This window comes from Halomicrobium mukohataei DSM 12286, from assembly GCF_000023965.1.
Classification (GTDB): Archaea; Halobacteriota; Halobacteria; order Halobacteriales; family Haloarculaceae; genus Halomicrobium; species Halomicrobium mukohataei.
Window position 1 is genome coordinate 1,720,115 of the sequence record NC_013202.1, and the last position, 52,659, is coordinate 1,772,773.

General features: G+C 65.3%; 63 protein-coding genes and 1 tRNA gene (2 of these 64 only partly in view). 39 read left to right on the forward strand and 25 right to left on the reverse strand.

All coding sequences use genetic code 11. From position 1 onward, the window contains the following. Positions 1 to 70 carry the 5' portion of a 30S ribosomal protein S8e gene (locus HMUK_RS08605; RefSeq protein ID WP_015762753.1) on the reverse strand. It extends 302 nt beyond the left edge of the window, so the window shows 70 of its 372 coding nt (coding positions 1-70); it begins with the start codon at positions 68 to 70; its stop codon lies off the left edge, out of view. Positions 71 to 164: 94 nt separating this feature from the next. Between HMUK_RS08605 and HMUK_RS08610 the strand changes: the two genes are divergently transcribed. Then, on the forward strand, positions 165 to 605 hold the full coding sequence (locus HMUK_RS08610; protein ID WP_015762754.1) for a DUF2240 family protein: 441 nt from the start codon (positions 165 to 167) through the stop codon (positions 603 to 605). Continuing rightward, the gene (locus HMUK_RS08615) at positions 605 to 964 is read left to right on the forward strand and encodes a hypothetical protein (RefSeq protein ID WP_015762755.1); all 360 of its coding nucleotides are present in this window, start codon (positions 605 to 607) and stop codon (positions 962 to 964) included. Before HMUK_RS08610 ends, HMUK_RS08615 begins: the two co-directional genes overlap by 1 nt. 8 nt (positions 965 to 972) lie before the next feature. Here the strand turns inward: HMUK_RS08615 and HMUK_RS08620 are convergent, their stop codons facing one another. Continuing rightward, complete coding sequence (locus HMUK_RS08620; protein ID WP_018259057.1) at positions 973 to 1,455, reverse strand: hypothetical protein; 483 nt, start codon at positions 1,453 to 1,455, stop codon at positions 973 to 975. A 160-nt stretch (positions 1,456 to 1,615) separates the two neighbouring features. Between HMUK_RS08620 and pyrF the strand changes: the two genes are divergently transcribed. Further along, positions 1,616 to 2,437: an orotidine-5'-phosphate decarboxylase gene (pyrF, locus tag HMUK_RS08625; RefSeq protein WP_015762757.1), complete on the forward strand. Its 822-nt coding sequence runs from the start codon at positions 1,616 to 1,618 to the stop codon at positions 2,435 to 2,437. Between the two features lie 270 nt (positions 2,438 to 2,707). On the opposite strand, the gene HMUK_RS17595 is transcribed toward pyrF, so the two are convergent. The 3 genes from HMUK_RS17595 to HMUK_RS08630 all read right to left on the reverse strand — a co-directional run bounded on the left by HMUK_RS17595 (position 2,708) and on the right by HMUK_RS08630 (position 6,513). Beyond that, positions 2,708 to 2,866 carry a hypothetical protein gene (locus HMUK_RS17595; RefSeq protein WP_164731980.1) on the reverse strand — a complete coding sequence of 53 codons (159 nt, stop codon included), beginning with the start codon at positions 2,864 to 2,866 and terminating at the stop codon, positions 2,708 to 2,710. 1,487 nt (positions 2,867 to 4,353) lie between these two features. Further along, complete coding sequence (locus HMUK_RS16760; protein WP_015762759.1) at positions 4,354 to 5,562, reverse strand: outer membrane protein assembly factor BamB family protein; 1,209 nt, start codon at positions 5,560 to 5,562, stop codon at positions 4,354 to 4,356. A gap of 747 nt (positions 5,563 to 6,309) precedes the next feature. Beyond that, positions 6,310 to 6,513: a hypothetical protein gene (locus HMUK_RS08630; protein ID WP_015762760.1), complete on the reverse strand. Its 204-nt coding sequence runs from the start codon at positions 6,511 to 6,513 to the stop codon at positions 6,310 to 6,312. Positions 6,514 to 6,573: 60 nt separating this feature from the next. Here HMUK_RS08630 and HMUK_RS08635 point away from each other — a divergent pair, with 60 nt between their 5' ends. Then, complete coding sequence (locus HMUK_RS08635) at positions 6,574 to 7,134, forward strand: J domain-containing protein (protein ID WP_015762761.1); 561 nt, start codon at positions 6,574 to 6,576, stop codon at positions 7,132 to 7,134. A gap of 34 nt (positions 7,135 to 7,168) precedes the next feature. Here HMUK_RS08635 and HMUK_RS08640 read toward each other — a convergent pair whose 3' ends face one another. Next, a complete protein-coding gene (locus HMUK_RS08640; protein WP_049940791.1) occupies positions 7,169 to 7,765 on the reverse strand; it encodes a TetR/AcrR family transcriptional regulator in 597 nt (198 codons plus the stop codon). A gap of 159 nt (positions 7,766 to 7,924) precedes the next feature. On the opposite strand from HMUK_RS08640, the gene HMUK_RS08645 reads away from it, so the two are divergent. The 3 genes from HMUK_RS08645 to HMUK_RS08660 all read left to right on the forward strand — a co-directional run bounded on the left by HMUK_RS08645 (position 7,925) and on the right by HMUK_RS08660 (position 11,004). Then, the gene (locus tag HMUK_RS08645) at positions 7,925 to 8,524 is read left to right on the forward strand and encodes a TetR/AcrR family transcriptional regulator (protein WP_015762763.1); all 600 of its coding nucleotides are present in this window, start codon (positions 7,925 to 7,927) and stop codon (positions 8,522 to 8,524) included. Further along, entirely contained in the window at positions 8,524 to 10,023 is a 1,500-nt protein-coding gene (locus HMUK_RS08650; RefSeq protein WP_015762764.1) for an MATE family efflux transporter, read from the forward strand. The genes HMUK_RS08645 and HMUK_RS08650 overlap by 1 nt, the downstream gene beginning before the upstream one ends. A 303-nt stretch (positions 10,024 to 10,326) precedes the next feature. After that, positions 10,327 to 11,004, forward strand: a complete 678-nt coding sequence (locus tag HMUK_RS08660; RefSeq protein WP_015762765.1) for an HAD-IIB family hydrolase — start codon at positions 10,327 to 10,329, stop codon at positions 11,002 to 11,004. A gap of 19 nt (positions 11,005 to 11,023) precedes the next feature. On the opposite strand, the gene arsB is transcribed toward HMUK_RS08660, so the two are convergent. Genes arsB through HMUK_RS08675 form a run of 3 tightly spaced genes read right to left on the reverse strand, consistent with a single transcriptional unit; the run spans position 11,024 to position 12,988 of the window. Then, positions 11,024 to 12,178, reverse strand: coding sequence for an ACR3 family arsenite efflux transporter (gene arsB, locus HMUK_RS08665; RefSeq protein ID WP_015762766.1), 1,155 nt, complete (start codon positions 12,176 to 12,178; stop codon positions 11,024 to 11,026). Then, positions 12,171 to 12,593, reverse strand: coding sequence for an arsenate-mycothiol transferase ArsC (locus tag HMUK_RS08670; RefSeq protein WP_015762767.1), 423 nt, complete (start codon positions 12,591 to 12,593; stop codon positions 12,171 to 12,173). The genes arsB and HMUK_RS08670 overlap by 8 nt, the downstream gene beginning before the upstream one ends. Next, positions 12,593 to 12,988, reverse strand: coding sequence for an ArsR/SmtB family transcription factor (locus HMUK_RS08675; protein WP_049940793.1), 396 nt, complete (start codon positions 12,986 to 12,988; stop codon positions 12,593 to 12,595). The genes HMUK_RS08670 and HMUK_RS08675 overlap by 1 nt, the downstream gene beginning before the upstream one ends. 351 nt (positions 12,989 to 13,339) lie before the next feature. Between HMUK_RS08675 and HMUK_RS08680 the strand changes: the two genes are divergently transcribed. Further along, positions 13,340 to 15,013 carry a GTPBP1 family GTP-binding protein gene (locus HMUK_RS08680; RefSeq protein ID WP_015762769.1) on the forward strand — a complete coding sequence of 558 codons (1,674 nt, stop codon included), beginning with the start codon at positions 13,340 to 13,342 and terminating at the stop codon, positions 15,011 to 15,013. Positions 15,014 to 15,316: 303 nt separating this feature from the next. Here HMUK_RS08680 and HMUK_RS08685 read toward each other — a convergent pair whose 3' ends face one another. From HMUK_RS08685 to HMUK_RS08705, 5 genes are all read right to left on the reverse strand, one after another. Then, positions 15,317 to 16,522 carry an orc1/cdc6 family replication initiation protein gene (locus HMUK_RS08685; RefSeq protein ID WP_015762770.1) on the reverse strand — a complete coding sequence of 402 codons (1,206 nt, stop codon included), beginning with the start codon at positions 16,520 to 16,522 and terminating at the stop codon, positions 15,317 to 15,319. A 572-nt stretch (positions 16,523 to 17,094) separates the two neighbouring features. After that, a complete protein-coding gene (locus tag HMUK_RS08690; RefSeq protein WP_015762771.1) occupies positions 17,095 to 17,583 on the reverse strand; it encodes a hypothetical protein in 489 nt (162 codons plus the stop codon). Positions 17,584 to 17,587: 4 nt separating this feature from the next. Continuing rightward, positions 17,588 to 18,520, reverse strand: a complete 933-nt coding sequence (gene mch, locus HMUK_RS08695) for a methenyltetrahydromethanopterin cyclohydrolase (RefSeq protein WP_015762772.1) — start codon at positions 18,518 to 18,520, stop codon at positions 17,588 to 17,590. A 101-nt stretch (positions 18,521 to 18,621) separates the two neighbouring features. After that, positions 18,622 to 18,828: a hypothetical protein gene (locus tag HMUK_RS08700; protein WP_015762773.1), complete on the reverse strand. Its 207-nt coding sequence runs from the start codon at positions 18,826 to 18,828 to the stop codon at positions 18,622 to 18,624. 28 nt (positions 18,829 to 18,856) lie between these two features. After that, a complete protein-coding gene (locus HMUK_RS08705) occupies positions 18,857 to 19,171 on the reverse strand; it encodes an MTH1187 family thiamine-binding protein (protein WP_015762774.1) in 315 nt (104 codons plus the stop codon). 415 nt (positions 19,172 to 19,586) lie between these two features. On the opposite strand from HMUK_RS08705, the gene HMUK_RS08710 reads away from it, so the two are divergent. Beyond that, positions 19,587 to 20,147, forward strand: a complete 561-nt coding sequence (locus HMUK_RS08710; protein ID WP_223270946.1) for a response regulator transcription factor — start codon at positions 19,587 to 19,589, stop codon at positions 20,145 to 20,147. A gap of 9 nt (positions 20,148 to 20,156) precedes the next feature. On the opposite strand, the gene HMUK_RS08715 is transcribed toward HMUK_RS08710, so the two are convergent. From HMUK_RS08715 to HMUK_RS08730, 4 genes are all read right to left on the reverse strand, one after another. Continuing rightward, complete coding sequence (locus HMUK_RS08715) at positions 20,157 to 21,305, reverse strand: ABC transporter ATP-binding protein (RefSeq protein ID WP_015762777.1); 1,149 nt, start codon at positions 21,303 to 21,305, stop codon at positions 20,157 to 20,159. Between the two features lie 102 nt (positions 21,306 to 21,407). After that, a complete protein-coding gene (locus tag HMUK_RS08720; RefSeq protein WP_015762778.1) occupies positions 21,408 to 22,352 on the reverse strand; it encodes a carbohydrate ABC transporter permease in 945 nt (314 codons plus the stop codon). Next, the gene (locus tag HMUK_RS08725; protein ID WP_015762779.1) at positions 22,349 to 23,335 is read right to left on the reverse strand and encodes a carbohydrate ABC transporter permease; all 987 of its coding nucleotides are present in this window, start codon (positions 23,333 to 23,335) and stop codon (positions 22,349 to 22,351) included. The genes HMUK_RS08720 and HMUK_RS08725 overlap by 4 nt, the downstream gene beginning before the upstream one ends. A 53-nt stretch (positions 23,336 to 23,388) precedes the next feature. Then, on the reverse strand, positions 23,389 to 24,738 hold the full coding sequence (locus HMUK_RS08730) for an ABC transporter substrate-binding protein (protein WP_015762780.1): 1,350 nt from the start codon (positions 24,736 to 24,738) through the stop codon (positions 23,389 to 23,391). Between the two features lie 180 nt (positions 24,739 to 24,918). Between HMUK_RS08730 and HMUK_RS08735 the strand changes: the two genes are divergently transcribed. Further along, positions 24,919 to 25,578 (forward strand): DUF4013 domain-containing protein, encoded by a 660-nt coding sequence (locus HMUK_RS08735; RefSeq protein WP_015762781.1) that lies wholly within the window; start codon positions 24,919 to 24,921, stop codon positions 25,576 to 25,578. A gap of 440 nt (positions 25,579 to 26,018) precedes the next feature. On the opposite strand, the gene HMUK_RS08740 is transcribed toward HMUK_RS08735, so the two are convergent. Continuing rightward, positions 26,019 to 26,089 (reverse strand) — tRNA-Gly (locus HMUK_RS08740). 115 nt (positions 26,090 to 26,204) lie between these two features. Continuing rightward, complete coding sequence (locus HMUK_RS08745) at positions 26,205 to 26,513, reverse strand: hypothetical protein (protein ID WP_015762782.1); 309 nt, start codon at positions 26,511 to 26,513, stop codon at positions 26,205 to 26,207. Between the two features lie 239 nt (positions 26,514 to 26,752). Here HMUK_RS08745 and HMUK_RS08750 point away from each other — a divergent pair, with 239 nt between their 5' ends. From HMUK_RS08750 to HMUK_RS08880, 27 genes are all read left to right on the forward strand, one after another. Further along, on the forward strand, positions 26,753 to 27,601 hold the full coding sequence (locus tag HMUK_RS08750) for a putative RNA uridine N3 methyltransferase (RefSeq protein WP_015762783.1): 849 nt from the start codon (positions 26,753 to 26,755) through the stop codon (positions 27,599 to 27,601). Between the two features lie 3 nt (positions 27,602 to 27,604). Further along, positions 27,605 to 28,621 (forward strand): 50S ribosomal protein L3, encoded by a 1,017-nt coding sequence (locus HMUK_RS08755; RefSeq protein ID WP_015762784.1) that lies wholly within the window; start codon positions 27,605 to 27,607, stop codon positions 28,619 to 28,621. Positions 28,622 to 28,624: 3 nt separating this feature from the next. Beyond that, the gene (gene rpl4p, locus HMUK_RS08760; protein ID WP_015762785.1) at positions 28,625 to 29,368 is read left to right on the forward strand and encodes a 50S ribosomal protein L4; all 744 of its coding nucleotides are present in this window, start codon (positions 28,625 to 28,627) and stop codon (positions 29,366 to 29,368) included. Further along, positions 29,365 to 29,622, forward strand: coding sequence for a 50S ribosomal protein L23 (locus HMUK_RS08765; RefSeq protein WP_015762786.1), 258 nt, complete (start codon positions 29,365 to 29,367; stop codon positions 29,620 to 29,622). The genes rpl4p and HMUK_RS08765 overlap by 4 nt, the downstream gene beginning before the upstream one ends. 2 nt (positions 29,623 to 29,624) lie before the next feature. Next, positions 29,625 to 30,347, forward strand: coding sequence for a 50S ribosomal protein L2 (locus HMUK_RS08770; protein ID WP_015762787.1), 723 nt, complete (start codon positions 29,625 to 29,627; stop codon positions 30,345 to 30,347). Further along, positions 30,344 to 30,766, forward strand: a complete 423-nt coding sequence (locus tag HMUK_RS08775) for a 30S ribosomal protein S19 (RefSeq protein WP_015762788.1) — start codon at positions 30,344 to 30,346, stop codon at positions 30,764 to 30,766. The genes HMUK_RS08770 and HMUK_RS08775 overlap by 4 nt, the downstream gene beginning before the upstream one ends. 3 nt (positions 30,767 to 30,769) lie before the next feature. Continuing rightward, positions 30,770 to 31,231 (forward strand): 50S ribosomal protein L22, encoded by a 462-nt coding sequence (locus HMUK_RS08780; protein ID WP_015762789.1) that lies wholly within the window; start codon positions 30,770 to 30,772, stop codon positions 31,229 to 31,231. After that, a complete protein-coding gene (locus HMUK_RS08785; RefSeq protein ID WP_015762790.1) occupies positions 31,231 to 32,184 on the forward strand; it encodes a 30S ribosomal protein S3 in 954 nt (317 codons plus the stop codon). Before HMUK_RS08780 ends, HMUK_RS08785 begins: the two co-directional genes overlap by 1 nt. Then, positions 32,181 to 32,387, forward strand: coding sequence for a 50S ribosomal protein L29 (gene rpmC / locus HMUK_RS08790; protein ID WP_015762791.1), 207 nt, complete (start codon positions 32,181 to 32,183; stop codon positions 32,385 to 32,387). The genes HMUK_RS08785 and rpmC overlap by 4 nt, the downstream gene beginning before the upstream one ends. A 118-nt stretch (positions 32,388 to 32,505) precedes the next feature. After that, positions 32,506 to 32,808 carry a ribonuclease P protein component 1 gene (locus tag HMUK_RS08795; protein WP_049940794.1) on the forward strand — a complete coding sequence of 101 codons (303 nt, stop codon included), beginning with the start codon at positions 32,506 to 32,508 and terminating at the stop codon, positions 32,806 to 32,808. Then, positions 32,799 to 33,125, forward strand: a complete 327-nt coding sequence (locus HMUK_RS08800) for a 30S ribosomal protein S17 (RefSeq protein ID WP_015762793.1) — start codon at positions 32,799 to 32,801, stop codon at positions 33,123 to 33,125. Before HMUK_RS08795 ends, HMUK_RS08800 begins: the two co-directional genes overlap by 10 nt. Beyond that, on the forward strand, positions 33,125 to 33,523 hold the full coding sequence (locus HMUK_RS08805; protein ID WP_015762794.1) for a 50S ribosomal protein L14: 399 nt from the start codon (positions 33,125 to 33,127) through the stop codon (positions 33,521 to 33,523). Before HMUK_RS08800 ends, HMUK_RS08805 begins: the two co-directional genes overlap by 1 nt. Position 33,524: 1 nt before the next feature. After that, positions 33,525 to 33,887 carry a 50S ribosomal protein L24 gene (rplX, locus tag HMUK_RS08810; protein WP_015762795.1) on the forward strand — a complete coding sequence of 121 codons (363 nt, stop codon included), beginning with the start codon at positions 33,525 to 33,527 and terminating at the stop codon, positions 33,885 to 33,887. Beyond that, positions 33,884 to 34,681: a 30S ribosomal protein S4e gene (locus tag HMUK_RS08815; RefSeq protein WP_015762796.1), complete on the forward strand. Its 798-nt coding sequence runs from the start codon at positions 33,884 to 33,886 to the stop codon at positions 34,679 to 34,681. Before rplX ends, HMUK_RS08815 begins: the two co-directional genes overlap by 4 nt. Next, on the forward strand, positions 34,678 to 35,205 hold the full coding sequence (locus HMUK_RS08820; protein ID WP_015762797.1) for a 50S ribosomal protein L5: 528 nt from the start codon (positions 34,678 to 34,680) through the stop codon (positions 35,203 to 35,205). The genes HMUK_RS08815 and HMUK_RS08820 overlap by 4 nt, the downstream gene beginning before the upstream one ends. Next, positions 35,202 to 35,375, forward strand: coding sequence for a 30S ribosomal protein S14 (locus tag HMUK_RS08825; RefSeq protein WP_015762798.1), 174 nt, complete (start codon positions 35,202 to 35,204; stop codon positions 35,373 to 35,375). Before HMUK_RS08820 ends, HMUK_RS08825 begins: the two co-directional genes overlap by 4 nt. A 2-nt stretch (positions 35,376 to 35,377) precedes the next feature. After that, a complete protein-coding gene (locus tag HMUK_RS08830; protein ID WP_015762799.1) occupies positions 35,378 to 35,770 on the forward strand; it encodes a 30S ribosomal protein S8 in 393 nt (130 codons plus the stop codon). 2 nt (positions 35,771 to 35,772) lie between these two features. Further along, positions 35,773 to 36,309, forward strand: a complete 537-nt coding sequence (locus HMUK_RS08835) for a 50S ribosomal protein L6 (protein ID WP_015762800.1) — start codon at positions 35,773 to 35,775, stop codon at positions 36,307 to 36,309. Then, the gene (locus HMUK_RS08840) at positions 36,309 to 37,031 is read left to right on the forward strand and encodes a 50S ribosomal protein L32e (protein ID WP_015762801.1); all 723 of its coding nucleotides are present in this window, start codon (positions 36,309 to 36,311) and stop codon (positions 37,029 to 37,031) included. The genes HMUK_RS08835 and HMUK_RS08840 overlap by 1 nt, the downstream gene beginning before the upstream one ends. Further along, the gene (locus tag HMUK_RS08845) at positions 37,028 to 37,477 is read left to right on the forward strand and encodes a 50S ribosomal protein L19e (protein ID WP_015762802.1); all 450 of its coding nucleotides are present in this window, start codon (positions 37,028 to 37,030) and stop codon (positions 37,475 to 37,477) included. Before HMUK_RS08840 ends, HMUK_RS08845 begins: the two co-directional genes overlap by 4 nt. Then, positions 37,477 to 38,037 carry a 50S ribosomal protein L18 gene (locus tag HMUK_RS08850; RefSeq protein WP_015762803.1) on the forward strand — a complete coding sequence of 187 codons (561 nt, stop codon included), beginning with the start codon at positions 37,477 to 37,479 and terminating at the stop codon, positions 38,035 to 38,037. Before HMUK_RS08845 ends, HMUK_RS08850 begins: the two co-directional genes overlap by 1 nt. Beyond that, the gene (locus tag HMUK_RS08855) at positions 38,034 to 38,666 is read left to right on the forward strand and encodes a 30S ribosomal protein S5 (RefSeq protein ID WP_015762804.1); all 633 of its coding nucleotides are present in this window, start codon (positions 38,034 to 38,036) and stop codon (positions 38,664 to 38,666) included. The genes HMUK_RS08850 and HMUK_RS08855 overlap by 4 nt, the downstream gene beginning before the upstream one ends. Further along, on the forward strand, positions 38,663 to 39,127 hold the full coding sequence (gene rpmD / locus HMUK_RS08860) for a 50S ribosomal protein L30 (RefSeq protein ID WP_015762805.1): 465 nt from the start codon (positions 38,663 to 38,665) through the stop codon (positions 39,125 to 39,127). The genes HMUK_RS08855 and rpmD overlap by 4 nt, the downstream gene beginning before the upstream one ends. Further along, positions 39,127 to 39,621, forward strand: coding sequence for an uL15m family ribosomal protein (locus HMUK_RS08865; RefSeq protein ID WP_015762806.1), 495 nt, complete (start codon positions 39,127 to 39,129; stop codon positions 39,619 to 39,621). Before rpmD ends, HMUK_RS08865 begins: the two co-directional genes overlap by 1 nt. 1 nt (position 39,622) lies before the next feature. Beyond that, complete coding sequence (gene secY, locus HMUK_RS08870; protein WP_015762807.1) at positions 39,623 to 41,137, forward strand: preprotein translocase subunit SecY; 1,515 nt, start codon at positions 39,623 to 39,625, stop codon at positions 41,135 to 41,137. Between the two features lie 185 nt (positions 41,138 to 41,322). After that, positions 41,323 to 41,817, forward strand: coding sequence for a hypothetical protein (locus HMUK_RS08875; RefSeq protein ID WP_015762808.1), 495 nt, complete (start codon positions 41,323 to 41,325; stop codon positions 41,815 to 41,817). A 109-nt stretch (positions 41,818 to 41,926) separates the two neighbouring features. Beyond that, on the forward strand, positions 41,927 to 42,451 hold the full coding sequence (locus HMUK_RS08880) for a hypothetical protein (RefSeq protein ID WP_015762809.1): 525 nt from the start codon (positions 41,927 to 41,929) through the stop codon (positions 42,449 to 42,451). Positions 42,452 to 42,458: 7 nt separating this feature from the next. On the opposite strand, the gene HMUK_RS08885 is transcribed toward HMUK_RS08880, so the two are convergent. Then, positions 42,459 to 43,955 carry a cobyric acid synthase gene (locus tag HMUK_RS08885; protein ID WP_015762810.1) on the reverse strand — a complete coding sequence of 499 codons (1,497 nt, stop codon included), beginning with the start codon at positions 43,953 to 43,955 and terminating at the stop codon, positions 42,459 to 42,461. Then, complete coding sequence (locus tag HMUK_RS08890; protein ID WP_015762811.1) at positions 43,952 to 45,250, reverse strand: cobyrinic acid a,c-diamide synthase; 1,299 nt, start codon at positions 45,248 to 45,250, stop codon at positions 43,952 to 43,954. The genes HMUK_RS08885 and HMUK_RS08890 overlap by 4 nt, the downstream gene beginning before the upstream one ends. 460 nt (positions 45,251 to 45,710) lie before the next feature. On the opposite strand from HMUK_RS08890, the gene HMUK_RS08895 reads away from it, so the two are divergent. After that, the gene (locus HMUK_RS08895) at positions 45,711 to 46,499 is read left to right on the forward strand and encodes a CbiX/SirB N-terminal domain-containing protein (RefSeq protein WP_015762812.1); all 789 of its coding nucleotides are present in this window, start codon (positions 45,711 to 45,713) and stop codon (positions 46,497 to 46,499) included. A 161-nt stretch (positions 46,500 to 46,660) separates the two neighbouring features. Here the strand turns inward: HMUK_RS08895 and HMUK_RS08900 are convergent, their stop codons facing one another. From HMUK_RS08900 to cobN, 3 genes are all read right to left on the reverse strand, one after another. Continuing rightward, positions 46,661 to 47,419: a cobalt-precorrin-7 (C(5))-methyltransferase gene (locus HMUK_RS08900; RefSeq protein ID WP_015762813.1), complete on the reverse strand. Its 759-nt coding sequence runs from the start codon at positions 47,417 to 47,419 to the stop codon at positions 46,661 to 46,663. After that, on the reverse strand, positions 47,416 to 48,144 hold the full coding sequence (locus tag HMUK_RS08905; RefSeq protein ID WP_223270980.1) for a precorrin-8X methylmutase: 729 nt from the start codon (positions 48,142 to 48,144) through the stop codon (positions 47,416 to 47,418). The genes HMUK_RS08900 and HMUK_RS08905 overlap by 4 nt, the downstream gene beginning before the upstream one ends. Before the next feature lie 106 nt (positions 48,145 to 48,250). Then, the gene (cobN, locus tag HMUK_RS08910) at positions 48,251 to 52,159 is read right to left on the reverse strand and encodes a cobaltochelatase subunit CobN (protein WP_015762815.1); all 3,909 of its coding nucleotides are present in this window, start codon (positions 52,157 to 52,159) and stop codon (positions 48,251 to 48,253) included. Between the two features lie 34 nt (positions 52,160 to 52,193). On the opposite strand from cobN, the gene HMUK_RS08915 reads away from it, so the two are divergent. Next, positions 52,194 to 52,659, forward strand: partial view of an ATP-binding protein gene (locus HMUK_RS08915; protein ID WP_015762816.1) — the 5' portion only. 1,694 nt of this gene lie beyond the right edge of the window; the window shows 466 of its 2,160 coding nt (coding positions 1-466); its start codon is at positions 52,194 to 52,196; the stop codon falls past the right edge of the window.

Consider the following 52,659-nt stretch of genomic DNA (forward strand, 5'->3'; position numbering starts at 1 on the left):
TTCGCTTGTTGCGCGACGGGCGAACGCGACCGCCGGTCCGCTTGCGTGTGGAGCGTCCCTGATCTTTCATACGGTAGCGATAGCCCAGCGGCTACTTGAAGCGTTCGATGACGAGCCGCCAGCGACCGACACCCTGATACGCCGCCCAGCCACACGTCTCGGCGATGAGTCTCCGCCGCGCCGTCGCCGCACCGTTCGCCAGAGACGGGAGCGACCGACTCGGAGAGAGCGAGTTCGTCGTCGCGCTGTCGCTGGATCGCGACTGGTTCTCGCCGGATCAGGCCAAGCGTCTCGTCGACGTGGCCGCCAGCGAGGGGCTCGTCGAGCGCGACGGTGACGACCTCGTCGTCGCCTTCGATCCCTCCGAGGTCTCGCTGCCGGACGGCTTCGCCCCCGACGAGTCGATCCTCCGCGAGCGGTCGACGTTCGAGCGCGTCCTCGCCGCCGTCGTCCAGCACGGCGAGGACAAACAGTCGGCGGTCGCGGCGATCAACCGACTCCAGGACGAGCTGGGCGTCACCCTGGAGGCTGCCGCCGTCGTCTACGCCCGTCGACGGGGGATCGACGTGGCCGAATTCGCCGAGCGCGCACGAGGTGATCTGTGATGGTCGAGGATCGAATCACCGACGGCAAACGCGTCGCACAGCTGCTCGCGTCGGAGCTGACGGGACTGGAAACGCCGCCGCTGGACCGGATCGACGTCGTCGATGCCACGCCGGAGGTCGAACCGACGGCGGACGGAACTGCGGCCTACGGCGTCGCGATCGACGGCGACCGGATCGGGACCGTGACGGTCTTTCCCGACGGTGCGACTCTGTCCGTCGACGGCTCGCTGCCCGAGGCGTTCGAGTCGGCAGACGGGATCGATGTCGAGCGCGGAGACGAGGGCGTCGTGGTCCGGATCGAGCACGGTGGTGCGGTCAAAGGTGCCGTCGACGCACTCGTCGCGATCACTGCCGCGTAGGCCCGGAGCTACCGCGAGACCGGCGATTCGACGAGCTTCCTGGAGGTCCAGGCGATGAACCCGGTGAGGATGAGCACGGAGCCAAGCACCGCGAGCGCCGCGGCCGCGAGCCAGACGGCCGTGGCAAAGCCCAGTATCGGCCCCAGCAGAGCCACGGTGATCGGCGAGAAGACCACCAGCAGCGATCCGATGCCGACGATGCGGCGCTGTTCACGCGTGAGATCGACACCGAGGGTGAAAATCTCCCAGCCGTCGTCCGGCTCCGGGGCCGCCAGTCCGACTGAGAACAGCGGGATCCCGACGAACACGAGCACGCCGGAGACGACGGAGGTCCAGAAGGTGTTTGCCAGCGGGAGTCCGAGCAGGGCCCCGATCAACACGAGTGCGAAGCCGCCGACGAGGCCGATCGGGCGGAGACGGGTATCATCGAGCACGGCGTCGAGGTCCGGAAGCTCCCGGGCGACGTGCTCGATGTCGAGCGAACGGTCCATAGGCGGGCCGACGGAAGCCAGCGATTTATAGACCCCGGTCCCCGTATCAAAAATCATAACACGCCACCCCGTCGGCGATCGACCGATGAAAACCGGGCCGACGATCGGGGGTCCGGCACGGAAGGAAACGCTTGTGTCGGTCGCCGACGCCAGATCGGCCATGGGATTTTTCGATCGACTCGGCCAGCGAATCGCGGTCGCAGACAGCGTCGTCTCGGTGGGTCTCGACCCGGACCCCGACCGACTGCCGGACTGTGTCGCCGACGCGGAGCTGCCCCGCTGGGCGTTCAACCGCCGCGTCATCGACGCGACCCACGAACACGCGGCCTGCTACAAGCCCAACGCCGCCTTCTACGAGGACGCGGACGGCTGGCGCGCGCTCGAAGAGACGATCGCCTACGCCCACGGCAAGGACGTGCCGGTGTTGCTGGACGCCAAACGGGGCGACATCGGGAACACCGCTCGCCAGTACGCCACGGCACTCGAGCTGGCCGACGCGATCACTGTCAACCCCTACATGGGCGGTGACTCGCTGGCTCCGTTCCTCCAGCGCGAGGACGGCGGCGTCTTCGTCCTCTGTCGAACGTCGAACTCCGGCGGGGCGGACCTACAGGACCTCGAGCTGGCGTCGGGCGGGCCGCTGTACGAGCGGGTGGCGACGCTGGCCGAGGCCTGGAACGAGCGGGGCAACGTCGGCCTCGTCGTCGGCGCGACCAACCCCGACGAACTCGCGGCGATTCGCGAAGTGGTCCCCGACCTTCCCTTCCTCGTCCCCGGTGTCGGCGCGCAGGGCGGCGACGCCGAGGCGGCCGTCGAGCACGGCCTGGCCGACGGCGTCGGCCTCGTCAACTCCTCTCGCGGAATCATCTTCGCCGGCGAAGACGCGGGCCGCGGTGCGGGCACCGACGAAGACGCGTACTTCGGCGCTGCCGAGCAGGCGGCCCGCCGGCTCAAAGAGCGACTGAACGAACACCGGGACTGATACGGAGGGCTGTCGGAACGTCCGGTCTACGGCTTTCCGCACGATTCAGGTATATAAATACTTCGGCCATCATTCCGGGTCTGAAGTCGTGGGCCGGTTTATACGATGACGTGGCGCTTTGCTTCGAGTGCCGCACGACGACAGACTCGCTCCCGACCGATCCCACGCTCGCCCGTCCCAACCGACGAGGTCCCCGCTGACATCCCCATCCCTCCAAACCCACCCACCGTACCGCGCTCGTCGGTCGCCGCCGTCGGTCGCTCCCGCCCGTCACCCGCAGCCGTCCAATCGGCCGGGCTCCTCGTCACCGACCGCCAGCCCACAGCCGCCTTCCGTCCGGACCCACCACCCTCGCCGCTCCCCCTCCACCACGGTTCCGCCGGCACCGACCGCCCCGCTGTCGTCCCGTGTGGCCCTCCAACCACTCACGGATCCGCAACGACGACGTTCCGTCACATACGGATATTGTCGCTGCTTGCCCGGTCGACCGCACGGCGTCCGGCCGAACGCTGTGAGGACGGAGCGAATCTCCCGGTGGCGTGCAGTCGAAGAACTTCGAATACGCTCCTCAACTCAATGTACTGCTCTTGATCGGATCCTCGCGGGTCACCAACAAAAAGAACAAATAAGCGAAAAGAACCTATAGTTCTCCGTTGGGAACGGCATACCAGTACTGCGTATTGGATGCGTCGGGTCCGAAGTTGAAGCCGGCCTCGTAGTGGTCGGCCGTAATTCTTTGTCTGTAGTCGGTGTCATCACCTAGGTCGCAAAGAGAGAGGTAGTCCTTTTGCCAGGTGATATCATGAGAGGATGAGTTATAACTCCAATTGAGTTCCGTGGCCTCTGTGCTTCCACTTGAGGAGAAATACAGGTCGGGTTGTGAGTACGACGCCGATAGAGACCCGCTTCCGCTTGTATCAGTACCTACTGATACACTGATGCCGCCAGATACTGACCATGTCCCATCTTCTGTTCCAGTTGGCGCTCGGTTGACAATCGTAGGGTCAGAGGCGTGGGATTTACCCCACTGGTGACTAGCCATACTGTAGTCGGTCGTCCCGGCGGAGTCGCAGGTCGTATTCCTACCGGGAATTACCTGCGTAGTAGTGCCTAGCCCCCAAAGGGTGTCGTTTGTCGAGTGTGTGTACACAGAAGAAGTCATGACAACTTTGCCTCCTTCACAGTCCCCAAATTCTGTCGTTGAAGATCCCCACTCGCTGAAATCGCCCTGATCGGTTACGTCTTCGGCACTGATGCCGCCATTGCTGGAGCCGGTGGTGATCCTACTCGGGGATTGGATGTGCCCCCCGTTCTGTACGAAGTTTTGTGCAGAGGAGTGCCGTTGGGCACTTTCTGAGTCGACAGTCTTCGACTGACTCTCGATTGTCGTAGTAGTTGTTGAGCTTCTTGAGCGAGAGCGAGTGGAGGAGACAGTGCCGCGATACCGTTTGGCGACCCCGCTTTGGTCGACAGTAATCGCGTACGAGACGAGAGTCTGATTCTCCGACTCGGTTGGTTGAAGCGTGAGAGATGTTTTAGAGCCGAACTTTTCATTGTAGTCTTGCTCCACTTCTCGGTGCAACTCCTGAATGTCCCCTTGGGTGATAGGGTTGTCCCGACTTCGTTTGATAAGGCCACTTACCTCGTCGGTTGAGGAAGCAGTAGCCAAGCCGGTTGTTGCTACAAAGCCACCTGCGGCGGCCGCGGTGGTTCTGAGGAATGTTCGATGCCGGGGTTTCCAATTAGAGTCGTCTATAACTCATTAATAACAACCATTTAGACATATAAATAAGTAATTATTGCCGGACAAGTGTAGATATCTAAAAGGCCAAAATAAGTTGTCAGATATAAACTGGTAGAAGAAGGATAATATACAAAATCTTGGCTATAAAATTCTGAATTCCCGTTCGTCCCTGCTACGCGGAGAATCCGTACACTCTCGGTGGTGCACTCACGACTGCCACACCATCGACAATGGCCGGTGGGCTTGCGACACGCCACCGAAATCTTTGCGACGACTTTACTCTACCATTCGCAGCCTTCACTGTCACAAGCTGTCCATCTGAACTGGGTATCAAAACACTGCCGCCTGCAAGGGTAGCCGAGCGGTCCATATTTCCCGCAGAAATTCCTGGAATATCTGCTTCAGCAGGTATCTTGAGCTTGTATGCTGTATTCCCTGTCTCGATCGAGTACACCTGAAGATACCCATCAGAATCAGAAACGAATAATCGGCTGTCAGACTTCGTGGGGGAGAACGCATGCACTCCTTGAATTTCCGCCTGCCAGGCCACCTGTCCAGATGACAAATTAAGAACGATGACTGACCCGCCACCATTACCAGAGACAACAAACCTGTTGGTGATAAGCGGGACATCACCCGGATGTGATCCGTTGACGCCATGGTAGGTCCATACAAGCTCATCTTGAGCCTTCGAGAACGCCTGAATCGCACTTGTGGTACGCACGACGATCAAGTTACGGTTGGATGCCAGGTTGCGAGGGATCCCCGCAGTTTTGAAGACGCGTGTCCCTGAGTTTTCAGTGAGCCGTGCGAGCGCCCCTTCTCCGTCTTGATTGATGCCAACAAACAGGTCGTCTGCAACTTCAAGAATCGCAGTTACAGGGGTACTGTGATCCGGGATGGTATACTTTTGATTTTCCTCCCCTGTGTGGAGATCGTAGGCCGCAACACTATCATCAAGTGTTACGTATACAGTCGCTTCGCCCGTTGTAGGCGGGGTTTGAATCCGCGTGCTTTCTGGAACATTGGTTTTCCAGAGTTGTTCCCCCGTCTTTGGGTCCAAACCATAGAGTGTCCGGGCTTGGGTCTGAATGAGGATGCCTTTTCGTAGCAGTGGTTGAGATGGAGGTTGTGTTACTGATCCGCTTACTGCTGTGGCCCAGCTCAGTTGCAAATCCGGTGATTCAGGAGTGTTAGCAGTTCGAGCGTTGGTCCGGTGTGTCGTCGGCCATGTTCCGGATATCGAACCGATCGGCGTCGCTTCACCAATCGTCTTACTACTGGAGTTCGCGGGCTTTGATCGAGACTCGCTTCTAAGTTGCGGTGTCGTACAACCGGCTAAACTGGCGATAGATGCCGAGATAAATGTCCTTCTTTTCATGTGATTAGTCTTTCTGACCGAAATGTATCACTGTTTCTATCCCACAGAGGAAGCGTTCGGATAAGCTGATTCCATGTGAAGGGATCACCAATGCCGGTGCCGTTCGATAAGTCGACCTTGATACAGGGTACTACCAAGTGATGGGCCGCGCTCTCCCGACTGAACCAGTAGTAATCCAAAGAGCATCCGTCTTTAGCTAAGAGATGCCTTGTTGAATCTACAGACAGTGTAGCGATCACTCTTTGAGTGCTTGTTCGAGATTGTCGACGGCGACGATCGGCACCGGGTCTCGAATCGATTCGGCCGCTCCAGTGTCCGTCTGAAACCGTCGGCCTCTGTCCGGAGGGTCTCCGCGTAGCCGGCGCGTCAGCCGCCCAAGGGTCCGTCTGAAACATGGCCGATTTGGAGGCCATAGCGGCTATCCTGCCGGAACTCACTTCACCATTTCCGTCGACCCGCAATAACCCCTGAACCCCTGGGGGGTCGATGGAACGAGGCCGGCGACGTGGCCGAATCGCTTGCGACGGCGTCGGCGAGCGGCCCGTCGACGCGAGAATCCATCTTCCAGTCACGCTCTCCGTGGGTACGTTCGCACCACTTATCGAGCCTCAGAAACCACGTCTTGACCGGATCGACTACCCTGTGAGTGACGTAGAGACTCTGCAATACGGTGGAACAGTGCGTGACCTCCGGAAAGTGCAAACCCATATCGAATTGTTCGGTAGCAACAATCTACAATGATCCGTCTCAGAACTCGTAGGTGTCGACGCCGTCGGGCAGGTCGTCCGATGTCGGCTGTCGATCTGGCCGACTCCCGGCGTCGCCCAGACAGGCGGTACAGATGCCGTCGCTCTCGGCGTAGTGGTTCTCACAGACCTGTCTCCCACACAGGTCACAGGCGTCCTCGCTGGTCGCGCTCTCACAGATCTCACAGAGTCCGGTGACGCTCATGCTACACGATAACACACCGAGCGGCGAGAGGCTTACGGTCGTGGGTCCCGAACCCCGACTGTGCAGTACGACCGTCTCACTACGGGGCTGGCAGTCGTGCTCGGTGGACTGACCGTCGTCCTGACGGTGGTGGGCCTGGTCGAGAGCCCCGCCGTCCTCGTTCTCGCGTCGACGTTCGGCGCGGCGACGTACTTCGTCTACTACCACGCCAGCGGGCGGATGGCCAACCGAGTCTACCGGCGGGTCGAACGGCAGGCCAGGGTCGACGGCGGTCGACAGCGACGGACCGGCGCTGGTCCACGCGAGGAGTGGGAACCGCCGCGCGACGGTGCGAGCGCGCGTCGGGCAGGCGGGGGCGCGCGTGCCCGACAGACCGGCGGTTCGCGGAGACAGCGGGGGCAGCGCCAGCGACGCGAGCGACGGGCCCGCGCACCGTCGGCGAGCGACGAGATCAGCGCGACGGAGGCCTACAGCCGGCTCGGCCTCGATCCGGGTGCCGATCAGTCTTCGGTCAAGGCCGCGTACCGACAGAAGGTCAAAGAGGTCCATCCCGACACCGACAGCGGCGACGAGCAGTCGTTCAAACGGGTCAAAGAGGCCTACGAGCGGCTGAACGACTGACCGTAGCGGAGAGCGTCGGTGCCAGACCGACCCCTCAGTCGTCGAGCAACACGGCGTCGACGTACTCGGCTGCCGTCTGGCGTGCGGTCGCCAGGGTGTCCTCCTCGTCGAGGACGACCGCTCGGGTGCGAGCGCCGTCGACGATCGTCATGAGCGCGCGTGCGACGTGTTCGGAGTCGACCGGCGAGAAGACCCCTTCCCTGACGCCGTGGTCGATCACCGTCCGGAGCATGTAGCGGACGTACTCGTCGTTTTGCTGGAACCGCTCGCCGAACGTCTCGTTGTAGGGTGCCTGGCTGCGCATCTCCAGCATCGCGATCAGCAGATCCTGGTGGTCCTCCGCGTCGGCGATCAACTTATCGATCAGTAAGTCGAGCCGCTGTTCGGGGTCCGTCGTCTCCACGTCGTGGACTGCCGCCGCGAACTGATCGAGGATGTAGTCCAGAAACGCCGCGAGGAGGTCCTCTTTCGTCTCGTAGTGGTAATGTACGGCGGCAGTCGTCTTGCCGTACTCCTCCGCGATGCGCTTGATCGTCAGGTCGGCGTAGCCGTGGTCTCGGAGCGCGCGATAGGTCGCGCGCATGATCGCTTCGTCCGACTCCGAGAGTGATCGGTCCGGCGGTTCGGCCATTGCTATAACGTATAGCCAGTCCCGCATAACGCTTTTGACCGCCGAACAGTCATCGGTCAATCTTCGGCCAACCGTCGTCGTCGTGTCGCCGTGGCCGTGGTCGCCGTCCGCTTCCAAAGGATTTTGACTAAACAGTCAGTAAGTCAGATATCGACCGACATGGAGGACGAACCAGCCACCGAGATTCTACACGCGACGTATCGCGCCCTCTGTGACCACGGCTACGCGAATCTCACCGTGCAGGACATCGCCGCCGAGGCCGACAGGAGCACCGCCTCTATTCACTACCACTACGACGACAAAGACCAGCTGTTCGTCGCCTTCCTCGATTATCTGTACGACCGATACACCGAGCGCCTGGCCGACGTGGACGAAGGCTCGCCGCGGGACCGACTCGACGCCCTGTTCGACGTGTCGTTCGACGACGGTCCCGACGGCCCACAGCAGGCGTTTCGGACGGCGATGCTCGAAGTGACGGCACAGGCACCGTACGACGATGCAATCCGTGACCGTCTCGCGGAGTTCGACGAACTGCTGTTCGAACAGCTCCGAGAGACCATCGCGGACGGCGTCGAAACGGGCGTGTTCGACGACCGCGTCGATCCGGCCGTCGCGGCGGAGTTTCTGACCGCGACGATCACGGGCGCACACACGCGAGAAGTCGCCGCCGGTGCTCCGTCGGACCGTCTGTACGCCGCGCTCACCGAGTACACCGAGCGACATCTGCTGGCAGCGGGTTCGACGGGGGTCGCGGACTGATGGGACTGCTCGACCGGATCCGAGCGCTGTTCAAAGGTCCCGAGGAGTTCGATCTCACCTCGGGGAGCATCGGCAAGCCCCTCTTTTTCCTGTCGATGCCGATCGTGATCACGAACCTCTTCCAGACGGCCTACAACCTCGCGGACACCTTCTGGCTCGGCCAGTACAGCACGGACGCGCTGGCCGCGATTAGCTTCGCGTTCCCGATGGTGTTCCTGCTCATCTCGCTTGGCATGGGCATCTCCGTCGCCGGGAGCGTGCTCGTCGCTCAGTACACGGGTGCCGGCGAGGAGCGAGAGGCGGAGTACGCGGCCTCTCAGACGGTGACCTTCGCGGCTATCGCGTCGGTCGTGCTCGGCGTCGTCGGCTTCTTCGCCGTCGAGGCGTTCCTCGGCGTGATGGGCGCGTCCGCGGACGTGTTGCCCCTGGCGACGAGCTACATGGAACTGATCTCGCTGGGACTGCTCTTCATGTTCGGCTTCGCCGTGTTCATCGCGCTCATGCGGGGCTACGGCGACACCATCACCCCGATGGTGGTGATGTTCGGGTCGGTGGTGCTCAACATCGTCATCGACCCGTTCCTGATCTTCGGCTTCGAGAGCAATCCGCTGTTCTCGATGCTCGACCTGGGGAGCCTCGAAGCGACGCTGCTGGCGGCGACGGGCTACACGGGATCGGGCATCACCGGGGCGGCCATCGCGACGATCTTCTCGCGGGCGGTCGCACTCGTCGTCGGCCTCACGATCATGTTCCGTGGCAGGCGGGGCGTCCAGATCCACCTCGGCGACATGGTGCCCGATCTCGACTACCTCCCGCGGCTCGTCCGGATCGGCCTGCCGGCGTCGGTCGAGGGGATGGGGCGGGCGCTGTCGATGAACCTCCTGCTGTTCATCGTCGCGTTCTTCCCCGACGCCGTCGTCGCCGCCTACGGCATCGGGACGCGCGTGTTCTCGGTGATCTTCCTGCCGGCGATCGCCGTCGCCCGCGGCGTCGAGACGATGACCGGCCAGAACATGGGCGCGGACAAACCCGACCGGGCCCAGCGAGCGACCGGGCTCGCCGCGACGGTCCTCTTCGGCGTGCTCTCGGCCGCGGGGATCCTCGTCTTCTTCGTCGCCGCACCCATCGCCGACGTGTTCACGACCGATCCCGAAGTCGTCGCCGTCGCGACGCAGTTCCTGCGCTACGTCGCGCTGACCTTCGGCTTTATCGGAATCATGCGGGCGTACACGGGGAGTTTCCGCGGGGCCGGCAAGACGCTCACCGCTGCGGCGATCTCCGTGCTGATGCTCGGGGTCATCCGGTTCCCCATCGCGTGGTTCGCGGCCGGCGAGATCGGCGAGACCGGGATCTGGCTCTCCTTCGCGATCTCGAACGTCGCCGGTGCGGTGATCGCCTACGGGTGGTATCGTCGCGGGACGTGGCGCGACAACGATCTCACCGAGGACGGAATCGACCTCGACGACGCGGGGATGGAGCCCGCGACGACGGACGACTGACCATGGTCGACGGACGCGTCTCGACTAATCACGGGGCGGAGATCGAGCGTCGCCTGGACGCCCTCGTGGACACGCACGACGATCACCTCCCGTCGCGAGTGTCTCCAGTCCTCGACGACCGGTGGGCTCGACGACGGGTCTCGGGACCGTCTCGAAGCGTTCGGCCGGACCCTCGCGGCCAGACGAGCAGCTAGGTGGACGCTCGCCCTCGACGCCGCCTGCGCCCGTCGTTCGAGGCGATCGAGGACGGACCCACGCCCACCCGTCCGTAACGGACATACCGATCGCCGACCGAGCGATCGTATGCAGGAGACACCGCCGCTGGTCGTCGACGTCGACGGAACGCTGACCGGACCGGACCAGGCAGTCGCGCCCCGTGCGATGACGGTCCTCGCGGAGTGGCCGGCTCCGGTGGTCGTGGCCACGGGCAAGGCGTTCCCGTTCCCGGTCGCGCTCTGTCAGTTCGTCGGCATCGAGCCGTGCGTGATCGCGGAGAACGGTGGCGTCGTCTTCGTCGGCGAGAGCGACGAACTGGTGTTCGGCGGTGATCCGGAGGCCGTCGACGCCTTCGTCGCGGCGTATCGCGAGCGGGGACACTCGCTCGGCTGGGGGAACGTGGACCTGGCGAACCGCTGGCGCGAGACGGAGATCGCCGTCTCGCTGGACCAGCCCCGCGAACCGTTAGACGAGCTGGCCGAGACCCACGGTCTGACCGTCATCGACACGGGCTACGCCTACCACGTCAAGTCCCCGGGCGTCGACAAGGGGACGGGGCTGCGGGCGGTCGCCGAGGAACTCGGGTACGCACCCGGTGACTTTCTCGCGGTCGGCGACTCGATCAACGACGTCGCAACGTTCGAACTGGCCGGCGAGAGCGTCGCCGTCGCCAACGCGGACGAACACGCGGCCGCGGCGGCCGACCGCCGGACCGACGCCCGGTACGCCGCGGGGTTCCTCGAAGCGGTCGAACCGTATCGGTGAACGCGATGGATCCGGCGGTTCAATCGTCGTCTGTCGCTCCGGAACGGTCGAGCTGTCCGGTCGTGGCACCGCCCCAGTCGTACCGGCGCTGGAAGTACAGCGCGACGTTGACCAGCGCGAGCAGGACCGGCACCTCGATGAGCGGGCCGACGACGGTCGCGAACGCGACGCCGGAGCCGACGCCGAACACCGCGACCGCGACCGCGATCGCCAGTTCGAAGTTGTTCGAGGCGGCGGTGAACCCGATCGCCGTCGTCGTCGAGTAGTCCGCACCGATGCCCCGTCCCATACCGAAGCTCACGAGGAACATCACGACGAAGTAGATCGTCAGCGGCACCGCGATCAGCAACACGTCGCCCGGCGACGCGACGATGGCTCCGCCCTGCGTGGCGAACATCACGACGACCGTAAAGAGCAGCGCGACCAGTGTCAGCGGATCGATCCTCGGGACGAACTCCTCCTCGTACCACGCTTCGCTCTTGACGCGGGTCCCCACGTAGCGGCTCAGGAACCCGGCCCCAAAGGGAATCCCGAGGTAGACGACGATCGCCTCGAACACCTGCATCGGCGTGATGTCGAAGGTCGTGATGCCGGCGACCAGCGACTCCATGCCCAGCACCGGCGGGAGAAAGAGGGCGAAAAACCAGACGTAGACCCCGTAGGTGACGATCTGGAAGAGGCTGTTGAACGCGACCAGTCCCGTCACGTACTCGGTCGACCCCTCCGCGAGTTCGTTCCAGACGAGGACCATCGCGATACAGCGGGCCATCCCGATGAACACCAGGCCGAGGAAGTACTCGGGACGAGCGGGCAGTCCCGGGACGAGACCGCTGAAGAAGATCACGGCGAGTCCGAACATCAGCGTCGGACCGATCAGCCAGTTCTGGACGAGGCTCAGCCCGAGTACGCGCCAGTTGCTGAAGACGGTCCGGAGCTGCGAGTAGTCGGCCTTGGCCAGCGGCGGGTACATCATCAGGATCAGGCCGATCTCCACGAGGTGGAGATCCTGAATCGGCTGAGTCACCGACGGAGCGACGAACCCGAGACCGACGCCGACCGCCATCGCGCCGAAGATCCAGACGGTGAGGTACTTGTCGAGCACGTCCATCGACCGTGGGTCTCCACAGCTCTCACACTCGCAGTCCGGCCCGTGGTCGTGTTCGCCGTTACTCATCGATCTCCGCCTCGATTTCGTCGAACAGCGCGGCGACCCGATCTTCGATCTCGTCGCGGATCGCACGCACCTCGTCGAGGTCCTGTCCGTCCGGATCGTCCAGCGCCCAGTCGCGCACGTCGACCGTGGCGTCGAGATCGAGCGTCGAACAGCCCATCGTTGCGACGTGGTCGCAGGCGTCCAGCTCGGCGGTCGAGATCTCGCGCGGTGTCCGGTCCGAGATGTCGATGCCGATCTCGTCCATCACGTCGATCACCTCCTCGTGGACGTGGTCGGCCGGATGAGTGCCGCCGGTACGGATCTCGACGACGTGACCGAGGTCCCGACGGTCGCGCTCGCGCTCGGCGAAGGCCGTCGACATCTGCGAGCGGCCGGCGTTCTGGACACAGACGAACGCGAGGCGAACGTCGGCCATCAGACCTCACCTCGCGTCTCGTCCAGCGCCGACAGGAGTGCCGTCGTCCGCGCTGTCGCCTCGTAGTAGCGCCAGGTCCCGTCCTTGCGTCGGCTGACGAGCCCCGCCTCTCGGAGGTCCGACAGCGCGTGACTGATCGCGCTCTCGCTGACGTCGACGACAGGACTGATCTCACAGACGCAGAGTTCCTCATCGGCGGCCGACAGCAGCCGTGCGATCCTGTAGCGGGTGTCGTTGCTTAGCGTTGCCAGTGCCGCCAGATCGGCCTCGGGATCCGACGGGATCGTCGCTGCGTGCGATTCGATCGATTCGACGCGGTCCTCGACGTCGCCGTCACAGCACTCGCCGAGTTCCCGCGTGAGGAGTCGCTCCAGTCGGTCAGATTGTTCGGCCATCTCTACTTGTTTGGTTGCACAACTGTTCATATAATGGTGGCGGATCCGCGCGCCGGCCGGGCCGTGTGGGTGTCGATGCGTGGGCAGGGCCTGTTCGCCGGACCGTGTGGGTGTCGGTGAGACTGTTTGCTGGACTGTATCGGTTCGCCGGGCCGTGTGGGTGTCGATGCGTGGGCTATGCCGGTTCGCTGGGTGTGTGCCGATCAGCCGGTGGGTCCCGACTGGTGGCCACTTTCGTTCCACCGTTGGAGAGCACCAGACTGTCGCCTACGGACCGCTATTGACCGCTCAGGTGGGATACGTCCTCGTACCCGGGGAAGGTTTTTATTCTGTGGTCCGTTACCCCGTCGCATGAGCCCCGACCAGGCCGTGCTCCGCCGTGCGATCGAGCGCGGTGAACAGGAGGGCGGCAGCGTCGAGTTCAAAGAGCGGCTCACCGAAGACCTCCACCTCGCCGAGGGTCGGCTGGAGAGCCTCGCCGCACAGTTGCGCCACCGCGTCCTCTCCGGTGACGGGGAGGCAACCTACGTCGTCGGCGTCACGGACGACGGCGGGCTCGCCGGGATCTCCCCGGAGGCGTTCTCCGAGTCGATGGACGTGCTCTCGCTGCTGGCCGACGAGGCCGGCGCACACATCGACGCCGTCCAGACCTGGGGGGTCGACAGCGCATCGCAGACGGCCGACACGGCATCGGACGGTGCCTCGGCGACGGCAGACATAGATCCAGACACCGCGCCAGAGGGTATCGTCGGCGTCGCGACGATCCGTGAGGGTGCCGTGCTGGAGGACGACGACCACATCGTCGTCGGCACCGCGGGCCACGTCGACCACGGGAAGTCGACGCTGGTGGGCACGCTCGTCACCGGGAGCGCCGACGACGGTGAGGGAAGCACTCGCTCGTATCTGGACGTGCAGCCCCACGAGGTCGAACGCGGCCTGTCGGCCGATCTCTCCTACGGCGTCTACGGCTTCGAGGACGACGAGCCGGTCCGCATGGACAACCCCGACCGCAAGGACGATCGGGCACGCGTCGTCGAGGAGTCCGACCGCCTCGTCAGCTTCGTCGACACCGTCGGTCACGAGCCGTGGCTTCGGACCACCATTCGGGGACTCGTCGGGCAGAAGCTCGACTACGGCCTGCTGACCGTGGCAGCCGACGACGGACCGACCAAGACGACCAGAGAGCACCTGGGCATCCTGCTCGCGACGGAGCTGCCGACGATCGTCGCCATCACGAAGGCCGACCTCGGCGACGACGAGCGCGTCGCCGAGGTCGAACGGGAGGTCGAACGAGCGCTGCGAGACGTGGACAAGACCCCGTTGCGCGTCGAGCGCCACGGCGTCGACGCCGCGATCGAAGAGATCTCCGAGACCGTCGTTCCCGTCGTGACGACGAGCGCCGTCACGATGGACGGGATGGACCAGCTCGACGCGATGTTCGAGCGCCTCCCCAAGACCGCCGGCGAGAGCGGCGCGTTCCGGATGTACGTCGATCGCAGCTACAACGTTCAGGGCGTCGGCGCGGTCGCCTCCGGGACGATCAAGTCGGGCGTGGTCGAGGCCGGCGACGAGTTGCTGCTGGGACCGATGCCCGACGGCACCTTCCGCGAGGTCGAAGTCCGGTCGATCGAGATGCACTACCACCGCGTCGACGAGGCCAAAGCCGGCCGCATCGTCGGCATCGCACTCAAAGGCGTCACCGAGCCCGCGCTCGAACGAGGAATGGTTCTGCTCCCCCGCGACGCCGACCCGGACCCGGTCAGGGAGTTCGAGGCGGAGGTTATGGTGCTCAACCACCCGACGCGGATCGGCGACGGCTACGAGCCGGTCGTCCACGTCGAGACGATCAGCGAGGCCGCCCAGTTCTTCCCGACCGACGGCCAGCTGTTGCCCGGCGACAGCGGCGAGGCTACGGTCCGCTTCAAGTTCCGCTCGTACCTCGTCGAGGAAGGTCAGCGGTTCGTCTTCCGCGAAGGCCGATCGAAAGGCGTCGGGACGATCACCAGCGTCGAGACGGACGACTGACGGCGGCGTCGGACTGCGGCGTGAGGTGAGAACGGAGAGTGAGAGGAAGTTTCGAGTGCTTTTGCGAGTGGCGGGGTGGTGGGGTGGTAGTGGGGTGGTGGGGAGGGGTGGTGGTGGAGTAGAGTGATGGAGTGAAGTGGTAGGGAGAGAGGAGGTTTCGAGTGCTTTTCGCTGTGTAGATGGGGGTGTGGGGCGGAGTCGATACCGACTCATACTGCCGGCTGTAACTGTTTCGAGTAACTGTCTCGAGATATTCGCGACCACGGGGTCGCGAAATTCTGTACAGACGTACCGCGGGCAGTATCAGGAGTCGCCGGCCACGTCTTCGATGTCCTCGCGGGTGTCGAAGACCAGTTCGGGATCGAGATCGTCGAGTTCGAACTCGTAGTACTGGCCGCCGCTGAGGCCCTCGTTGCGTTCGTAACGTTTGAGAAATCCGAGCATCCGCAGGTCCGAGAGGTGGCTGTGGACACTCCGGACGGTCGTCAGCGGTTCGTTCGCCCACGATTCGGCGACGTTCTGGTAGAGCTCGTAGATCTCCTTCGCACGGGCGGGCGTCTCGCCGTCGTCTTCGAGATGAGCCAGCGTCTCCAGAACCAGCTGTGCGTGGGTCGTCTGATCGCGGATCTTGTCGCTGAGACGCCCGCGCTGGACGCGCTCTCGGGCGCGTTCGATGTGTTCGTCGGTCACCCGAAACTCGCCCTGGTTCTCGGCGACCTCCGCTCCGACGCGTAGCAGGTCGATCGCCTGCCGGGCGTTGCCCATGTCGCGAGCGGCCAGCGCGGCGGCCATCGCGATCGCCGACGAGTCGTAACCGTCGTCTTTCAGTGCGTTCTCCGCACGCTCTTCGAGAATTGCGCGGAGTTCGTCGGCCGAGTACGGCGAGAAGGAGATCTCCGTCTCCATCAGCGTGTCTTTGACCTTCGCCGAGAGCTGCTGGCGGAAGGTGTAGTTGTTCGAGATGCCGATGACGCCCACGCGCGAGTCGGTGATGTGGCCGATCGAACGCGCTCGCGGGAGCTCGTACAACAGCGTGTCCACATCGTCGAGGTGGTCGATCTCGTCGAAGACGACGAGGTGGGTACCGCCAGTCGTGTCGAGTTCCTCGTACAGCGCTCCGAAGGCGTCGCCGGTTCCGAGCCCGCGCTTGGGGAACGTCTCCCCGTCCGGCCCGCGGAGGTCGTTGACGAGCGCTCGCACGACCATGAACACCGTCTTCCCGTTGCAGTTCTGCTCGTGGACGTGGAGCGCGTCGGCCTCCGGACGCTGCTGGATCTCCTCGGTCAGCGCGTCCATCATGTAGTTCGTCACCGCCGTCTTCCCGAGCCCGGCTTTCCCGTAGAGGAAGATGTTCTGGGGGCTCCGGCCGAACAACACGTCCTTGAGCGCGTTGCGGTACTCCTCGATCTCTTCGTCGCGTTCGAGGATCTCGTCGGGCTGGTAGTCCTCGGTCAGGACACTTTTGTCTGCGAAGATAGTGTCCGTAATCGCATCGAAGGGACCACCCATCGTTAGTTCGACCAAACCGTGGCCACCACATAAACCTTACTTCACGTGTTTCTCTTGTTTCTCGTGCTTCAGGAGGTTGCCAGCGTGGCGACGATCATCGTTTCCGATCTCGTCTTCCCCACTGTGAACCCCTCACACACCCGTCCCCCGATTTTTCGTCGCACCGCACTCACGTGAAAGCACTCGAAAGCTACTCTCACTCAGTGGTCGACTGGCCTCCGACACGACGAACCATCAACGACTACGAGCCGTCGTCGATTCCGAGTCGCCAATGACCACCACCTGTCGACGATCACCACCTGTCGACACTGTCCACACACTCCCCCGCTCGCTACTCCGCTATCCCCACCCCTCATTCGCAACCGAAAGCACTCGAAATCCCCTCTCACTCTCTACTGACTCGCCCGTTCGCCGTCTCGGTCGCTCCCCAGAGTAGATTTCGAGTGCTTCTCACGCGACCGCACCGGCCTGTCGGGTGGGGAGAGTACGTTTCGTGTGCTTCCCGACAACGACTCACACGACGCGAGCGAGACCGGCCAGACGGCCCGCCTCACTGCCAGCCCTCGCGCCGATCAGTGCGTCGCCCGGTACTGCCCGTCGGCCTCAGACACCAGCCCGAACGTCTCGGCCCACCCGAGCAACCGCTCTCCTCGTTCGTGCCACTCGGTTTTCCAGTCTTCGTGGCGGTTCCGTTCCCACCGGGGAATCTCCTCTCGGATGGCAGTAAAGACCGCTTCGGGCGTCCGTGGCTCCGTCGCCACACACCCCAGCACCTCTCGGGCACCGAAGACCCGCTCTCGGAAGGCTTCGGCCAGTTCCTCGCCGCTCGGCGCGTCACGCACCCGGTGGAATCCGCGGTCGGTCTCGGCGACGAGGGCCAGCGCCTGCATGAACGTCAGGTACTCCCGTGCTTCGTCTCGCGACGTGACCGCAGTTCCGTCCCGCACCCGCGTACAGCAGTCCTCGACGCTGCCGGGGACCAGTGGGAGCGTCCCGGCGGCCGCTCGGAGGAAGCGCACCGTGCGGACCGGCGGGACGATCTTGTACCGGAGGTCAGACATCCGCTCAGAGTCCGAAGCTCTCGGCCAGCACGTCCTCGTGGGTATCGCCGAAGACGTGGGTCTCGCCGCCGAGCACGTCGACGGTCACCTGCGCCGGTGCGAACACCTCGACGGGGACCTCGCTGAAGTCCCAGTCGGCGTCGTCGAACGCCTCGACCAGCGGCGTGCCGTACTCCTCGGCCGCGACGGAGACCACCTCGTCGAAGCGATCGAACTCCTCCTCGACGGTGAGGTGGACCTGCCCGCCGTAGGCCAGCGCGTCCGTCGTGCGGGCCATCGCAGCCTCCTCGCTGTCGGCGACGGGTGCGACGGGCGCGGAGCCGGTCGCCGAGAGGATCGAGACGGGATCGTACCCCAGCTCGGACAACCGGAACGCCGCCAGCTCGGCGGCCCGTGCGGCGGCGACGACGCTGCCCGTGACGCTGGCCGTCGCGTAGACCGGGAGGAAGACGGCCGTCTCGGGAACGCCGGTCCGCTCGGCGACGTGGCCGGCCACGTCCTGCTCCGGTAGCTCGTCGGCCTCGATCGTCAACACGGCGAAGTCCGCGGCGTCGTGATAGCCCACGCGGCTGTAGATCTCCTCTTCGGCCACCAGCGCGCGGGCGGGGCCGCTGCCCAGCCCCTCGAAGCCGCCGACGCTGAGCTCCCAGCCGCCTTTCTGGGAACACAGCAGCCCCAGGGCGGGGTGATCGGTCGACAGTTCGACGTGGGTCAGCGGCGCGCCCGCGACGCTCGACAGCTTCGTCTGGACGGTCGCCAGTCCGGCCGTCTGTATCTCGGTCGCGAGCAGCCCCGCCTCGACGGCACCGGGAACGTCGACACCGAAATCGAGCACCGCGGCGTCGCCCTCCAGCGCGTGGACGGCGATCGTCAGTTCGTCGGCGAAGTCGATCGCCTCGTCGACGAGCTCCGTCGCCATCCGATTGAGACTCTCCATACCCACCGCTTGGCGCTCCCTGCCCTAAGACTGTTCGTGTTCGACGGGCACCCGCTCTCGCCGTTCGGCGACGGGCGCTATCTGTGGTTACGCGGACGTACTCACGTCACGACGAGATAGACGCCCGCCGCGGCCAGGACGAGTCCGGCGACGCGTCCCAGCGTCTCGTTGATCTGGACCTCGTCGCCGCCGGCACCCAGATAGAGGTACTGCTGCTGGAGTTTCCCCATCGCCACCGGCTTGATCGCCCAGACGACGCCGAGTACCACGCAAAACGCCCCGAACGCGACGGTCAGCCACGATTGCATGCCCACACCTGTGTCGGCCTTCGTGAAATCAGTCGCGGTCGCTCCGGGCCGCCCGACCGAGGTGCTCCTCGACGGCGGTTACCTTGTCGGCGGCCTCCTGGTCGACAGTCCGCTTGTCGTCTATCTTCAGGAAGGTCTCGACGCGATCGGCCTCGACTGCCTCGTGGGCGGCGTGTGCCGCGTCGAACAGCTCCTTGCTGTCCTGGGCTTCGATGAGCGTGCCCATCGGCGTCGTCTCGTAGGACACGTCGAACGGCTCCAGCGCGGCGACGGCGTCGGCGACGTACGACGCCATGCTCTCTTCGACGACCGGTGCGACCGAGAGGAACGCGATACAGGTCATGCTGGTAGCTGACGGTTCGACACACCGCCCCTTAGATCACGCGGTGGCAACATTCCACATTATCGCGATCACCACGTGACCGCGATCACCATGTCACCGCGATCACCACGTGACCGCGATCACCATGTCACCGCGATCACCACGTGACCGCGATCACCATGTCACCGCGATCACCACGTGACCGCGATCACCATGTCACCGCGATCACCACGTCACCGCGGGAGGTTGTGGTACCGTTCGGAATGCGAAACACTCCCTCTAACACCGTCGCCGACTCCGCCCATCTCCGCCTCACCGTTGCCGACTCCATGTTTTTCTCGACCGTGTACGACCTCAGTCAGTGACGAGTGGGCGCTGTATCGACTCCTCGTACCGTTCCAATAAGTATAGGTTATTGGGCACGAAAGTCGCCCTCGTGAGGGGTGTTTCAGACGACGTTGCGGTGCTCGTCCTCGAAGACGAGACCGAACTACTGGACGCGTACGTCAACGGGCTCGAAGACGAGTACGACGTGTACGCAGCCGAGACCGCGGCGACTGCGACGGACCACGTGGACGGTCTCGGCGACGATCTCGACGTGGCCCTCCTCGATCGCCGGCTCCCCGAACGGTCCGGCGACGACGTTCTGAAGTACATCCAGTCGGCACCCATCGACTGTCGAACGGCTATGGTGACCGCCGTCGACCCGTCGCTCGACATCATCGACATGGGGTTCGACGACTACGTGGTCAAACCGGTCACGCCGTCCGACCTTCGGACGGTGATCGACCGACTGTTGAAACTAGAAGCGTACGACGACGTCTACCAGACGCTGAGCGAGAAACGCGTCAAGCGGAGCGTCCTCGCGGCCGAACTGTCTCGCACGGAACTCGAACGCAGCGAGGAGTTCGCCGCGCTACAGTCCGAGATTGCCGATCTCGAAGCCCAACTCGAATCGATCGAGTCGGAGATCGACGACGAGGCCCTCCCGCACTGATCGCGCCGATCAGGTCGGCGGGCTGGAGATCTCGCCGCTCATGTCGAGTCGGCGGTTGTGGACCGCTTCGCCCGACCGTCCGTCGAAGAGGTGGATCGTCTCTTCGGGAATCGAGACGGTAACACGATCACCGACGGCGGCCTGCTGGAGGCCGTCGATCGTCGCGATGAACGTCTCGCCCTCCGGTGCGCTCTCGAACCGGAGATACACCGTGTTCTCGTCGCCCATCGGCTCCACTACCTCGACGATCGCCGAGTAGGTGTGGCTGCCCGATTCGTCGGTGCCGACTTCGACGTCCTCGGGGCGGACGCCGAGCGTGACGTTTCGGGTCTCGCCCACGTCGTCGAGCGTCGACTGAGAGAGGGGATACTCGAACCGCGAACCGACGAGCGTGTCGCCGTCCCGCTCCATGTCGAAGAAGTTCATCGACGGATCGCCGATGAAGCCGGCGACGAACTGGTTGGCGGGCTCGTGGTAACACTCAAGCGGCGTCGCCACCTGCTGGAGCTTCCCGTCGTTGAGGATGGCGATGCGGTCGCCCATCGTCATGGCCTCGGTCTGGTCGTGGGTGACGTACATCGTCGTCACGTCCAGTTCGGCCTGCAAGCGCTGGAGCTCCGTCCGCATCTGGGAGCGCAGCTTGGCGTCGAGGTTGCTGAGCGGCTCGTCCATCAGGAACACCTCCGGATCTCGGACGATCGCTCGGCCGAGCGCGACGCGCTGTTGCTGGCCACCAGAGAGCTCCGAGGGTTTGCGATCCAGCAGCTCCGCGATACCCATCGTCTCTGCGGCGTCGTGGACTCGCTCTTCGATCTCGTCGTCCGGGAGCGTCGTCGACTCCTCCAGGCCGAACGCCATGTTCTCCGCCACGGTCATGTGGGGGTACAGCGCGTACGACTGGAACACCATCGCGATGTCGCGATTCTGGGGTTTCTCGTCGTTGACGACCCGTCCGTCAAGGCGGATGTTGCCGCTGGTCACCGTCTCCAGCCCGGCGACCATCCGCAGGGTCGTCGACTTGCCACAGCCGGAGGGGCCGACGACGACGATGAACTCGCCGTCGTCCATCTGGATGTCGACGTTGTCGACTGCGACGATCTCGCCTTCTTCGCCGTCATGGAACACCTTCGTCAGTCGGTCGAGTTCGAGCGTTCCCATCCTACCGCCCCCCGGAAGCGACGGTACAGTTCTCGTGCGATACGTCTCGTCGACTGTGTGACTGATGTCGAATCATGAGTTCCTGCTGGCTGGTGCGTCCGGTCATGTCGCCACCCCTTCGGCGAACTCCTCGCCGAACATGATGTACACCGCGAGCGTCGGCAAGGCGGCGATGAACGCACCCGCCATCCGAAGCGCGAAGTCCTGTCCTTCGAGTGACTGTCCCAGGCCCGCGAGGATCAGCACGATCGGTGCGGCCGTACTGGACTCGGTCTGGACCAACACGAGCGTGAACAGCAAGTCGTTCCAGATCTGGGTGAACTGATAGATCAGAACGACGGCGAACATCGGTCCCGACAGCGGGAGGACGATCCGGCGATAGACGCGCCGGATCGACGCGCCGTCGAGCCGTGCCGCTTCGATCATCTCCTCGCTCATGTTCTTGTAGTACGATCGGAACAGCACCGTACAGATCGGGAGCCCGTAGGCGACGTGTGTGACGATGAGCTCGACGACGCCGGTGTAGTCCGAGCTGATCCCGAGTGCCCACACGAAGCCGAGTGCCTCCTGCAGTGGTATCATCGACCAGAACTGCGAGAGCGGCACGAGCACGGCCTGGTAGGGGATGAAGATCCCCGCGACGAACAGCGCGAGGATCGGTGCCTTGTACTTGGGCTTCCAGTTCGACTGCGTGATTCCGTAGGCCGCGAAGCTGCCCAGCAGCGCGGAGATGACTGTCGCCGGCACCGCGTACAGCGCGCTGTTGACGAGCCCGCGCGCGAGCGCGTCGAACGCGGTCTGCCACTTCGCGAGCGTGAACACCTCCGGGGTCGGCGGTGCGAACGGGAGCGTCCCGCTGACGCCGGTGCTGGTCTTGAACGAGGTGACCAGTCCCGATTCGATCGGGATCAGGAAGAACGCCAGGATCGTGAGCAGGCCGAGGTACAGCGCGACGCGGTAGGCGTCGATCTCCGCGAGCAGTCCCGCTGGCTGGTCCGATCCCGCCGCCGATACAGCGCCACCGTCCGTCCGTGTCTCGTCGCTCATAGGTGTCCCTCCTTGTACTGGTAGTAGAGGTACGGGCCGACGATGCTCAGTGCCATCAGGAACAGCATGATCGCGATCGCCGACGAGTACGCCCAGTTGAGGTTCGCGTACGCCTCACGGACCATCTTCGTCGCGAGGATGTCGGCCCCGTTCGGTGGTCGGTAACCGCCGACCAGCGAGTACAGGAAGTCGAAGGCCTTCAGCGCGAACACCATCAGGACGACCGAGGCGCTGATCGTCGATCCCTTCAGCTGTGGGATGATGACGCGCCAGTACATCCGCAGCGTCGACGCGCCGTCGACCTTGGCCGCCTCGTAGTGCTCGTCCGGAATCGCGCGCAACCCGGCGAGGTAGACGACCATCGCATAGCCGGCGAACTGCCACATCAGCGCGAACACGACCGCCCAGAGAACGATATTCGGGCTACCGATCCAGTCGACTCGGTCGAGGCCGACCGACGTGAGCACGATGTTGATGACGCCGTTGTTGAAGTTGTACATCCACGCCCAGAACTGGGCGGTCACCACGAACGAGAGGCTCATCGGGAGCAGGTAGATCGTCCGGAAGGTGTTCTCGAATCGGATGTTCCGGTCGATCAGGATCGCGAGCCCGAGCCCGATCGCCAGCGTCACGAGCGTGAACCCGATCAGGAGAACGAACGTGTTGACCGCGGCGTCGACGAAGCCGCTGTCGCTCAGCGCTCGGGCGTACATCTCCAGGTCCAGATCGCTGTAGTCCGGCGTTCCGAACCCCCGGAAGTCCGTCAGCGAGATCATGACGTTCCAGATGATCGCGCCGTAGACGAACAGCCCCACCAGCAGGAACGGCGGGAGCCAGAACTGCGAGGACTCGACGAAGTCGCTACCGAACCGCTCGTTCAGCCTGGTGATCGGCCCGAATCCGGTCTGCCGTTGTTCTTCGACGACCCCGCCGTCGGTGACTGCGTCGCCACTCTCCTCGGTGTCGTCGTTATGCGATGCCATGTCTCTCACCACCTGTCGAAACCGCCGAAATCCGGTCGCTCATTGGACCGGAATCAGTTGGAGACCGCGTCGATGAAGCCGCTGGTCGCCGCCTCGACGTTGTACGGTCCCGAGAACTCGCTGGAGATCACGTCGTTCAGCGTCGACATCGTCTCGGAGTCGACACCCAGACCGTGCTGGAGGTTCGGGGGCCGCTCCTCGGCGTTGGCGAAGTCCTCCTGGGTCTCCTGAAGGTACGGACCGAACGCGCTCATGTCCACGTCCGTCCGGGTCGGGATCGATCCCTTGTACTGGTTGAACGCGACCTGTGCGGCCTCGCTCCCGACGAAGGCCATGAACTTGTCCGTCTTCTCCGGGGTCGGGTTGTTCGACGGGTAGAGGAACGAGTCGAAGTGGAGCATGTACATCCCCTCGGAGCCGGGGTACGTCTTGAAGCCCCAGTCCTCGTCGTACTCGAAGTCCTCGGCGTTACGGAAGGCACCGGCCGCCCAGTTGCCCTGGTGGATGAAGGCGGCGTTGCCCTCGATGATGTTCTGGTTGGACTCCGTCAGACCGATCGAGGACGCGTCGTCGTTGATGTAGTTCTCGAGGATCTCGGCGACCGACTCGAAGGCCGACTGGACGGCGGCCTCGTCGGGACTGCCCTCGATGAAGTTCATGTAGGCGTCGTATCCTTCCTTACCGAGCATGGTCGACGCCCACAGCTGCGTCGTCGTCCAGGTCCCGCTCATACCGTGGGTCATCGGCACCGCGTCGGTCTCGGTCGCGACCGTCTCCAGTGCGTCGATCAGGGCCGAGACGCTGGTCAGCGAATCGGGATCGACGCCCGCCTCCTCGACGACCGAGGTGTTGTAGAACAGGCAGTTCAGTCGGTGGGAACCCAGCGGGACGGCTCGGAACGCACCGTTGTACTGGTGGAGATCGACTGCCTCCTGGACCATCACGTCCTCGAAGCCCTCTTCGTCCCACACGCTGTCGGCCTCGCCCAGCACGCCCTCGTAGCGCTGGAGGTTCTTGCCGGGCCAGTTGGCGAAGGAACTCGGCGGGTTGTTGTTCTGCAGCCGATTGGCGACGACTGCGTCGAGGTTCTGGTTCCCGCCCCCACCGATGGGGTTGAACTCGTGTTCCATGTCGGGGTACTCCTCTTCGAACGCCTCGACGAGTGCTTCGGCCGCTGCTGCACCGTCGCCGCCGGTCCAGCCGTGAAGCACTTCGAGTGGGTCCCCGCTGCTGTCGCCGCCGTCACTGCCGTCACTGCCGTCGGTGTTCTCACTGCCGCCGTCGCCGCCGTCGCCGCCGTCACCACCGCCGTCCCCGCTACAGCCAGCGAGGCCGATCAGTGTTGCCGCTCCTGTCGCTTCAACGAACCGCCGCCGCGAAAGTCGGTCACTATCGTCAGTCATGGTACTCCATGGTAGGGAATGATCGATTGCCATATATATTTGTCCCTCTGAGCGAAACCATTCTTACTGAAATTTTCTCACTTAGTTCTGTTTACTATAGCGAACAAACTGTGTGTCGACAGCCGACCAGAACGATCGAAGACCGATGGGCATACGGCGGTCCACACGGTGGTCGTACCCATGCGCCCTTCGACGACCGCCGCAACGTACCCCATCGCTGGCGACGCGCGTGAGCGGCCGCTGCTCGCCGTGTGGCTGTCGCTCGCTCTCTCGTTCGTCGTCCCAGCCGTCCCACTGCTCCCGGTCGTCGGCTACGTCGTCCGTGTCCTGACGGCCAGCGAACGGGGTGACTCTCTTCCCCCGTTTCTCGCGGACGGTCGAACCCTCCTCCGGCAGTCCGTCGGCGGGTCGATCCTCTGTCTGTTCTTCCTCGGGTTGCCCCTCGCCGCCCTGCTCGTGACGGTGTACGGCGTCGTCACGCTGGACGCCAGCGCGGGCGACCTTCCGACCGGTCGCATCCTCGCCGGTTCGACGGCGACGCTGTTTATCGGCCTGCTGGGGCTCTACTTGCTCCCGATCGCGCTGACGGTGTACGGACAGACGGGGTCGCTCCGGCAGGCGTTCTCGATCGAGTCGTTTCGGTCGATCGGCGGCCACGGCGCGTACTTCTTCGGCTGGACGCTCGGGTTCGTCGCGCTCACCGTCACGCTCGGCATCGGAGGCTCGCTCCTCACGTTCTCCCGCGTCGGGCCCCTCGTCGGGACGTTCGTCTTCGCCTACGGATTCCTCGTCGCCGCGTACCTGTGGGGGCGTGCGATCGCCCGTGCGCGCCGACGCTGATCGCCGACACGCGACGACGAGGAATTTCTATATGGTGAACGATGCTCCAGGTCGACGGTGTCACGGCCCCGCTCTCGGGGTCGCCCGAGGACGGACGCGTCCTGCCGAACCGACTCTCTTCGACGCGGAGGTCCCCACCGGAGCTACGGACGATCACGGATGCTCATCGTCGGTGATCTCCACGCACGTCCGCGGGTCCCACGCCACGGGCACTCGCCGGCTACGCCCGTGCGACGTACGAAGAGCCATTCACACTCGAAGGACGAGCTGCGATGTCTCCCTTTCGAGAGACGAGCACACGGTACGCAGTGCTCGTCGCAGGGATGCGGTGGGAGATTTGAACCTGAAGCAGACGTGCTCACTTCGTTGCGCGCGACTGCTGTGGTTCAAATCCCTCGTACCGATATTTGCCGCTCGCGAGTTCGCTCGCGGCAAAAGTATGCGGTGGGGGGGATTTGAACCCCCGTTAGGACCGTGGCAGGGTCCTGTGATACCACTACACTACCACCGCGGGTGAGTGCATTTTGATGTGGCGAGGGTGAAGGATAAAAGGCTTCCGAATTGGAGCCATAACCGTGGGAGGGCGACCCGAACGATACCCTCACACACCGGGGTCCCGTCTCGCGTTACGGGCTCCCGCCGACGACGAGCCACTGGTAGGTGAGACTGCCGATGCCGAGCATCACTATTCCCATGATGACGGTGCCGATAGCTATCCCCAGATTGAGGACACGGTACGGCAGGGCGTGGTCGCGCTCGAAGTCCTCTCGCTCGTAGATTTTCCTGAGCCCGACGACGCAGACGAAGACCACGACCAGCGCATTGATGACGAGAAAGTTGTCCCACATTCCCGCGATCACGAGGTTGGCGAGAATCGTGAGGCTCCCCAGCAGTGCCAACCCACCGCCGAGGAGGTAGAGTTGTCGCGTCAGCACGTGTCACAGTACCGATGGTGCCCGGATATATCCACCGTCGGAGCGTCCGTGGCGACAGCTGTCTGATCCCGCTCCAGTCCTTCCCAGTCGCATGGAACGTAGTCACGTGGAATCGCCAGGTAACGACCATCTAGGGCCGTGTGAACGCTTCTCATCGCGCGCGTGAAGCGGACTCTTTTTAAGGATGGCTGGGGGATGTATCGGCACAGTCTAGTGGCGCGACGTGGAAGCGTTCCGGTATGACGACTAGCGTACTCGTGCCGTCTTCCCTCGTCCGGGAAGCCGAGGACAGACGCGAGGCGACTCGCAAGCTGGGATACGTGGCCCGCGCGGCCGTCGTGTTCCGGGTCGATCGGCTGACGATCTTCCCCGATCCAGCGGGAGCGGGGAAGTGGGAAGACGGGTTCGTCGAAACCGTCTTGCGGTACGCCGCGACGCCGCCGTACCTCCGAAAGGAGGTCTGGGGCAAGCGGGACGAACTGGAGTACGTCGGCGTCTTACCGCCGCTCCGCGTCCGTTCACAGACCGGCTCCGGATCTGAGGGTTCGGGGTCGTTAAGACAGGGAATCGTGACCGAGGTCGGAGCTGATGGGCGCGTTCGGGTCAATTGCGGACTGCAACACCCGATCTCTCTCCCGGTACCTTCCGCGATGGAAGTGCCCGGCGAGGGGGAGCGCGTCACCGTCAGGGTCTCTTCGCGACGGCCAGTCCGCGCAAAGCTCGTCGACGAGCCCCTCACCGGGTACGTCGTCGACACCGCGGACGTGGATACGGCACTCGAACGGTCCGACGCCGGGTTCGCCATCGCCGCATCGCGGCATGGTGAGGAACTCGGCGTCGACCGGCTCGGCCAACTGGTCGAGCGCCGGGACGACGCGGGCCACATGACAGTGGCCTTCGGCGCTCCGGAGCGCGGGTTGCCAGCGATATTCGGATTGGACCCGGACGACGCCGTCCCAGACGGCACAGGTGACGACGACGCCGGGTTCGACCTTTGGCTGAATACGGTTCCAAACCAGGGAAGCGAGGTCGTGCGAACCGAAGAAGCGATGTTCGCCACTCTCGCTTCGCTGACCCTCACGGAGTAGACCATGCCACAACCAAGCAGACCACGCAAAGGCTCGCTGGGCTACGGCCCGCGTACGCGAGCGGCGAACGAAACGCCGCGCTTCAACAGCTGGCCGTCCGACGACGGCCAGGCTGGTCTCCAGGGGTTCGCCGGCTACAAGGCGGGAATGACACACGTCACTCTCGTCAACGACGAACCCAACTCCCCACGCGAGGGGATGGAAGAGACCGTCCCGGTGACGGTCGTGGAGACGCCGCCAGTGCGCGCCGTGGCAGTCCGAGCCTACGAAGACACGCCGTACGGCAAGCGTCCGCTCACGGAGGTCTGGACCGACGAGTTCCACTCGGAACTCGATCGCGCTCTGGACCTTCCCGAGGGCCACGACGCCGATGCCGCAGAGGAACAGGTACGCGACGCACTCGACGCCGGTGACATCGCGGACGTGCGCGTCGTCACGCACACGGTCCCCGACGAACTGGCCAACGTGCCAAAGAAAAAGCCCGACGTGATGGAGACGCGAGTCGGCGGTGGCTCGCTGAGCGACCGATTCGAGCACGCGCTCGAACTGGTCGACGACGGCGGCGAACACGCCATGAACGACGTGTTCCGCGCCGGTGAGTACGCCGACATCGCGGCCGTCACCAAGGGGAAAGGCACCCAGGGCCCCGTCAAGCGATGGGGCGTCCAGAAGCGGAAGGGCAAGCACGCCCGCCAGGGCTGGCGACGACGGATCGGCAACCTCGGTCCGTGGAACCCCTCCCGGGTCCGCTCGACGGTGCCCCAGCAGGGCCAGACCGGCTACCACCAGCGAACCGAGCTCAACAAGCGCCTCATCGATATCGGCGACGGCGACGACGCCAGCGTCGACGGCGGCTTCGTCAACTACGGCGAAGTCGACGGGCCGTACACGCTCGTCAAGGGCTCGGTTCCCGGTCCGGACCAGCGCCTCGTGCGCTTCCGACCGGCAGTGCGTCCGAACGACCAGCCGCGCCTCGACCCAGAGGTGCGCTTCGTCTCGACGCAGTCGAATCAGGGATAACACATGCAGGCAACAATCTACGACCTGGACGGTAACGCAGGCGACGAGGTCGATCTGCCCGCGGTCTTCGAGACCACGGTCCGACCCGATCTCATCGCCACTGCAGTGCGTGCCCAACAGGCAAACCGGAAGCAGGACTACGGGTCCGACGAGTACGCGGGTCTGCGAACGCCTGCCGAGTCGTTCGGTAGCGGTCGCGGGATGGCCCACGTTCCCCGAGAGGGAGGCCAGGCACGGCGCGTCCCCCAGGCAGTTGGGGGTCGACCGGCCCACCCGCCGAAGGCCGAGAAGGACCGATCGCTGACGATCAACGACAAGGAGCGCAAGCTCGCGACGCGCTCGGCCATCGCCGCGACGGCCGACAGCGAACTCGTCGCCGAGCGCGGTCACGAGTTCGACGACGATCTCGAACTCCCGCTCGTCGTCGACGACTCCTTCGAGGACCTCCAGAAGACCCAGGCCGTCGTCGACACGCTCGAATCGCTCGGCGTTCACGCCGACATCGAGCGCGCCGACGACACGAAGATCAAGGCCGGCAAGGGCTCCGCCCGCGGGCGGAAGTACCGCCGACCGTCCTCGATTCTGTTCGTCACCAGCGAGGAGCCGTCGAAGGCGGCTCGCAACCTCGCCGGTGCCGACGTGACCACCGCGCGCGAGGTCAACGCAGAGGACCTCGCACCGGGGACTGCCCCCGGTCGGCTCACGATCTGGACCGAGAGCGCGCTCGCGGAGGTGTCCGAGCGATGACGTGGGACGTGATCAAGTATCCGCACGTGACCGAGAAGGCCATGAACGACATGGACTTCCAGAACAAGCTGCAGTTCGCCGTCGACTCCGCGGCCTCGAAGCCCGAGGTCGCCGACGCGGTCGAACAGCAGTACGACGTCACCGTCGAAGCGGTCACGACGCAGAACACGATGGACGGCGAAAAGAAGGCCGTCGTTCGCCTCTCCGAGGACGACGACGCCCAGGAAGTCGCCTCCAGGATCGGGGTGTTCTAACGATGGGACGACGAATTCAGGGACAACGACGCGGTCGCGGGACGTCCACGTTCCGGGCTCCCTCGCACCGCTACAAGGCAGACCTGCAGCACCGTAACGTCGAAGACGGCGACGTCGTCTCCGGCACGGTCGTCGACATCGAGCACGATCCCGCCCGCTCGGCACCCGTCGCGGCCGTCGAGTTCGAGGACGGCGATCGCCGGCTCGTGCTCGCGCCCGAGGGCGTGGGCGTCGGTGATCGGATGCAGGTGGGTGTCTCCGCGGCCATCGAGCCCGGCAACACCCTCCCGCTCGCCGAGATCCCGGAAGGGGTCCCGGTGTGCAACGTCGAGGCCAACCAGGGCGACGGCGGTCGCTTCGCCCGGGCCTCCGGCGTCAGCGCACAGCTGATGACCCACGACCGCAACGTCGCGGTCGTGAAGCTCCCCTCGGGAGCGGTCAAGCGGCTCGACCCGCAGTGTCGTGCCACTATCGGCGTCGTCGCCGGTGGCGGCCGCACCGAGAAGCCGATGGTCAAAGCCGGCAACAAGCACCACAAGATGAAAGCGCGAGGGACCAAGTGGCCCAACGTCCGCGGTGTCGCGATGAACGCCGTCGACCACCCGTTCGGTGGCGGCGGCCGACAGCACCCCGGCAAGCCCAAGTCAATCTCGCGTAACGCCCCGCCGGGTCGGAAGGTCGGGGACATTTCCTCGAAGCGAACCGGTCGAGGTGGCAACGAATGAGTTCAGGATATCAGACTGGTCAGGAGGGTGACTTCACCTATCGTGGCCACACGCTCGACGAGCTGCAGGAGCTGTCGCTCGACGAGGTTGCGGAACTGCTCCCCGCTCGCCAGCGGCGAAGTATCACACGCGGTCTGACCGACGAGCAACAGAAGCTGCTCGAGGAGGCCCGCGATGCAGAGCCCGAGGAGACGGCGAACAACCCGATCCGAACCCACCTGCGGGATATGCCGATCCTGCCGGAGTTCGTCGATCTGACCTTCGCCGTCCACAACGGGCAGAGCTTCGAGCGCGTGCAGGTCGAGCCCGAGATGATCGGTCACTATCTCGGCGAGTTCCAGCTCACTCGGAAGTCGGTCGAACACGGTCAGGCCGGCATCGGGGCGACCCGCTCCTCGAAGTTCGTACCGCTCAAGTAAATCATGGGAATCAGCTACTCAGTCGACGCCGACCCGGACACGACGGCGAAAGCGATGCTCCGGGAGCGGCAGATGAGCCACAAGCACAGCAAGGCTATCGCTCGGGAGATCAAGGGCATGACGGCCGACGACGCGATCGCGTACCTCGAAGACGTGATCGCGGAGAAGCAGTCGGTCCCGTTCAAGTCCCACAACTCGGGCGTCGGCCACCGCAACGACATCGACGGCTGGGACGCCGGTCGCTACCCCGAGAAGGCCAGCGAAGCGTTCCTCGACCTGCTGGAAAACGCAGTCGGGAACGCGGACCATCAGGGCTTCGACGGCGGGTCCATGGAGATCATGCACGTCGCCGCCCACAAGGTCGGCGAACAGCAGGGTCGCCAGCCCCGCGCGATGGGCCGGGCATCTGCCTGGAACAGTCCGCAGGTCGACGTCGAACTGATCTTAGAGGAGGTCGACGAATAATGGCAGACGAACAGCAGTTCATCGAAGACGGACTTCAGCGGACCCAGATCGACGAGTTCTTCGCAGACGAACTCGGTCGTGCCGGCTACGGCGGCATGGACGTCGCCAAGACGCCGATGGGGACCCAGATCGTGCTCAAAGCCGAGAAACCCGGTATGGTGATCGGGAAGGGTGGGAAGAACATCCGGAAGATCACCACCACCCTCGAAGAGGAGTTCGGCCTCGAAGATCCGCAGGTCGACGTCCAGGAAGTCGATGAGCCAGACCTCAACGCCCGCATCGTCGCGGACCGTCTGGGCAATGCCCTCGAACGCGGCTGGTACTTCCGCAAGGCCGGTCACACCACGATCGACCGGATCATGGAAGCAGGCGCGAAGGGCGCAGAGATCGTCCTCTCCGGGAAGGTCACGGGCGCACGCTCGCGCGTGGAGAAGTTCAACCGTGGCTACATCAAGCACAACGGTGAGCCCGCGGAGAACATCGTCGACAGCGGCGTCGGCGTCGCTGTGATGAAACTCGGCACCATCGGTGTCCGAGTGAAGATCATCCCGCCGGAAGCGGAACTCCCCGACGACTTCGAGATCTACGAGGACGTCGAGGTCGAGGACTACGTCGCCGACACCGACGGCGAGTCCGTCGAGGAGCTCCTCGAAGGCGAGCCCGAAGGCGAGGACGCTGCCGCCGAGCACGGCGCGCAGGCCCCCGCCGACGAGGACGCGGACGAGGACGAACTCGTCGAAGACGTCGACGAGGAGGTCGTCGAGGAAGCGACAGACGAGTTCGACGATGTCGAGACCCCCTCCGACGAGGACGCCGACGTCGACATCGACGACGTCGAGGAGTCCATCGAGGAGGACCTCGACGAGGACACCGCCGCCGAGGCCGAAGATCTCATAGAGGAGATGGACGATGCGGACTCGTCCGCAGACGGCGAGGAGGGTGACGACGAATGACCGTCATCCACGTCGAGGAGGTCCGCGACATGACGGCCGCCGAGCGCGAGTCGGAACTCGAGGACCTCAAGACGGAACTGCTCAACGCCCGCGCCGTTCAGGCGGCGGGTGGGGCACCCGAGAATCCGGGTCGCATCGGCGAGCTGCGGAAGGCCATCGCCCGGATCAAGACGATCCAGACCGAAGAAGGGGACCTCGAATGAGGTTCGACGGGTCGAAGAGCGCGGACCGACGTTCCGCGGACGGTCGCGTGGCTTCGCCGCGAGACAACTGTCTGACCCGTGAGACGTGTGACGTTGCGAACGAAGAGGACTCCGAATGATGCCACTGACACCCGAAACGCTCCCACGACACGAACTCGCCGGCCTCGACGTCGAGGTCGTCGCAGCGGCAAATCCCGACGCGATCGGTATCGCCGGGACCGTCGTCACCGAGACGACGAAGACGCTGGGTGTCGAGGGGACCGATCGGGTGTGGCACGTGCCGAAGGACGCGGCGACGTTCCGGTTCGACCTCCCGGCCGAGGGCGACTCCGAGTCGCGCTCGGTCCGGGTTCGCGGTTCGAACCTGGTCGCCCGCCCCGCTCGACGCACGGAAGCGACAGGTGATTCCAAATGGCGCTAGGACTGAACGTACAGGAACCGGACGAGGCCTGTGCCGACGATAACTGCCCGTTCCACGGCACACTGAGTGTCCGCGGGCAGACGATCGAAGGCGAGGTCGCGTCCACTGACATGGAGAAGACCGTCGTCGTCGAACGCGAGTACGACGTGAAGGTGCCCAAGTACGACCGGCTGATGAAGCGACGCAGCCGCGTACCGGCTCACGCACCCGACTGTCTCGACCTCGCGGTCGGCGACACGGTCACGATCGCAGAGTGTCGACCGCTCTCGAAGACGAAAAGCCACGTTGTCGTTGCAATCGAGGAGGGTGACGACTGATGGAGGCCCTGAAAGCAGACGTGACGCAGGGTCTCGAGAAGGGCTCGCTGATCACGTGTGCCGACAACACGGGCGCACGCGAACTGCGAGTCATCAGCGTCTCGGGCTACTCCGGGACGAAGAACCGTCATCCGAAGGCCGGGCTCGGTGACAAGATCACCGTCTCGGTCACCAAAGGGACGCCGGAGATGCGTCGGCAGGTGCTGGAGGCCGTCGTGGTCCGCCAGCGCAAGCCGATCCGCCGTCCGGACGGTACCCGCGTCAAGTTCGAAGACAACGCGGCCGTCATCATCAACGAGAACGAAGAACCCCAGGGCTCGGAGATCAAGGGCCCGATCGCTCGCGAGGTCGCCGAACGGTTCGGCTCCATCGCGAGCACGGCGACGATGATCGTATAGCATGACACGACAACCATCCAAACAGCGCAAGAACGCACGGCGTGCCCCGCTTCACGAGAAGCAAAAGCAGGTGCGAGCGACGCTGGCCGACGACCTCCGCGAGGAGTACGACCAGCGATCCGTTCGCGTCAACGCGGGCGACACCGTCGAAGTGCTGCGCGGCGACTACGCAGGCGAAGAGGGCGAAGTCGTCGAGGTCGACCTCGACGACGCCGCCATCTACGTCGAGGACGTGACCGTCGCGGCAGCCGACGGCGAGGACGTTCCACGCCCGCTGGACGCGAGCAACGTTCGCGTCACGGAGCTGGATCTCGACGACGACCGCCGCGAGGCGCGCCTCGAATCCGAGGAGGACAGCGCATGAGTAACCATCAGAAACGACTATCGGTCCCGAAGAGTTGGCCGGTCGAGCGCAAGACCGAGACGTTCACCGTAAAGGCAGACGCTGGTCCCCACGGCGAAGCAGGAGTCCCCCTCCTGATCGTCCTGCGGGACGTGCTGGGCTACGTGGACTCCCGCAAGGAAGCCCGCTACGCCCTCAACAACGACAGCGTCCTGATCAACGGAAAGGCCGTCTCCGACGAGGAACGCCCGGTCGGGATGTTCGACATCCTGGCGTTCGTCGAGCGAGACGAGTACTACCGCGTGTTCCCCGGCGAGGGCGGTCGGCTGGCGCTGACCCCCATCGACGAGGACAGCGCACAGTCCAAGCTGGGCAAGATCGTCGGCAAGCGAGCGGTCAGCGGCGATCAGATCCAGCTGACGCTGCACGACGGCCAGACGCTCCTGGTCGAGGAAGACACCGACTACGACGGTGGCGACTCCATCGTCGTCGCCAACGAGGACAGCGAGTCGCAGGGCGACTCGGACAGTTCGAGCGGCGACGAGCCGCGAGAAGGCGAGATCGTCGCTCACTTCGAGTACGAAGCGGGCGCGCTGGTCACCGCCGTCGACGGCGCACACGCCGGCGAGATCGGTGAGATCGACGAGATTCAGGTCACGCCGGGGAGCTCCTCGAACAACGTGCTCGTCGAGCAGACCGACGGCGACGGCTTCGAGACCGTCGAAGAGTACGTCGTCGTCATCGACGAGAACTTCGTCGATGAGGACGCCGAGGACGCAGCCTCACAGGACCCCGAGGGAGGTGACGACGAATGAGCTCCGAGACCGACGCCGGCTTCCACGAGATGCGCGAGCCCCGCGTCGAGAAGGTCGTCGTCCACATGGGCGTCGGCCAGGGTGGTCGTGAACTCCAGGAAGGCGAGGAGATCCTCGCCGAGATCGCGGGCCAGCAGCCGGTCCGGACGGTCGCACAGAACACCGTCGGCGAGTTCGAGATCCGCCAGGGCGACCCCATCGGTGCGAAGGTGACCCTGCGGGCCGACGACGCCCAGGAGTTCCTCGAAACTGCGCTCCCGCTGACGGAGCTGTCAGTTTCGCAGTTCGACGACACCGGCAACTTCAGCTTCGGTGTCGCGGAACACACCGACTTCCCGAGTCAGGAGTACGACCCGCAGATCGGGATCTACGGGCTGGACGTGACGGTCAACCTCGTCCGCCCCGGCTACCGCGTGGCCAAGCGCGACAAGGCTTCGCGATCGATCCCGTCCAGCCATCGACTCGACGCCGACGACGCCGCTGCCTACGTCGAGTCGACCTTCGACGTGGAGGTGAGCGAATGAGCGAAAGCGAATCAGAAACAGAGGCCGAGGAATCGGTCCCGACCGGACAGCTCGAGGCGTGCCAGCGATGCGGTCGCGAGCAGGGTCTCGTCGGCAAGTACGACATCTGGCTGTGTCGCCAGTGCTTCCGAGAGATCTCTCGGGGCATGGGATTCAAGAAGTACAGCTAACTATGACAGGAAACGACCCACTCGCCAACGCGCTGTCGGCGCTCGACAACGCCGAGAGCGTCGGCCACCTCGAACAGACAGTACAGCCCGCTTCGAACGAGATCGGCAGCGTACTCGAGGTCTTCTACGACCGCGGGTACATCGACGGCTTCCAGTTCGTCGACGACGGTAAAGCCGGCTCCTTCGAGATCGAACTGAAAGGTGCCATCAACGAATGTGGCCCGGTCAAGCCCCGCTACACGGCGGGCGCAGACGAGTTCGAAAAGTGGGAGAAACGATTCCTCCCCGCCCGTGACTACGGGACGCTCGTCGTGACCACCAGCCACGGCATCATGAGCCACTACGAGGCCCGCGAAGAGGGCATCGGTGGCCAGGTCATCGCATACGTCTACTAACAATGCCAGAAGTAACACTTGCAATTCCAGACGAGGCAAGCGCGGAGCAGGACCACCTCGACCTCACGGTCGAGGGGCCCAACGGCTCCGTCACACGGCGACTCTGGTATCCGGACATCGACGTCTCCGTTCAGGACGGTAGCGTCGTCATCGCCTCCGAGGAATCGGACGCGAAGACGCGCTCGACGATCGGGACGTTCGAGAGTCACGTCGAGAACATGTTCCACGGCGTCACCGAAGGGTGGGAGTACGAGATGGAAGTCTTCTACTCTCACTTCCCGATGCAGGTCGAAGTCGAAGACGGTGACGTCGTCATCGAGAACTTCCTCGGCGAGCGAGCGCCCCGACGCGCTCCCATCCACGGCGACACCGACGTGTCCGTCGACGGAGAGGAACTCACTCTCTCCGGCCCGGACATCGAGGCCGTGGGCCAGACAGCCGCAGACATCGAACAGCTCACACGCGTCAACGACAAGGACGTCCGCGTGTTCCAGGACGGCGTGTACATCACGAACAAGCCCAACCGAGGTGACGCCTGATGGTAGACGACGAAGACGCAACCGAGCAGGGCGACGACGAACTCACCGAACTGACCGACATCAGCGGCGTCGGCGACTCGAAAGCAGAGGCCCTCCGAGAGGCCGGCTTCGAGACCGTCGACGACGTTCGCGGTGCCGATCAGTCCCAGCTCGCAAACGTCTCGGGCGTCGGCAACGCGCTCGCCGCTCGGATCAAGGCCGACGTCGGCAGCCTCGAAGTCGCCGACGACACCGAGGCCGAGGTCGAGGAAGAGGAGACCGACGAGTCCGACGAGGACGTCGAGACGGAACTCCGCCCTCGCGGCCTGGTCGACAAGACGCCGACCCTCGACGACGAGGAAGAGCGGCTCCTCACCCAGCGCGACCGGGTCGGCAAGCCTCAGTTCAACGCACAGGACCACCACAAGAAAAAGCGGATCCCGACCTCTTGGCGCGCGCCCCGTGGCAAGCTCTCGAAGCAGCGCCGCGGCATCAAGGGCAAGGGCGACAAAGTCGAAGCCGGTTTCCGCTCGCCCACGGCGGTGCGAGGCAAGCACCCGTCGGGCTTCGAGGAGGTCCGCGTCCACAACGTGGACGACCTCGAAGGTGTCGACGGTGACCGCGAAGCCGTCCGAATCGCCTCGAAAGTCGGCGCTCGCAAGCGCGAGCGCATCGAAGAGGTCGCCGAGGACGAGGGTATCCGCGTACTCAACCCCACCTACGAGGAGGTACAAGTCGAATGACGGACCTGACAGCACAGAAGCGACTCGCAGCAGACATCCTCGACGTCGGCGAGAACAAGGTCTGGTTCGATCCCGAACGCCAGTCCGACCTCGCAGACGCCATCACGCGTGACGACGTCCGCGAGATGATCGACGAGGGTGCCATTCAGGCGAAAGACGCCCAGGGCAACTCGCGCGGTCAGGCGCGAGCACGCCAGGAGAAGCGAGCGTACGGCCACCAGAAGGGAGCGGGTTCCCGGAAGGGGAAAGCCGGCGCACGACAGAACGAGAAAAAGGACTGGTCGTCGCGCATCCGAGCCCAGCGAAACTGGCTCAAAGAGCAGCGCGACGACGGCCAACTCGACAGTTCGCAGTACCGCGACCTGTACGATCAGGCGGCCGGCGGCGAGTTCGACAGCGTCGCCGACCTGCAACGATACGTCGAAGCAAACTACGGTGACGAATAATGGCAACAGGACCACGATACAAGGTGCCGATGCGGCGCCGCCGTGAGGCACGAACGGACTACCATCAGCGGTTGCGCCTGTTGAAATCTGGCAAGCCCCGTCTCGTTGCTCGAAAGAGCAACAAGCACGTCAGGGCGCAGCTGGTGACGCTCGGCCCCGACGGAGACGAGACCCTCGCTGCAGCACAGTCGCAGGACCTACAGGAGTTCGGCTGGGAGGCACCGACGGGCAACTTGCCCGCCGCGTACCTCACCGGTCTGCTCGCGGGTCTGCGAGCTATCGAGAACGGCGTCGAGGAGGCGGTCCTCGACATCGGGCTCAACAGCCCGACGCCGGGCAGCAAGGTCTTTGCGGTACAGGAAGGTGCAATCGACGCTGGGCTCGAAATCCCCCACAACGACAGTGTGCTCGCCGACTGGCAGCGAACCCGCGGCTCTCACATCGCGGAGTACGCCGAGTCGCTCGACGAGGACCTCTACGGTCGGGACTTCGACGCTACCGAGCTGCCGGAGCACTTCGACGAGCTCCGGGAGACACTGCTGGAGGCAGATGAACTATGAGTAACGGATGGAACCCACGAACGCGGCTGGGCAAACAGGTCGCCAACGGCGAGATCGACTCGATGCAGGAGGCGCTGAACTCCGGCCTGCCGCTCAAGGAACCGGAGATCGTCGACCAGCTCGTCCCCGATCTGGAGGACGAAGTCCTGGACATCAACATGGTCCAGCGGATGACCGACTCCGGACGCCGGGTCAAGTTCCGCTGTGTCGTCGTCGTGGGCAACCGCGACGGGCTCGTCGGCTACGCCGAGGGGCGTGACGACCAGGTCGGCGGTGCGATCCAGAAGGCGATCGAGATCGGCAAGCTCAACCTCATCGACATCTCCCGTGGCTGCGGTTCCTGGGAGTGTGGCTGTGGCCGTCCCCACACGGTCGCGCTGCGCACGACCGGCAAGGCCGGGAGCGTCGAGGTCGAGCTCCAGCCCGCACCGCGTGGGCTGGGCCTGGCGGGCGGAGAGACCGTCCGCAAGGTGCTCGAACTCGCCGGTATCGAAGACATCTGGACCCGCTCGTCGGGCAACACGCGAACGACCGTGAACTTCGCGAAGGCTACCTTCAACGCCCTGCAGAACACGGCCGAGGCTCGCGTGCCCGAACGTACCTTCGAGAAGCGTGAGGTGATCGAATGAAGGCACTCGTTCAGCTCCGCGGTGAGGTCGACATGAGCGAGGAGGTATCGGACACGCTGGAGATGCTCAACATCCACGGCGTGAACCACTGCGTGCTGGTCCCCGAGACGGACACCTACCGTGGCATGGTGACGAAGGTCAACGACTTCGTCGCCCACGGTCAGCCGAGCGTCGACGTCGTCGAGACGCTGCTCGCAAAGCGAGCAGAACCCCTCGAAGGGTCGGCCGACGTCGACGACGAGTGGATCGCCGAGCAGACCGACTACGACGATCTCGGTGCGCTCGCGCAGGCCCTCGTCGACGAGGAGACGACGCTCCGCGACGAGGGGCTCTCCCCGACGCTCCGCCTGCACCCGCCCCGTGGCGGCCACGACGGGCTCAAACACGCCGCCACCGAGAGCGGCCAGCTCGGGAAGCACGACTCCGAGCAGATCGATCAGCTACTGGAGGCGATGCGATAATGACGAGTAAGAAACGACGACAACGAGGTTCGCGCACCCACGGCGGCGGCTCCCACAAGAACCGCCGCGGTGCCGGTCACCGCGGTGGCCGCGGTCGTGCCGGGCGCGACAAACACGAGTTCCACAACTACGAACCGATCGGCAAGAGCGGCTTCAAGCGACCCCAGAAGGTCAAAGAAGAGATCGCCGAGATCGAGGTCCGCGAGCTCGACGAGGACGCTGCACTGCTGGCAGCCGAGGGCGTCGCAGAAGAGACCGACGGCGGCTACCGCATCGACGCCCGCGAGGTCGTCGACGAGGACGCCGACGCGGTGAAGGTCCTCGGTGCCGGCCAGGTCCGCAACGAGCTCGAACTGGTCGCCGACGCCTTCTCCGACGGCGCTCGCGAGAAGGTCGAGGCTGCCGGTGGGAGCGTCGAGCTGACCGAGCTCGGCGAGAAGCGCGCACAAGCCAAGGCTGAAGACGACGAAGACGAAGCAACCGACGAGGAGTAACATGAGCTGGAAGGACACCGCCGAACCGGTCCTCGTTCGCATGCCCGCCGTCCGCCGGCCTGAGGGGCACGTCCCCTTCAAGCGGAAGCTGGCCTGGACAGCCGGGGTGCTCGTGCTGTATTTCTTCCTGACCAACGTGATGCTGTTCGGGCTCGACATCGGCTCGGACTCGGCCCCACTGGGTCGATTCTCGTCGATCCTGGCGTCCGGTCAGGGATCGATCATGCAGCTCGGTATCGGGCCGATCGTCACGGCCAGCATCGTGTTGCAGCTGCTCGGCGGTGCCGACCTGCTCGGACTCGACACGCAGAACAACCCTCGTGACCAGATCCTCTACCAGGGGCTCCAGAAGCTGCTGGTACTCGTGATGATCTTCCTCACGGGGCTACCGATGGTCTTTGCCGGCGGCTTCCTGCCGCCGACGTCGGTGAACCTGTTCGGGATGAACCTGAGCGCCGGGGCCACTTCGTGGCTCATCTTCGCTCAGATCGCCGTCGGTGGCATCCTCATCCTCTACATGGACGAGATCATCTCCAAGTGGGGGGTCGGGAGCGGGATCGGCCTGTTCATCATCGCTGGCGTCAGCCAGCAGCTGATCGGTGGTCTGTTCGCGCACCCGATCTTTGGGAGCCCCCAGGGCGAACTCGGGTTCTTCCCGACCTGGTTCCAGATCATCACCGGCAACATCCCGATCGGTCCCGTCCTGCAGGCCGACGGGCTTCAGGAGCTGCTGATCGGTGAAGGCCAAGTCATCGCGCTCCTGACGACGCTGCTCATCTTCGTGGTCGTCGTCTACGCGGAGTCGGTCCGCGTCGAGATCCCGCTGTCGAACGCGCGGGTCAAGGGCGCGCGCGGTCGCTTCCCGGTGAAGCTCATCTACGCCAGCGTCCTGCCGATGATCCTCGTCCGCGCGCTGCAGGCCAACATCCAGTTCCTCGGCCGGATTCTGGTGTCCCAGACCGGCCAGAACGGCGTCATCTCGCTGTTCGGAATGGAACTACCGTGGCTCGGCGTCTACTCGATCTCGCAGGGGAGCCCCGCCAGTCCGACCGGCGGGCTCTTCTACTACCTGTCGCCGATCTACGCGCCCCAGGACTGGATGTGGTGGGCCTACTCGACGCAGGACCCGCTCAACGTGCTCCTGCGAGTCGGCGTCGACCTGACGTTCATGATCGTCGGCGGTGCGATCTTCGCCATCTTCTGGGTGGAGACCACCGACATGGGGCCGGAAGCGACGGCCAAGCAGATCCACAACTCCGGGATGCAGATCCCCGGCTTCCGACAGAACGTCGGCGTCGTCGAGAAGGTACTCGAACGCTACATTCCACAGGTCACCGTCATCGGCGGTGCCCTCGTGGGCCTGCTCGCCGTGATGGCGAACATGCTGGGTACCGTCGGGGGCGTCTCCGGTACCGGGCTGCTGCTGACGGTCTCGATCACGTACAAGCTGTACGAGGAGATCGCCGAGGAGCAGCTCATGGAGATGCACCCGATGATGCGCCAGATGTTCGGGTAACTCTCACACGCTTCTGTCGACGCCCCGGCTCTGGGGCGATCTTTCTCGCCGAACACGAATAGCTCCGCCAATATCTCGGAGAGGTGTCGCCACGGGACGTGGCGACTGAACCGTTCTCCGCGGCAGCGGAGCGTTCGCGGTTCGTCTACCAGTACCTATTTGTCGAACGTTGGCAACGAGATGCTATGGGACAGGCAGACGTTACGTGTACGAAGTGTGGGACTGCGTTCCAGGTCGACACTCGCTACTTTCAGATATACGGCGAGGAGCCGTTCTGTCAGGACTGCCTGATCCACACGGAGTGCCAGTCCTGTGGCCGTGGGCTGCGTCTCCAGCCGTCGCGGTATCAGGAACTCGGTGGCAATCCGGTCGTCTGTACTGACTGTGATGGAGGGCAGCCCGCAGTATCCACTTCGCAGACTTCGACGAGTGGAGCGCCTTCGACACGATCCTCGGCAAGTGGGACGTCTTCGACGCAGACTTCCACCAGTGGGACGTTCTGGTCTGGCCTGAGCATCGGCGAGAAGATCGTCTTCCCGATCCTGCTGGCTGGATTCGTCGGGATGGTCGCTCTCGCACTTCTGGCGAACGCGAACGGCGGCGAGTTCGCGTCGCCGGCCATCGGCGGCGTCGGATTCTTGCTGTTCTGGTTGTACCGCCGGGGCAAGAAGAACCGTTGAGGGTGTATCTATGGGTTGGTGTGGGGGTCTCGTAGGTATTTGCCCCGGATTGGTCGGGAACGTGGATGCGGCCACACCTTTTTCGCGGTTCGGGACTGTACGCCTCGACATGGAGCAGTTCGTCGCCGAGAACCTCGACTACTACGCGGAGACGCAGGGTGTGTTGCCCGAACGGCTCGACGCCTTCGGCGAGACGTACCGCGAGCAGGGGTACCTGACCCGCGACCAGCTCTACGAGATCGCCTACGAGTCCTCGACGCGCAGCGCCTACCACGTCGAGTCGAATCCGGAAGACCGCTGCCGAGAAGTCACGCGCAACGTCCGGACTGTCGACGGTGATTTCTCGAAGATCCAGCTACTCACTGGGCTCAGCGGCTTCAAAGCCCCGACCGCGTCGTGCGTGCTCGCCGCGCTCGACGGCGACCGCCACGCCGTCGTCGACACGCGCGTCTGGGCGTCCCTGGAGCGGACGGGGTACCTGGAGGGGCGCAAGGAGTCGTTCGACGCGGCCGACTACGTGACGATGATCGAGCCGATCAGAGCTATCGCCGACGAGACGGGGTATCGACCGGTCGAGGTCGGCTACGCGCTGTTCGCCCACGACGACCGCGTCCGCGAGGGAACGCTCCACTGACCGGCGATCACGACTCGGAGCGGCCTGCCGGGAGATCGAGGGCGGACAGATCGAGTTCGCGGACCAGCGCTGCGGCGTCGTCGAACGGCGTCTGGACCGACCGCTCGCTGCCGGGTCTGTCCCGGTCGGCGTGTGCGTACAGCGCGTCGACGAACGCCGACCGAATCTGCTCGTTCTCGAAGAGGCCGTGGAGATAGGTGCCGAGCACGTCCTGGGTCGCGGCGCTGTCGGGTCCGAGTGGCCGGTGGGCCGACGCTGCGACGCTCGTCTCCCCCATGTGGATCTCGTAGCCCGAGGCCGTCCCGGTCGCACCGTCGATCGGGCCGACGCCGTCGACCGGGACGCTGACCTGCTCTACGCGCTTGGTCTCGCTGAATCGGGTTTCGACCGGGAGGCGGCTGACGCCCGCGACGGTCTCCGTGTCGCCGGTGCCTTCGACGCTGGCGTTCGTGATCCGCTCGCCCAGCAGCTGGTAGCCGCCACAGAGTCCGACGATCGGGCCGGAAAACGTCCGGATTGCCTCGTCGAGGCCGGCCTCACACAGCGCCAGCAGGTCGTCGACGGTGTTTTTCGTGCCGGGGAGGACGAGCCCGTCGATCCGGTCCAGCGTCCCATCGAGTGGGAGGTAGGCGATCCGGACGCCGGGCACGGCGGCCAGCGGTTCGAGGTCGGTGAAATTCGAGATGTGGGGCAGTCGGGGGACGCCGACCGTGACGGTCGCCGCTTCCGGGACGCCGTCGTCGGCACCGACGACGGCCCGCTGGTCCCCGGCGGGCAGCGAGAGGCTGTCTTCCGCCGGCAGGCCGGGATCGTCGTAGGGGAGCACGCCGAGGACCGGGACGCCGGTCCGGGCTTCGAGTTCGTCGATCCCGTCTTCGAGGAGCGTCGGGTCGCCCCGGAACTTCGTGATCGCGACTCCGGCGATCCGCTCTCGGATGGCCTCCGGCGCGAGTTCGAGCGTCCCGTAGAGGCTGGCGAAGACACCGCCTCGCTCGATGTCTCCGAGCAGGAGGACGCTTGCGTCTGTAAAGCGCGCGGTCTCGACGTTGGCGAGGTCCCGGTCCTGGAGGTTGATCTCGGCGGCGCTGCCGGCTCCCTCGGCGACGATCACGCTGTACTCGTCTCTCAGTCGCTCGTAGGCGTCTCTGGCCGCGCTGCGAGCGTGCTCCCAGTGGTCGTCGTAGTAGGTCCGGGCCTCGTAGTGACCGACCGCCTCGCCGTCGATCACGAGCTGGCTCTCCCCGTCACCACGGGGCTTCAGCAGGACCGGATTCGCGTCCGTCGTCGGTGTGATCCCGGCGGCGCGGGCCTGGACGTACTGCGAGACGCCGATCTCTCCCCAGTCGCCGTCGGGCGTCGGCACCGCGCGGGCGTTGTTGCTCATGTTCTGGGCTTTGAACGGCGCGACGGAGACGCCCCGGTCTGCCAGCAGTCGGCACAGTCCCGCGACGACGGTGCTCTTGCCGACGTGACTCGCGGTTCCGGCGACGAGGATCGTCGTCATATGGCGTCGAGGAAGCGATCGAAGGCACCGCTCTCGGGGTGGCAGTGGCAGTACGTGCCCACCGTTCGATACTCAGTGAGGCCGTCGCTCCCGTCCGCGATCCCGTCGCCCCGCGCTACGTCGAACGCGAAGGTGGCGTCTCGGCCGACGGTCGCACTGGAGTAGTGAAACTCGTGGCCGCGTCGGCGCTGTCCCGCTCCGGCCGTGAGCGTGTCTCTCTCGGCGGCCAGCTCGACGTGGTCGAGCGCCTGATAGCGGTCGTGCATCGTGACCGTCGCGGGGAGGACGCCGGCCATCGAGTGAGTGTCGCCGTCGGTCGTCGTCAGCGTCTCGGCCAGCGCCATCAGCCCACCGCACTCGCCGTAGACGGGGAGCCCGTCTGCCGCTCGGCGGGCGAGCGTATCGAGTGCGGGGCTGTCTGCCAGCGCGTCGCCGTGGCGTTCCGGATAGCCGCCGGGGAGGTAGACGCCGTCGCAGTCGGGCAGCGGGTCGTCCGCCGTCGGAGCGAACGTCGTCACGTCGGCGCGTTCCCGGAGTCGCTCGACGGTGGCTGGGTAGTAGAACTGGAACGCCTCGTCACGGGCGACGGCGACGCGCTTCTCCGTCGCCGGGCCCGCCGGCTCGGGGTCCGGTCGGGGCGGCACAGTGGCGATCTCGGCGAGGCGCTCCGTACGGAGGTGCGCTCCGGCCTCGGCGAGCGCCTCCTCTCCGAGCGGTGCCTCCGCGCCCATGTGGAGCCCGAGGTGGCGATCCGGGATCTCCAGGTCCTCTCGGGGCGGGATGCGACCGAAGTACTCGATGCCCTCGGGCAACGCCTCGCGGATGCCGTCGGCGTGGCGACCGCCGTGGGCGCGCTGGGCGATCACGCCCGCGACGTCGATCTCGCGGCCGATCGACGCGGCGTACCGCTGGAACCCCAGCGCCGTCGCGGCGACGCTCTCCATCCCGGCCTTCGCGTCGACGACGAGGACGACCGGCAGCGCCAGCGTCTCTGCGACCATCGCCGTACTCGAACAATCGCCGTCGTACAGCCCCATGACGCCCTCGACGACGCAGATGTCGCCGTCGCCCCGATAGTAGTTGCGCCGGAGCCCGGTCTCGCCTTCGAGCCACCGGTCGAGCGTGCGGGATGGACGACCGGCAACGTGCTCGTGATGGCTGGGATCGATGAAGTCGGGGCCGGCCTTGGCCGGCTGGACCGCGTAGCCGGCGTCGTCGAGCGCCCGAATCGTGGCCAGCGTCGCGACAGTCTTGCCGACGCCCGAACTCGTTCCGCCCAGGACGAACCCGTTCATCTGTCTGGTAGCACCAATACACTATGGTTAGCACAAACTGACTTTAATTAGTCGGTGTCGGTCGACGCCCGTCGAGGGCCGTTCGGTGCCAGCCGACGACGAACACCGACGGCTGGCCTCGCCGGCACGGCCTCGGGCACGGGCGGGCGCGGCGCTCGACACGCCCGGCGGTGTGTCGCCCGCTGGGGAGGGTCGTCGCCGTGTTTCCCATCGTCTCCGGAGCGTCGCGGCAGGTGGACCGAGACCGTCTCCGTGTCTGCCGACGACCGCAACTGTCCCTCCTCGGAGATCGCGATTCGGACTCAAAAGCTGTTCTGCCGCCCTATGCCGTCGTCTGCGACGATCACCGATCGCCGCCGTGATCCCGGTGACCGCAACTTATTTGATCCTCCCATCCATCGACAATAGCAAGCACAATTGGTGTAGTACAACTACACTTGTACCACCCTCTCCTCAACAGATGACTTCCGACGCACTCCTCCTCATCGGCCGGCGCACGACACACGCTCAGGCGACGTTCGAGACCCACGCGGCTCGTCTCGAAGACCGCGGCTTCGTCGACGAGGTTCACGTGTGTACTTTCGAGAGCGAGCCGATCCGCGAACTCCGCGATCAGTTCGAAGCGGTCTCGGCCGATCGGGTGTTCGCCGTGCCGATGTGTGTCGCCCACTCCTACGCGACGCTGGACGACCTCCCGGCCGCGCTCACGCACGTCTCCGGAGATGTGCGCTACTGTGAACCCCTCGGTGAGAGCCCGGTGGTGACGGAGGTGCTGCGAAGCCGTGCCACCGACGCGATGCCCGCCACGGAGCCCACTTCGCTGGCGCTCGTCGGTTTCGGCAGCAGCTCGAAGCCCCACCACAGACAGACGGCGGAGTACCACGCCGCCCGCATCGCCGAGCAGTCGGCCTACGACGAGGTCGAGACCTGCTATCTCCTCCAGAACCCGACCGTCGAATGCGTCCGCTACAACCTCCGCAACGAACGCGCCGTCGCCGTGCCGCTCTTTTTCACGCGGAGCGAGGCCACGGAGCGACGGATTCCCGAGGCCCTCGAACTGGACCGCGGCGGGATCGAGTACGCCGAACCGCTGGGCGAGCACCCGCGGATCACCGACGCCATCCGCGCGGCGGTCGAGCAACAGCGCGTCCTGGCCGACGGCGACGCCGCGACGCCGACGGCCTCGACGGCCCAGCCCAGACCGGTCGCCACCGACGGCGACGGGCGCTCCACGCCGCCGAACAACTGATACGGAGGGTTGTAGGCGTTTACCCAGTCGACCGCACGACGGCGTGCGGTCGATCTGGTAGAGACCTACAACTTTCCGTATGACACCGCCGCTTATGGCGCGACGGCTCCGACCCTGGTGACGCTCGCGCAGAAATAGCGGAGACGGCGGTGACGACCCGCCTACTCCGTTCGCACGGCCAGCACGGAGAGATCGGAGAACGGCGTCGCGTCCGGATCGCTGCCCCCGGCGTGGTTCGCCAGTTCGCCGAGCGTCGTCGCCGTCCGCGCCTCCTCGTCGTGAGTCAGGTGCTCGAAGACGAGCGCCTCCAGCGACGGGTCCGCGCCCGCGTCGAGCAGTTCGGCGGCGATATCGCCGGGCATCCAGTCGTAGGGTCGGGGCAACACCAGCAGGTGCCGCCGGCCGGCGTCGGCGCGCAACCGATCGAGGTCGGGCGTCACGTCGCCGCTCTTGTGCAGCGTGACGAACGTCGTCGCCTCCATCGGCGTGCGCGCACGGCTGGCGGCGACCTGTAGCGAGGAGATACCGGGAACGACGGTGACCGGGCGGTCGACCGCACGCTGGACCTTCCCGACGAACTGGTAGCCCGAGTGGTTGGGATCGCCCATCAACAGCGCCGTCCCGGACTCGCCGTCGGCCACGCGCTCCGCGAAGCGATCGAGCGTCTCGCTCTCGTCCCGGTAGCCACAGGTCAGCGCGTCGCCCTCGATCACCTCGCCGACGAACTCGACGACGGTCTCGAAGCCGACGACCACGTCGGCCTCGCGGATCGCGCGCTCACCCCGCGGCGTGAGGTAGTCGGGGTTGCCCGGACCGATGCCCACCGCGTAGACGGGATCGACGGGCGACTCGACTTCCGGCGTCGCCGCGGCGAACGCGGCCGGATCGGGGCCGGCGTCGAGGTCGTAGTCGTCGCTCATTCGCCGTCGCTCTCCCCGCTCGATCGTTCGGCGGATTCGCTCGCCCCGCCTCGCGGGTCACTTCGTTCCCCGCTCGGTCGGCCTGCGGGTGAGCTCTCGATCGAGAGCTCACCCGCACGCACGTCGCTCGCGACGTGGACCAGTTCGTTCGCCAGCCCCGCCGCCAGGCCGCTGCCACCGCGTCGGCCGACGTTGGTGATCGTCGGGACGCCGTGCTCGGCGGCCACCTCCCGCAGGCGCGTGCGGCTCTCCGCGGCCTTGACGAAGCCCACGGGCGTCGCGACGACGACGGCGGGTCGAGTGCCGTCCTCGATGCAGTCGGCCAGCGCCAGCGCGGCGGTCGGGGCGTTGCCGACGACGGTGATCGCGTCCTCGTAGACGCCCTCGCTGTCGAGTTCGAGCACCGAGGCGGCGGTTCTGGTCATCCCGGTCTCGGCCGCCAGTTCGGCCCCGTTGCCGATCGCCTTCCGAACCGGGCAGTCGTGCCCGCGTCCGGTGATTCCCTCCTTGACCATCGTGATGTCGGTGACGATCGGTCGCTCGTCGAGGACCGCTCGCGCGCCTGCACGGACGGGTTCGGAGTCGTCGGTGCCCGTGAACCGCATCAGGTGCTGAAACTCGGGGTCGCCGGTGGCGTGGACCGACTTCTGTCGGATCCGATCCGCCAGGGTCTCGTCCGGCACGATCTCGCGCACGCGGTCCATGCTCGTCTCGGCGATCTCCATCGCGTTCTCGGTGGTCGCGCCGAGGTCGGCGTACTCCTCGAAGGCGTCGCGCTCCTCGTCGGCGGCTGGGTCGCCCTCGTCTCGCGACTCCTCCGGCGTCGCGCCGTCAGTCGTCATCGCCGGGCACCTCCTGGCCGGCTTCGCCGCCGGCACGCGCTTCGATGTCGCCGTCGACCCGCAGATTCAGATCGCGGAGTCGATCGGCCGTCTCGTCGTCGGCGTCCCAGAGGTCGCGGTCGATCGCCTCCAGTAGCGTGTCGGTGATACTCTCCAGTGCCCACGGGTTCACGTCCCGGAGCCACTCCTGTCGCTCCTCGTCGAAGGCGTACTGCTCGGCCACGTCGTCCCAGAGGCGGTCGCTGACGACGCCCGTCGTCGCGTCCCAGCCCAGCACCACGTCGACCGTCGTCGAGAGGTCGCCGGCTCCCTTGTAGTCGTGCTCTTCCATGCTGTCGAGCCACTCGGGGTTGAGCACGCGGGCTCGCATGGCCTTGCGGACCTTCTCCTCGTTGGTGTAGACGGAGACGTTGTCCGGATCGCTGGAGTCGCCGACGTACGACGCGGGCTCCTCGCCCGCGATCTCGGAGACGGCGGTGATGAAGCCGCCGTGGAAGGCGTACCAGTCGGAGCTGTCGAACTCGTCTTGCTCGGCCGTGTCTTCGATCTTCACCGTGGCGTCGACGCTTCCCAGACGACGCTCGAAGGAGGCGTGGGCTTCCGTCGTCGTCCCGCGACTGCCCAGCGCGTACCCGCCCCACTGGACGTACACGTCCGCGAGGTCCGAGCGGTCCTCCCAGTTGCCCTCGTCGACGGCCTTGTTCGTCCCCGCGCCGTAGCCGCCGGGGCGGGTCGTGAACACGCGGTGTTTCGCCTGCTTCTCCGGGTTCTCGACGCCCTGCTCGTCGAGTTCCTCGGTGGCTTCCTCGACGTGTTTCTTGACGTAGTTCGACTCGTGTGGCTCGTCCAGTTCGACCACGGCGTCGACGGCGTCGTGGATCACGCTCGCGGCCTGCGGGAACGCGTCGCGGAACAGTCCAGAGACCCGCGTCGTCACGTCGACGCGCGGTCGTCCGAGCTCGTCCAGCGGGATCGGTTCCACGTCGTCGATTCGACCGGCGTCGGTCCAGCGCGGTTCGACGCCCAGCAGCGCGAGCACCTGCGCGATCGTCTCGCCTCGGGTTCTGACGGTCGGCGTCCCCCACGCGACGACGCCGATCTCCTCGGGGTACTCGTCGTGTTCGTCGTGGTGGCGCGCGAGCGTCTGCTCTGCGACCTCGCTGCCGACCTGCCAGGCGCTCTTTGCGGGCACTTTGCGCGGATCGAGCGTGTAGAAGTTCCGGCCCGTCGGCAGCAGATCGACGCCGCCCCGAGTCGGCGCGCCACTGCCACCCGGCGGGACGTACTCGCCGGCCAGCGCGTCCGCGGTTCGGGGAATCTCCTCGGCGGCACCTTGCACGCGGGGCTGGACCTCTTCGCAGACGAACGCCAGTGCCGCCCGCAGGTCGTCGTGTGCGCCCGACTTCGCCCGGGCGTCGCCGAGCGGGTCGATGTCGACCACGAGGAGGTTCATGTTCAGTTCCTCGTCGGGACCCGCTTCGACGTTCGACTCCGGGAGGTCGAACTCGTGTTCGGCGAGGGTCTCCACGAGGTCGATGCTCGTCTCGTACACCTCGTCTGCCGCTTCCGACAGCGTCGTCCCCAGCTGTTCGTCGTAGACGCCGGGCTCGTCGAGCATCCGCTGGTAGTCGACGCCCAGCACGCCAGCGACGCTCTCACGGAGGCTCGGGCCGCCGGGGTTCTCCAGCCGAGTGAGCGCGACGAGGTACTCGACGAGGCGGTCGTCGGTCGGCGGCTCGCCCATCGTGTGCAGGCCCATCCGGATCTGGGTCGTCTTCACGTCCGTGAGGTACTCGTGGACGCGCTCGACCAGCTCGTCGATGTCGACGGCGTCCCCGTCGACCGCTCCTTCGGCGAGCGAGGTCCCTGCTTCGTCGGGACCCCGCACGTCGGCTTTCTCGTCAACTGTCCCCGTAATACCGAGTTCCACCGCGAGGTCCAGTTCGTCGACCTTCTCGCGCAACAGTGTTTCGAGGTGCTCGCCGTCGTCGGCGCGGGCGTCTTCCATGCCTGCCTCGCGGTACTGGTCGGCCAGTTCCTCCAGTTCCGCCAGTTCGTCGTAGGTGCCGGCGTTGCTCATGACCGGCGTGAGGTAGTCTACGACGGCGGCGTAGGAGCGGCGCTTTGCCTGTGTTCCCTCGCCGGGGTTGTTGACGATGTAGGGGTAGACGTTCGGGATGTCGTCGATCAGCTGGTCTGGGGCGCTCGCGCCGTTCAGGCCGACGGTCTTGCCCGGCAGCCACTCCAGGCTGCCGTGGGTGCCGAGGTGGACGACGGCGTCGGCCTCGAACGCCTCGCGCAGCCAGCTGTAGAAGGCCACGTAGTCGTGGGGCGGCTGGAGATCCGAGTCGTGGTACACCTTCGCGGGATCCATGCCGAAGCCACGCGGCGGCTGGACCGTCACGAGGACGTTTCCGAACTCGACGCCGGGGATGGCGAAGGGTCGGTCCGGTGGGTCGCCCCACTCCTCGCGAACGGCGTCCCGAAACCGCTCGTCGGTCTCGGCGAAGTAGTCGTCGTACTCGTCGGTCGACACCACGTCGACGCTCAGCTCTCGCACGTCTTCGGGCGCGACCCAGCGGTCGTCGAGCGTGAGTTGCTGTGTGAGCCGCTCGACGAGCGCCTGACCGCTGTCGGGCATCGTCGTCCCCGTGTCGTACCCGCGCTCGTCGAGTTCGTCGAGCAGATTGACCGTGCTCTCGGGGCTGTCGAGGCCGAACGCGGTGCCGATGCCGTCGTCGCTGGGCGGGTAGTTGTGGAGGACGACGGCGACTCGCTTGTCCTCGTTTGGCGTGTGTCGCAGGCGCGCCCAGTTGACCGCCAGCCGCGCGACGTGGTCGACCCGGTCGTCGATCGGGAAGTGTTGCTTGGGCGCGGTGCCGATGCCGGCCTCGTCGTCGGTGCGTTCCTTGCCGCTGATCGGGTGCGTGACGACGTTGCCGTCGAACTCCGGCAGCGCGACCGAGAGGGCGAGTTCGAAGCCCATCACGCCGGTGTCGCTGCTCTCGTACCGGGACCGGGAGCGCATCGTCGTCACGGTCTGGAGCACCGGAACGCCCAGCCTGTCGAGGAACACGGCCTGGGCGTCGTCGCCCTCGTCGTCGGCGTCCCGGCCCCGCTCGTCCATCGACAGCGAGAACATGAACGACGAGCAGACGGCGTCGACGACCGGATCGCCTGCGGGCCGGGCGCTGGGACCGTCCTCGCTGGCGAGGAGCCACTCCTCGGTCACGCGCTCTGCGTCCCACTGTTCGTCGGTGTCGGTCGCCGGGTTGCAGAAGATCGGCAGGGCGTCGGCCCCCTGTGCCTCGATCGCCCTGACCTGTGCGTCGACGTAGCGGGTGTTCTCGTGTGTCCAGTGGGACTCGTAGAACCACACGGCGACGGTCGGGCGGTCGGCGTCGAACGTCGCGACGAGTTCGGCGTACGACGCGCCCGGATGGTCCGGGTGGTAGACGCCCTCCGTCGGGAGGTCCACCGGATCGTCGTACGGGCGATCGACGCCGCCGTACTCGTCGACGAGAAAGCGGATGCAGTTGGCGACGTTGCTGGTGCCGCCCCGTTCGAGGTAGTCGTACACTCGGTCGCGGTCCGTCGCTGGGACGGACGTGTCCTCGATCGCGTAGGCGTCGCCGGTCGACTTGACGACCAGGGGCACGCCAGCGTCTTCCAGTTGGCCGACCGCGTGGTCGTAGCCCGGCATGCTGTCTTCGGCACCGTGGAGCCAGAAGACGGCCGCGGTCGCGTCCGATATCTCGTCGAGGAACTCGTCGACGTCGCTCTGGTCGTCCAGGTCGCTCTCCGAGCGGACCACGAGCTCCGCGTCGACTCGCGACGCGGCTCGCTGGACTGCCCCGAGCTCGTTCTCCGTCGCCGTGTACAGGGCGATCGTTGGCATAATATTGTTAAACCTCCATTGTCCTAATACAAGCATGATTGATTTCGGTGGCGGCAAAAAAGCTTCGCCCGGGCGGGCGGGCGAACTCGGGTTCGCCGACATCGTGGGTCAGGCGGAACTCAAAGAGGCGCTGTTGACCGTCGCGGCCAACGACGACCTCGACGGACTGCTGATTCAGGGCGAGAAGGGCACGGCCAAGTCGACGGCGGTGCGGGCGCTCGCGGCGTTGCTCCCCGACCAGACCGCCGTCGCCGACTGCCCGTACGGCTGTCCGCCGGACGAGCCCGACCGCCAGTGTGAGGACTGTCGCGAGCGGACCGACCCGCCGACCGAGCAGCGCCCGGTCCCGCTCGTGACCCTCCCGCTCGGTGCGACCCGCGAGCGCGTCGTCGGGACGCTCTCGGTCGCCGACGCGCTCGCTGGCGACTACGAGTTCGACCCCGGACTGCTGGCGCGAGCGAACCGGGGCATCCTCTACGTCGACGAGGTGAATCTGCTGG

Excerpts from the sequence above, each read along its gene's own strand:
- HMUK_RS08715 (WP_015762777.1), bottom strand. The coding sequence starts at position 21,305 with ATGGGAACGCTCGAACTCGACCGACTGACGAAGGTGTTCCATGACGGC.
- cobN (WP_015762815.1), bottom strand. The coding sequence starts at position 52,159 with ATGCCAACGATCGCCCTGTACACGGCGACGGAGAACGAGCTCGGGGCA.
- HMUK_RS08830 (WP_015762799.1), top strand. The coding sequence starts at position 35,378 with ATGACAGGAAACGACCCACTCGCCAACGCGCTGTCGGCGCTCGACAAC.
- HMUK_RS08615 (WP_015762755.1), top strand. The coding sequence starts at position 605 with ATGGTCGAGGATCGAATCACCGACGGCAAACGCGTCGCACAGCTGCTC.
- rpmD (WP_015762805.1), top strand. The coding sequence starts at position 38,663 with ATGAAGGCACTCGTTCAGCTCCGCGGTGAGGTCGACATGAGCGAGGAG.
- HMUK_RS08905 (WP_223270980.1), bottom strand. The coding sequence starts at position 48,144 with ATGGAGATCGCCGAGACGAGCATGGACCGCGTGCGCGAGATCGTGCCG.
- arsB (WP_015762766.1), bottom strand. The coding sequence starts at position 12,178 with ATGAGTAACGGCGAACACGACCACGGGCCGGACTGCGAGTGTGAGAGC.
- HMUK_RS08815 (WP_015762796.1), top strand. The coding sequence starts at position 33,884 with ATGAGTAACCATCAGAAACGACTATCGGTCCCGAAGAGTTGGCCGGTC.
- HMUK_RS08785 (WP_015762790.1), top strand. The coding sequence starts at position 31,231 with ATGGCAGACGAACAGCAGTTCATCGAAGACGGACTTCAGCGGACCCAG.
- rplX (WP_015762795.1), top strand. The coding sequence starts at position 33,525 with ATGACACGACAACCATCCAAACAGCGCAAGAACGCACGGCGTGCCCCG.
- mch (WP_015762772.1), bottom strand. The coding sequence starts at position 18,520 with ATGGAGAGTCTCAATCGGATGGCGACGGAGCTCGTCGACGAGGCGATC.
- HMUK_RS08805 (WP_015762794.1), top strand. The coding sequence starts at position 33,125 with ATGGAGGCCCTGAAAGCAGACGTGACGCAGGGTCTCGAGAAGGGCTCG.
- HMUK_RS08650 (WP_015762764.1), top strand. The coding sequence starts at position 8,524 with ATGGGACTGCTCGACCGGATCCGAGCGCTGTTCAAAGGTCCCGAGGAG.
- HMUK_RS08770 (WP_015762787.1), top strand. The coding sequence starts at position 29,625 with ATGGGACGACGAATTCAGGGACAACGACGCGGTCGCGGGACGTCCACG.
- HMUK_RS08705 (WP_015762774.1), bottom strand. The coding sequence starts at position 19,171 with ATGACCTGTATCGCGTTCCTCTCGGTCGCACCGGTCGTCGAAGAGAGC.
- HMUK_RS08685 (WP_015762770.1), bottom strand. The coding sequence starts at position 16,522 with ATGGGTGGTCCCTTCGATGCGATTACGGACACTATCTTCGCAGACAAA.
- HMUK_RS08900 (WP_015762813.1), bottom strand. The coding sequence starts at position 47,419 with ATGAGCGACGACTACGACCTCGACGCCGGCCCCGATCCGGCCGCGTTC.
- HMUK_RS08820 (WP_015762797.1), top strand. The coding sequence starts at position 34,678 with ATGAGCTCCGAGACCGACGCCGGCTTCCACGAGATGCGCGAGCCCCGC.
- HMUK_RS08730 (WP_015762780.1), bottom strand. The coding sequence starts at position 24,738 with ATGACTGACGATAGTGACCGACTTTCGCGGCGGCGGTTCGTTGAAGCG.
- HMUK_RS08875 (WP_015762808.1), top strand. The coding sequence starts at position 41,323 with ATGGGACAGGCAGACGTTACGTGTACGAAGTGTGGGACTGCGTTCCAG.
- pyrF (WP_015762757.1), top strand. The coding sequence starts at position 1,616 with ATGGGATTTTTCGATCGACTCGGCCAGCGAATCGCGGTCGCAGACAGC.
- HMUK_RS08775 (WP_015762788.1), top strand. The coding sequence starts at position 30,344 with ATGAGTTCAGGATATCAGACTGGTCAGGAGGGTGACTTCACCTATCGT.
- HMUK_RS08645 (WP_015762763.1), top strand. The coding sequence starts at position 7,925 with ATGGAGGACGAACCAGCCACCGAGATTCTACACGCGACGTATCGCGCC.
- HMUK_RS08765 (WP_015762786.1), top strand. The coding sequence starts at position 29,365 with ATGACGTGGGACGTGATCAAGTATCCGCACGTGACCGAGAAGGCCATG.
- HMUK_RS08640 (WP_049940791.1), bottom strand. The coding sequence starts at position 7,765 with ATGGCCGAACCGCCGGACCGATCACTCTCGGAGTCGGACGAAGCGATC.
- HMUK_RS08720 (WP_015762778.1), bottom strand. The coding sequence starts at position 22,352 with ATGAGCGACGAGACACGGACGGACGGTGGCGCTGTATCGGCGGCGGGA.
- HMUK_RS08855 (WP_015762804.1), top strand. The coding sequence starts at position 38,034 with ATGAGTAACGGATGGAACCCACGAACGCGGCTGGGCAAACAGGTCGCC.
- HMUK_RS08675 (WP_049940793.1), bottom strand. The coding sequence starts at position 12,988 with ATGGCCGAACAATCTGACCGACTGGAGCGACTCCTCACGCGGGAACTC.
- rpl4p (WP_015762785.1), top strand. The coding sequence starts at position 28,625 with ATGCAGGCAACAATCTACGACCTGGACGGTAACGCAGGCGACGAGGTC.
- HMUK_RS08620 (WP_018259057.1), bottom strand. The coding sequence starts at position 1,455 with ATGGACCGTTCGCTCGACATCGAGCACGTCGCCCGGGAGCTTCCGGAC.
- HMUK_RS08845 (WP_015762802.1), top strand. The coding sequence starts at position 37,028 with ATGACGGACCTGACAGCACAGAAGCGACTCGCAGCAGACATCCTCGAC.
- HMUK_RS08835 (WP_015762800.1), top strand. The coding sequence starts at position 35,773 with ATGCCAGAAGTAACACTTGCAATTCCAGACGAGGCAAGCGCGGAGCAG.
- HMUK_RS08825 (WP_015762798.1), top strand. The coding sequence starts at position 35,202 with ATGAGCGAAAGCGAATCAGAAACAGAGGCCGAGGAATCGGTCCCGACC.
- HMUK_RS08660 (WP_015762765.1), top strand. The coding sequence starts at position 10,327 with ATGCAGGAGACACCGCCGCTGGTCGTCGACGTCGACGGAACGCTGACC.
- HMUK_RS16760 (WP_015762759.1), bottom strand. The coding sequence starts at position 5,562 with ATGAAAAGAAGGACATTTATCTCGGCATCTATCGCCAGTTTAGCCGGT.
- rpmC (WP_015762791.1), top strand. The coding sequence starts at position 32,181 with ATGACCGTCATCCACGTCGAGGAGGTCCGCGACATGACGGCCGCCGAG.
- HMUK_RS08610 (WP_015762754.1), top strand. The coding sequence starts at position 165 with ATGAGTCTCCGCCGCGCCGTCGCCGCACCGTTCGCCAGAGACGGGAGC.
- HMUK_RS08690 (WP_015762771.1), bottom strand. The coding sequence starts at position 17,583 with ATGTCTGACCTCCGGTACAAGATCGTCCCGCCGGTCCGCACGGTGCGC.
- HMUK_RS08630 (WP_015762760.1), bottom strand. The coding sequence starts at position 6,513 with ATGAGCGTCACCGGACTCTGTGAGATCTGTGAGAGCGCGACCAGCGAG.
- HMUK_RS08890 (WP_015762811.1), bottom strand. The coding sequence starts at position 45,250 with ATGAACGGGTTCGTCCTGGGCGGAACGAGTTCGGGCGTCGGCAAGACT.
- HMUK_RS08880 (WP_015762809.1), top strand. The coding sequence starts at position 41,927 with ATGGAGCAGTTCGTCGCCGAGAACCTCGACTACTACGCGGAGACGCAG.
- HMUK_RS08755 (WP_015762784.1), top strand. The coding sequence starts at position 27,605 with ATGCCACAACCAAGCAGACCACGCAAAGGCTCGCTGGGCTACGGCCCG.
- HMUK_RS08700 (WP_015762773.1), bottom strand. The coding sequence starts at position 18,828 with ATGCAATCGTGGCTGACCGTCGCGTTCGGGGCGTTTTGCGTGGTACTC.
- HMUK_RS08680 (WP_015762769.1), top strand. The coding sequence starts at position 13,340 with ATGAGCCCCGACCAGGCCGTGCTCCGCCGTGCGATCGAGCGCGGTGAA.
- HMUK_RS08750 (WP_015762783.1), top strand. The coding sequence starts at position 26,753 with ATGACGACTAGCGTACTCGTGCCGTCTTCCCTCGTCCGGGAAGCCGAG.
- HMUK_RS08780 (WP_015762789.1), top strand. The coding sequence starts at position 30,770 with ATGGGAATCAGCTACTCAGTCGACGCCGACCCGGACACGACGGCGAAA.
- HMUK_RS08885 (WP_015762810.1), bottom strand. The coding sequence starts at position 43,955 with ATGACGACGATCCTCGTCGCCGGAACCGCGAGTCACGTCGGCAAGAGC.
- HMUK_RS08895 (WP_015762812.1), top strand. The coding sequence starts at position 45,711 with ATGACTTCCGACGCACTCCTCCTCATCGGCCGGCGCACGACACACGCT.
- HMUK_RS08840 (WP_015762801.1), top strand. The coding sequence starts at position 36,309 with ATGGTAGACGACGAAGACGCAACCGAGCAGGGCGACGACGAACTCACC.
- HMUK_RS08670 (WP_015762767.1), bottom strand. The coding sequence starts at position 12,593 with ATGGCCGACGTTCGCCTCGCGTTCGTCTGTGTCCAGAACGCCGGCCGC.
- secY (WP_015762807.1), top strand. The coding sequence starts at position 39,623 with ATGAGCTGGAAGGACACCGCCGAACCGGTCCTCGTTCGCATGCCCGCC.
- HMUK_RS08865 (WP_015762806.1), top strand. The coding sequence starts at position 39,127 with ATGACGAGTAAGAAACGACGACAACGAGGTTCGCGCACCCACGGCGGC.
- HMUK_RS08795 (WP_049940794.1), top strand. The coding sequence starts at position 32,506 with ATGCCACTGACACCCGAAACGCTCCCACGACACGAACTCGCCGGCCTC.
- HMUK_RS08725 (WP_015762779.1), bottom strand. The coding sequence starts at position 23,335 with ATGGCATCGCATAACGACGACACCGAGGAGAGTGGCGACGCAGTCACC.
- HMUK_RS08800 (WP_015762793.1), top strand. The coding sequence starts at position 32,799 with ATGGCGCTAGGACTGAACGTACAGGAACCGGACGAGGCCTGTGCCGAC.
- HMUK_RS08735 (WP_015762781.1), top strand. The coding sequence starts at position 24,919 with ATGCGCCCTTCGACGACCGCCGCAACGTACCCCATCGCTGGCGACGCG.
- HMUK_RS08850 (WP_015762803.1), top strand. The coding sequence starts at position 37,477 with ATGGCAACAGGACCACGATACAAGGTGCCGATGCGGCGCCGCCGTGAG.